Source organism: Bacillus sp. BF2-3, from assembly GCF_008368795.1.
Taxonomy (GTDB): domain Bacteria; phylum Bacillota; class Bacilli; order Bacillales; family Bacillaceae_G; genus Bacillus_A; species Bacillus_A cereus.
Genome location: NZ_QOSA01000055.1, coordinates 1 through 56647, shown reverse-complemented (window position 1 = coordinate 56647; position 56647 = coordinate 1). Strand labels below are relative to the sequence as shown.

Below are 56647 nucleotides of genomic sequence, written 5' to 3'. Positions count from 1 at the left end.
AAATCAAATAATACGAATGCAATAAAGAAGAGCTGGACTGCATTCCATAAAGAAGATGAGCGAAACATCCCTAGTCCAAAACGGTGGATTGTTAAATATGCAAAGAATCCCATTTGACTTATAACACTAAAAATAAATCCTACACCCATCAGCCAGAAAGATACTGCTAAAATCTCCTTACCGTCGAAATTTTGAAAAAATTTATTGTACTTGTCCCACTCCAAAACAAAACCAATAATAACTGTGCTAATCCCACCAAGAAACAACGTCGTTAAAAATAGTCGTACCCACTTGCGGCTATTCACAACACATCCCCCATTATCCTTATATTTCTAATTAAATTGTATCAATGACAATTTCAAAAAGCTAGCCATGTTCATGTATAAATTCCTTAAAGATATTTATATTAAAAAGAGAGAACTGTGCTGAAAGGAGTTCCAACTTATGAAACGGATGCTATTCATTTTCGTTTCTTCTTTTCTACTTATCGCACTTGCAGCATGCGCACAAGGAAAAGAAACGAAATCCGAACTAGATTACGATCAAACAAAGAAAATGATTGTTGATATTTTAAAAACAGATCAAGGTAAGAAAGCTATTCAAGATGTATTAACTGATGAAAAAATGAAACAAGCACTCATACTAGATGAAACAGTAGTAAAGAAAACGATTGAAGATGCCATGGTATCCGATAAAGGGCAACAATTCTGGGAAAAGCTCTTTAAAGATCCTGAGTTCTCATCAAAATTTGCTAAAAGTATGGGGAAAGAACAAACTCAATTAATGAAAACCTTATTAAAAGACCCTGAATACCAAGCAGGCGTTATAGAAATCATGAAAAATCCTGAAGTAGAAAAAATGATGTTACAAACAATGAAGAGTAAAGAATACCGTCAATATCTACAACAAGTACTAACAGAAACTGCTGAAAGTCCACTCTTCCAAGCCAAGATGATTGATATCATTAGTAAAGGTGTGCAAAAAGCTGAAAAAGGCGGATCTGGTAAGAAAGAAGCAGGCGGTGACGGTGGTTCTCAAGGCGAGAAGAAGGAAGAACAGTAAAAAATAATAACTATAATAACGAGTGGACAATTTATATATTGTTCACTCGTTATTACTTTATCTTGCTATTAACAGACAAAATGGACCCCTCTAATTAAGCGAAAGGTTTACTAGCAACAAAAGCCTTATTGTTGTCAGTAACAGGTGAACCCCACTGATTAAAGTTTCACTTTATTTTTGTGTAACAGCTGTTTTATCAATTACTGTTTCAGCTATTTTACTATAAATAATGCCCGTTGTATGTGTATCTTCATATACTGAAGGAGCAAAGTCTTCTTTATTCCAATCGGGTTGTTGCAGTGGAATACGACCAAGAACATTCGTTTGTAATTCGGTAGCTAACTTATCTCCCCCGCCTTTTCCAAATACATATTCTTTCTCACCAGTTACCTTACTTTCAAAATATGCCATATTCTCAACAACACCAAGAATACTATGTTCAGTGCGCAATGCCATCGCTCCAGCACGCGCTGCTACAAACGCAGCTGTTGGATGAGGCGTCGTTACAATAATCTCTTTGCAAGATGGCAACATTGAGTGCACATCTAACGCAACATCACCTGTGCCTGGTGGCAAATCTAGTACTAAATAATCTAAATCGCCCCATTCTACTTCTGTGAAGAAGTGGTTTAACATTTTCCCAAGCATAGGTCCTCTCCAAATAACTGGTGCATTATCCTCTACAAAGAAGCCCATTGAGATTACCTTTACACCTAAACGTTCCACCGGAATTATCTTGTCACCTCTTACGATAGGACGTTTTTCTATCCCCATCATGTCTGGCACACTAAAACCGTAAATGTCCGCATCAATAATACCAACTTTTTTTCCTAAACGAGCTAAAGCAACTGCAAGGTTAACGGAAACAGTTGATTTTCCCACGCCACCTTTTCCACTCGCTACTGCTAAGAATGTTGTTTTTGAATTAGGTGACAATAAAGATTCACTTTGCTCTTCTTCTTGTTCCGGTGCAAACTGAGCTAATTCCTCTTCTGTAAATTCTGCAAAACGAAGTCCAACTGTTGCTGCCCCAAGTTCTTTTACTAACTTTACAATTCCAGACTGCAACTGCATTTGTTCCGCTGTACCGGTTTTTACGATTGCAATTTTGACACTCACATGTTCCTTCTCTGGCTTGACTGTTACCTCTTTAATTGCACTTGTTTCTTTTAATGTTTTATGTAAAAACGGATCTACAATCCCTTCTAACGCTTCAACCACTTGCTCTTTCGTTACCATAATTAGCCCAGCCCCCTGTATGAAAAATAACGTAATGTTAATTGAATTTATCTCTGCTTATCCATGAAATAAATGCGTTTACATTTCCAGTATAACATATTTTCCGAAAACTTCGTTAACGAGAGAAGCTCAAAAAAAATCCTCCTTATTCTGGAGGATTTCCTTTTTCCGTGAAATAACGTAATATACCACGGTATATTGCAGCTGCTACCTTTTGCTGATATTTCTCCGAATTTAACATATACCTTTCGTTCACATTCGATAAAAAGCCAGCTTCAATTAAAGCACCTGGTGTTTTAGAATACTTTAATAAATATACATGCGAAATTGTCTTAGCAGAACGATTCGTGTTCTCTAAACTTGTTCTCAATTCAGCCTGTATAAATTTTGCAGCACGTTCATTTTCAATCGAAGAGCGGTAATAGAACGTTTGTGCGCCTTTCGATCCACTACTAGTTAAAGCATTTAAATGAATACTTGCAAAAAAATCTACATCAGGTTTATTGATGATTTCTACACGTTTTTTTAAATCCTCTGCTTTACGTCTACTATATGACTTTGTATCTTTGTTAGCTAAATCATAATCTCCCTCACGCGTTAAAATAACTAGTGCACCTTGTTCTTGTAAATAGTCTTGTACCTTTTTTGTAATTTCAAGCGTAATATCCTTTTCTATAATATCCTTTCCACCAACAGCCCCTCCATCTGGTCCACCATGCCCAGCATCTAATACAATTACTTTCCCTGATAAGGGTAAATTCCAAGCTCGCCACGATTTTGTAATTTGAAATTCTTGCTTGACTAAAAAAAACAATACAACCGCAGCGAGTGCAAAAGAGATAATTCGAATTCTCTTCATACCTTTCCTCCTCCAGCTAGTCCCTCTAATTACTTATATGGGACAAGAGGAAAGTTTATGCTTGTCTTAATGAAGCTTTAATCGATATCTTCTTTCACCTTTTTCATACCCTTCTTGCCACCACAATCCTATAAACTGCTGACAAGATTCAAAAAGTAACTCCTCATCTTTCAACTTTATTTCTCGCATAGTCATACTCGTTAAAAATTGAAATAGCGTTTCAGTTAATTGTTGTTCTTCTTCTAAAGCTCTATATTTCACATCAAAAAACGATTCACCATAATAACCAAATTTACTGTATCTCGCTCCTAATAAATAAGATTCTATCCCTAATTCAATACAGTAATCTTCATACTGACGATGAAGCTCTTGCATTTGAAAGGCATCACGAATATTTGAACGCAATGTTTTTAATGATAATTCCCGCAACATCTTCCGCTCGTATTTTAACTGCTTTTCTTTTTGTTTTTCTTGTAAGCTGACAATGACATTCATAGTACATATAAACCTCCCTAATACGTATTAGTCTAAACTTCTAAAGAAGAAGCATACGCGCGGCGGTAGCACTAAAATATTCCAAGCTATAAAAATTGCAAAAGAGGAATGAAACATAAAAAAACCCCAACCAAAATGGTTGGGGTTTGTAGTTCGCAAAAATTAACGTTTTGAGAACTGAGGTGCACGACGTGCGCCTTTAAGACCGTATTTTTTACGCTCTTTCATACGTGCGTCACGAGTTAATAGACCTGCACGTTTTAGTGTTAGACGGTATTCTGGATCAGCTTTTAATAAAGCGCGAGAAATACCGTGACGAATAGCACCAGCTTGACCAGTGTATCCACCACCATTTACGTTTACAAGTACATCGTAGTTACCTAAAGTTTCTGTTGCAACTAGAGGTTGTTTCACTACTTCACGTAATGCAGCAAATGGGATATAGTTTTCAAAATCACGACCGTTAATGATAACGCGTCCTTCGCCTGGAACTAGGCGTACGCGCGCTACTGAACTCTTACGACGTCCAGTGCCATAGTATTGAACCTGTGCCAAAGTAAGCCCTCCTTTAATTAATTATCCGCGAAGTTCGTAAACTTCTGGTTTTTGTGCTTGGTGTGGATGCTCTGCTCCAGCATACACGTTAAGTTTCTTAGAAACTTGACGGCCTAAGCGTCCTTTTGGAAGCATGCCTTTAATTGCAAGCTCTAACATTTGTACAGGGTAGTTTGTACGCATTTCAAGAGCTGTTCTTTGCTTAAGTCCACCTGGGTGGTTAGTGTGACGGTAGTAAATTTTATCGTTTAATTTATTACCTGTTAAATGAATTTTCTCAGCGTTAATAATAATTACATGATCACCCGTGTCAACGTGTGGTGTAAATGTAGGTTTGTTTTTACCACGTAAAATGGATGCTACTTCACTAGCAAGGCGACCTAAAGTTTGACCTTCAGCATCAACCACATACCATTTACGCTCAACTTCGTTAGCTTTTGCCATAAAAGTCGTACGCATGTGTTTCCCTCCTCGTTATCTTTTCCATAGAAAAAATCTATTGTTTATCTTAAACACGATTTCCTTCCGGGGCTAATCGTGGTTTTAGAAACAATACCATATGTTATGATATACTTTTGAGTTTCTAATGTCAAGCAAATGTTACACCAGGATTAGTTGTTATAGTTTACCTCCCATAAGTAAAGCCCATGACCTGGAGCCATCTTTCCAGCAAACTGACGATTTTGTTTCGCTAAAATCTCTGGAATGCTATCAGGATCAAGCTTTCCTTGCCCTACGCTAAGTAACGTACCAACAATAATTCTGACCATATTATATAAAAATCCATTACCTACAAAACGAAAAATTATTTCATCATCTTGTTCAATTAACTCGATTTCATAAATTGTTCGCACTTTATCTTTTTTGTCAGTTTTTGCCGAACAAAAAGAAGTAAAATCATGCGTTCCAATAAAATAAGGAATTGCTTTTCTTATAGAGTTGATTTCGAGCGGGTATGGATATTGATATACGTAATTTCTACGGAATACATCCGCAGTCTTTGATAATAATACACGATAACGATATTCTTTTTTCTCAACACCGTAACGTGCATGAAATTCTTCTGTTTTTTTCTCTACTTGCCTAATAACAATATCATCTGGCAACATTGTGTTTAAAGCATTACTCCATTGCCACTCTTCAAGAGACAAAGGAGTATCAAAGTGTATTACTTGTCCTTTTGCATGAACTGTAGAATCTGTTCTACCAGATGCCTGAACACGAACAAGTTCTCCCTTATGCAATTTCTGCAATGCTTTTTCTATCTCCTGTTGAACAGTACGATGGTTCGGCTGAATTTGATAACCACAAAAATGCATGCCATCATATGCAACCGTACATTTTATTCTATCCATTTCTCTATTCTCCATTACGATCGCACCCATGCCAAAATACAAGCTAAACAAAATAAGCTGACAATCGTTACTGTATCGCTTGTTTTCCAGCGTAGTTGCCTAAATTTAGTACGTCCTTCACCACTTTGATATCCACGAGCTTCCATCGCAATGGCTAAGTCCTCTGCACGCTTAAAAGCACTGATAAACAGAGGAACGAGCAGTGAAATAATAGCTTTCATTCTATCTTTTATCGGTCCCCCGGCAAAATCAATACCACGTGACGCTTGTGCTTTCATTATTTTACTCGTTTCATCCATTAATGTCGGGATAAAACGAAGAGAAATTGACATCATTAATGCGATTTCATGAACAGGAACCTTTATACGCTTCAACGGCTTTAATAACGTCTCCAAACCATCTGTAATTTCAATAGGTGTCGTCGTTAACGTTAATAATGTCGTCATTAAAATAATAACGAAGAATCGTACAGAAATGTATATCCCTTGCTCTAATCCTTTTTCATATATCGAAAACCAACCAAGCTGGAATAGTACATCCCCCTCTTTATTTGTAAAAATATGCAGGAAAAATGTAAAAAGAAAAATCCATAAAATTGGTTTTAAGCCCGAAAGTACATAACGAATCGGCACTTTTGCAAAAAATAAAGCAATGAGTGCATATAAAAATAAAAATCCATATGAAATCGCATTATTTGCTAAGAAAACAACAAATACATATAAAAAGACAATCAGCAGCTTCGTACGTGGATCAAGTTGATGAATAAGTGAATTCCCCGGGATATATCTCCCAATAATCAACTGCTGCATGATTCATAACCACCTTTTCGTAACACCTGCACAACTTCATGAGTAAGATCCTCTAAAGATAAGGTAGCCTTTGGAATTGAAATACCAAACTTCTCTTCAATTGCACGTTTATACTTTAATGACATAGGAAGATCCACACCAATTTTCTCTAGTTCATCAGCATGTGAAAATACTTCCTCTGCACTTCCTTGCAAAAAGACCGTTCCTTTATGCATAACTACAATCTGCTCCGCATACTGAGCAGCATCCTCCATATTATGCGTTACAAGGATGACTGTAAGACCCTTCTCCTTGTGCAGCTTATAAAACATCTCCATAAGTTCGTTCTGCCCTTTTGGATCTAGTCCTGCTGTAGGTTCATCTAATACAAGCACTTCAGGTTCCATTGCCAGTACACCCGCTATAGCAACACGTCTCATTTGTCCACCACTTAATTCGAACGGAGAACGTGTTAACAGTTCTGGTTCTAGCCCTACAAGTTCAATTGCCTTTCTAGCCTTTTGCCTTGCTTCGTCTACAGATACTCCAAAATTAGTAGGGCCGAAACAAATATCTTTCTCCACAGTCTCTTCAAACAACTGATGTTCTGGAAATTGAAAGACAACCCCTACTTTTTTACGTAGTGGCTTTAGCTTTTTTTCTTTCTTTCCTGCCGAAATCAAATGTTCACCAATTTGAACTGTACCATTTGTCGGCTGCAATAAACCATTTAAATGTTGAATCATCGTCGACTTTCCTGAACCAGTATGACCGATAATGGCATAATAGCCCCCACTTGGAAACGACACGTCTACATCATAAAGTGCGCGTCTTTCAAATGGAGTTTTATATTGATAACGATGTTCTACTTTTTGGAATGTAATCTCCAAAGTTCGTTCACCAAGCTTTCCATTGTAAGATGCGTATTTTGCAAGAGAATTTCATTTCTTTTTAATAATTCTGCTATTTTCACCGAAAACGGTACATCTAAGCCAATTTCTTGGAGCATATGAGAGGATTTGAAAATTTTTTCTGGAGTCCCTTCCTCTAATATTTCTCCCTTATTTAAAATAATGACACGATCTGACTGTGCCGCTTCTTCTAAATCGTGCGTAATTGATAACACGGTAATACCTTTTTGAGTAACAAGTTGTCTAACCGTTTCTACTACTTCACGTCTCCCTTGAGGGTCTAACATTGACGTTGCTTCATCTAATATTAAAATAGATGGTTGAAGTGCTAAAACGCCTGCTATTGCCACTCGCTGCTTTTGCCCACCAGATAAGGAATGAGGCTCATCATTAAGAAAATCTTCCATACGGACAAGTTGCAAGGCCTGTTCTAATCTTTCAATCATTTGTTCTCTTGGCATTCCGATATTCTCCAAGCCAAATACAACATCATCTTGCACTGTCGTTCCAACAAATTGATTATCTGGATTTTGAAATACCATTCCAATTTGTTTTCGAACATCCCATACCGTTTCCTCTGATAAAACCATTGTATCATTTACTGTAATAGTCCCTGCTTCTGGCAAAAACAAACCATTCAATAATTTTGCAAGTGTAGACTTTCCTGAACCGTTTTGTCCAATAATAGATACCCATTCTCCCTCATATAAGGAAAATGAAACATCTTTTAATGCATAAGTGGCTGCCCCAGGATATTGAAATGATATATTTTCTATCCGAAGTTTCTCTTTTTTCAATAGAAGGCACCCTTTCCTTCGCCAAGTTAGCCTATTTTTATATTTAAAAAAAAGGGCCATGACCAGTTTCTTGAAAAGAACTGTCCTGCCCTTTTAATTATCATTATACTAACTCGATAATTACCATTGGTGCTGCGTCTCCGCGACGTGGACCAATTTTTGCAATACGAGTGTATCCGCCTTGGCGCTCAGCATAGCGTGGAGCTACATCAGCGAATAGTTTTTGAAGTGCATCTTGACCAGTCTCAGCGTTAGCTACTTCATTGCGAATGAAAGCTGCTGCTTGACGACGAGCATGAAGATCTCCGCGTTTACCTAAAGTGATCATTTTTTCCACTACAGAACGAAGTTCTTTTGCACGAGTTTCTGTCGTTTGGATGCGCTCGTTGATAATTAAATCAGTAGCTAAATCACGTAACATAGCTTTACGTTGCGCACTTGTACGGCCTAATTTTCTGTATGCCATTCGTAGTTCCCTCCTTTGTTGATGGGTTTAAATCCTCAGTCGTCTTTACGTAAACCTAAACCTAATTCCTCAAGTTTATGTTTAACTTCTTCTAAGGATTTACGTCCTAAGTTACGAACTTTCATCATATCTTCTTCTGTTTTGTTCGCAAGCTCTTGTACAGTATTAATTCCTGCACGTTTTAGGCAATTATAAGAACGAACAGAAAGGTCTAGTTCTTCGATAGTCATCTCAAGAACTTTCTCTTTTTGATCTTCTTCCTTCTCGACCATAATCTCAGCATTTTGTGCTTCATCAGTTAAACCAACAAAGATATTTAAATGCTCAGTTAAGATTTTGGCACCTAAAGAGATAGCTTCTTTTGGCCCGATGCTTCCATCCGTCCATACATCAAGCGTAAGCTTATCATAATTAGCCACTTGTCCGACACGTGTCTTTTCCACTTGGTAAGTCACACGTGATACTGGAGTATAAATAGAATCAATAGGAATTACTCCTATTGGTTGATCTTCGCTTTTATTTGCATCAGCTGGCGTATACCCACGGCCACGCTTTGCAGTTAAACGCACGCGGAAATGCGCATCTTTTGCTAACGTTGCAATGTGTAAATCTGGATTTAAGATTTCTACATCACTATCGTGAGTAATATCAGCAGCTGTGACAATACCTTCGCCCTGTACATCAATTTCCAACGTCTTCTCTTCTTCAGAGTAGATTTTAAGAGCTAACTTTTTCAAGTTTAAGATGATCGTCGTAACGTCTTCTACTACGCCCTCAACTGTTGAAAATTCATGTAATACGCCATCGATTTGGATAGCAGTAACAGCGGCACCAGGGAGTGAGGATAAAAGAATACGACGTAAGGAGTTACCCAAAGTAGTACCATATCCACGCTCAAGCGGTTCAATTACGAATTTACCATATTTAGCATCTTCGTTAAGTTCAACCGTTTCGATTTTCGGCTTTTCGATTTCAATCATTAACTAAACCCTCCTTCAAAACGTCGAAACCCCGGTTAAACAAAGGTATAACCCCTGTCTAACCGAAAGTCCCCCTTAGGCAGTTCCCGATTGTGCACAACAAGCGATGTTTCTGTACGAAATTTCTCGATAATGCATCATATCCATTATAGACAAAAGGGAAAATTCTATACAGAAAAATTACACACGACGACGTTTTGGTGGACGACATCCATTATGAGGAACTGGAGTAACATCTCTAATTGCTGTTACTTCTAGACCTGCAGCTTGAAGAGCACGAATTGCAGCTTCACGACCAGCACCAGGACCTTTAACAGTAACCTCTAAAGTTTTTAAACCGTGTTCCATTGCAGCTTTAGCAGCAGTTTCAGCAGCCATTTGCGCAGCGAATGGAGTAGATTTACGAGATCCACGGAAACCAAGTGCACCAGCACTAGACCAAGAAAGTGCGTTACCGTGAGTATCTGTAAGTGTTACGATTGTGTTGTTGAAAGTAGAACGAATATGAGCTATACCAGCTTCAATATTCTTTTTCACACGTTTTTTACGAGTGTTTGTTTTACGTGCCATTGTTAGTTCAACCTCCTTTACTTATTATTTCTTTTTATTTGCTACTGTACGACGTGGACCTTTACGTGTACGAGCATTGTTTTTAGAGTTTTGACCACGAACTGGTAAACCACGACGGTGACGAAGACCACGGTAAGAACCGATCTCCATTAGACGTTTGATGTTAAGAGATACTTCACGACGAAGGTCTCCCTCAACTTTAATACGATCGATGATATCACGGATACGTCCTAATTCGTCTTCCGTTAAATCACGAACTCGTGTTTCTTCAGAAATACCTGCTTCAGCAAGAATTTTTTCAGCAGTTGTGCGACCAATGCCGAATACGTAAGTTAAAGAAATAACAACGCGTTTGTCTCGAGGAATATCTACACCTGCGATACGTGCCATTACGAATGCACCTCCTTCTGATTAACCTTGTTTTTGTTTATGTTTAGGGTTTTCACAAATAACCATTACTTTTCCACGTCTACGAATAACTTTACATTTTTCGCAGATTGGTTTAACTGACGGTCTTACTTTCATGTCTCGAACCTCCTTAAAGATTACGGAGTGCTATATTATTTAAAACGGTACGTAATACGACCACGATTTAAATCGTACGGAGATAATTCTACCGTAACTTTGTCTCCTGGTAAAATACGAATGAAGTTCATACGGATTTTACCAGAAACGTGAGCCAATACGACATGCCCATTCTCTAATTCTACTTTGAACATAGCATTTGGCAACGTTTCAAGAACGGTACCTTCGACTTCAATTACATCATCTTTAGCCATTCAATAGTTCTCCCTTCTTCAAATCAGTAACATTTTACACTGCTCTGAAATCCCGGAGAGCCAGCTACTTATAAAGTGGTAAGGATTTCGTATCCTGCTTCTGTAAGAGCAATCGTGTGCTCAAAATGGGCACACCATTTACCATCTACCGTTACCACTGTCCAGTCATCAGATAGTGTTTTTACATATCGTCTTCCTTGATTCACCATCGGCTCAACACAGATGACCATTCCCGGCTTTAATCTAGGGCCTCTATTTGGTGGACCATAGTGCGGGATTTGAGGGTCCTCATGTAAGTCTTGCCCGATTCCGTGACCAACATACTCCCTAACGATCGAGAATCCATTCTCTTCAGCATGGGTTTGAACCGCATGTGAGATATTTGATAATCTCTCGCCTGGTTTTACTTGTTCTAGACCAAGATACAACGATTTTTCTGTGACATCAAGTAGCTTTTGAACAGATTCAGAAATGTTTCCAACTGGATACGTCCATGCAGAATCTCCATGGTACCCATTGTATTTCGCACCAATATCGATACTGATGATATCGCCCTCTTTGAGCTTGCGCTTCCCTGGAATTCCGTGTACAAGCTCTTCATTTACAGAAGCACATATGCTCCCCGGAAATCCGTTGTATCCTTTAAAAGATGGCGTAGCACCATATTTTTGAATCGTCTTTTCCGCTATTTGATCGAGCTCTTTCGTTGTAATTCCTGGAGTAATGTGCTGTTTCAACTCTTGATGAGTCAAAGCAACGATCCTGCCAGCTTCTCGCATGATTTCTATCTCGCGAGGAGTTTTGCAGATTATCATTACGCTAAGCCTCCGATGAGAACATCGATATCAGCAAATACTTTATTGATATCTTGCTCACCATTAATGCTTTGTAAGTAACCAAGCTCTTCGTAGAAATCAAGCAAAGGTTTTGTTTGCTTAATATTTACATCTAAACGATTTGCTACAGTTTCTTCATTGTCATCAGAGCGTTGATATAATTCGCCACCACATTTATCGCACACATCAGCTTTTGCTGGTGGATTGAATTCTAAGTGGTAAGTCGCACCGCACTCTTTACAAATGCGACGGCCTGTAAGGCGTTTTAATAACAACCCTGAATCCACATTAATGTTTAAAACATAGTCGATTTTTTTGCCAAGATCTTTCATAATTTCTTCAAGAGCTGATGCTTGTGCAACAGTTCGTGGGAAACCGTCTAGTAAGAAACCTCTTACGCAGTCGTCTTGACTTAAACGTTCACGAACGATTCCGATTGTAACTTCATCTGGAACAAGTGCACCTTTATCAATAAAAGATTTTGCTTGTAGACCCATTTCAGTTTCAGCCTTCATAGCTGCACGGAACATGTCTCCTGTTGAAATGTGAGGGATGTTATACTTGGCAACAATCTGTTCGGCTTGTGTACCTTTACCAGCACCAGGAAGCCCCATTAAAATTAAGTTCATCCTTGTTCCCCCTCAGAGTACATGAGCATGTAGGGAAGACAATTCTTCCCACTTACTCACTGCTTGATAAACCCTTTGTAATGGCGTTTTACCAGTTGGCTTTCTAGCTGCTTCATTGTTTCTAAAGCAACGCCGACAACGATTAACATACTCGTTCCACCGATCTGTGCAGATGGAGGAAGATTTCCCAATTTCGTAAAGATAACTGGTAAGATTGCAATCGCTGCTAGGAAAATTGATCCTACAAAGGTCAAACGATACAAGATTTTTGTTAGATATTGTTCCGTATTCTTACCCGGACGAATACCTGGAACATATCCACCTTGCTTGTTTAGATTCTCTGACATTTGCTCTGGATTAACCTGAACAAATGCATAGAAATATGTGAAGGCTACAATGAGCGCAACATATATGATCATTCCCACTGGGTGAGAATAGTTAAAGTTTGCAATAATCCACTGCGATACATCATGTTTCGGGAAGAACTGTGCAATAGTCGGAGGCGTAATTAAGAATGAAACAGCAAAAATTACTGGAATAACACCAGCACTATTTACCTTAAGCGGTAAATGTGTGTTTTGTGCTCCAGCATAACCACCATTTCCTCCTGTTACACGCTTCGCATATTGAATTGGGATCTTTCTAACAGCCTGTTGAATGAAAATAACACCCACAATAACTGCTAGCACAGCTAGTAAAATCAATGCAACTTTAACGATACTCATGAACAATTGATCTCCGATATTTTGAAACTGTTGCTGATACACTTGAGATATAACACTTGGGATCGCTGCGGCAATACCGCCAAAGATAAGGATGGAAATACCATTACCTACACCTTTAGCTGTAATCTGTTCACCTAACCACATTAAAAATGCAGTACCAGCAGTCAGTACCGTAGCAATGTATAAATAAGTGCTCCAACCTGGATTCAAAATTAATTGTCCACCTACCATACCGTTAAAACCGATTGACATACCAAACCCCTGAATAAACGCAAGAACAATTGTAAAGTAACGCGTGAATTGCGTTAATTTACGACGGCCCATTTCACCTTGCTTCGACCATTCCGAAAATTTAGGAACAACATCCATCTGCAATAATTGCACGATGATGGATGCTGTAATATACGGCATGATTCCCATCGCAAAGATGGAGAAGTTTTTCAAGGCTCCACCGCCAAATGTATTTAGAATACCTAAAGCATTTAATTGATCTTGTGCCTTCAGTACGTCTCCATTTGTAAATGGCACGGGGATAAACGTGCCAATCCTGAATACGATTAACATCGCTAAAGTGAATAATATTTTACGTCTTATCTCAGCAACGCGCATAAAGTTGGAGATTGTACGAAACATTAGATCACCTCAACTGATCCGCCAGCTGCTTCAATTGCTTCTTTAGCACTTGAAGAGAACTTGTGCGCTTTAACAGTTAGTTTTTTCTCTACTGCTCCGCTTGCAAGAACTTTAACACCGTCGTTTAACTTGCTGATAACGCCAGTTTCCAGCAATAATTCAGGTGTTACTTCTGTACCATCTTCAAAACGATTTAACGTTGATAAGTTTACAATAGCAAACTCTTTACGGTTAATGTTTGTGAAGCCGCGTTTTGGTAAACGACGGAATAATGGAGTTTGACCACCTTCGAAGCCAAGACGAACACCGCCGCCAGAACGTGCGTTTTGTCCTTTATGACCTTTACCAGCAGTTTTACCGTTACCAGAACCGATACCACGACCGACACGGTTACGTACTTTACGAGAACCTTCTGCAGGTTTTAATTCATGAAGTTTCATTCCCAGGCACCTCCTTATATTAATGAGTTATCCTTAAGCTTCTTTTACAGTTACAAGGTGAGAAACTTTGTTGATCATACCAAGAATAGCAGGAGTTTCTTCCTTAACTACAGTTGAATTCAACTTTTTAAGACCTAAAGCTTCTACCGTCGCACGTTGATCTTGTGGACGACCAATTACACTACGAGTGAGGGTAATTTCTAACTTTTTCGCCATTTGTTTTCCCTCCTTAACCTAGTAGCTCTTCTACAGATTTACCGCGTAATTTTGCAACATCTTCAGCGCGCTTAAGTTCGCTTAATCCGTTCACAGTAGCGCGAATCATGTTGATTGGTGTGTTAGAACCAAGAGATTTCGAAAGAATATCTTGTACACCAGCTAATTCAAGGACCGCACGAACAGGTCCACCAGCAATAACACCAGTACCCTCAGCAGCAGGTTTTAAGAATACTTCACCAGCGCCAAAATGACCGTTGATTGTGTGTGGAATTGTTGTACCAACTAATGGTACAGCGATTAAGTTTTTCTTAGCGTCTTCGATAGCTTTACGGATTGCGTCTGGTACCTCTTGTGCTTTACCAGTACCGAATCCAACATGACCGTTTTTATCGCCAACTACAACTAGTGCAGCAAAGCGGAAACGACGACCACCCTTAACAACTTTCGCGACACGATTTATCGTAACTACACGTTCTTCAAGTTCTAATTTACTTGGGTCAATGCGATGCATCAATTTTCCCTCCTTTGACCATTAAAATTGTAATCCAGCCTCACGAGCAGCTTCAGCTAGAGCTTTAACACGGCCATGGTATAAGTAACCACCGCGATCAAATACTACTTCTTTAACGCCTTTCTCTACAGCACGCTTAGCAACTGATTCTCCAACTTTCGTAGCAGCTTCAATATTGCTAGTACCGTTAAGAGCAAGGTCTTTATCAAGAGTAGATGCACTTACTAACGTTACACCATTCACATCATCAATAACTTGAGCGTAAATATGTTGGTTAGAACGGAACACGTTTAAACGTGGACGCTCTGCAGTACCAGTAAGTTTAGCACGTACACGTGCATGTCTTTTCTTACGAGTCGCATTTTTATCAGCTTTAGTGATCATTCTTGTCACTCCTTTCTCTCACCTAACGGGTTTACTTAGCAGTTTTACCTTCTTTACGACGAACAACTTCGCCTTCGTAACGAATACCTTTACCTTTGTAAGGCTCAGGAGCACGTACAGCACGGATGTTAGCAGCGAATTCGCCAACACGTTGCTTGTCGATACCTTTAATTACGATCTTAGTTGGTGCAGGTACTTCAACTTCAAGACCTGCTTCCGGAGTCATTTCTACTGGATGAGAATAACCTACGCTTAATACAAGTTTATCACCTTGTTTTTGAGCACGGTAACCAACACCGACTAATTCAAGTCCGCGTGCGAAACCTTCAGTTACACCTTCAACCATGTTTCCGATTAAAGCACGAGTTGTACCGTGTAATGCACGGTGTTCCTTCTGTTCAGATGGACGCTCAACTGTTAATGTATTCTCTTCAATTTTGATAAGCATATCAGCATTGAAAGTACGAGTTAATTCACCTTTAGGGCCTTTTACTGTTACAGTATTGTCTTCTGCAACTGTAATAGTAACACCTGCAGGGATTTCAAGAATCTTTTTACCAATACGAGACATGTGGTCACACCTCCGTTCGTTTTAAATATATATTACCAAACGTATGCTACTACTTCTCCACCAGTTTGTAATTGACGAGCGTCTTTGTCTGTCATTACTCCCTTAGATGTAGAAACAAGAGCGATACCTAATCCGTTAAGTACACGTGGTACTTCGTCAGCTTTAGCGTAAACGCGTAAGCCAGGTTTACTGATACGTTTTAATCCAGTGATTACACGTTCATTGTTTGCACCATATTTCAGGAAAATACGAAGGATACCTTGTTTGTTATCCTCGATGTATTCTACATCACGAATGAAACCTTCACGTTTTAAAAGTTCAGCGATCTCTTTTTTGATTTTAGAAGCAGGAACCTCTAATTTCTCATGACGTACCATGTTCGCATTACGGATGCGAGTAAGCATGTCTGCAATTGGATCTGTCATCACCATGTGTTTTACCTCCTTCCCATTTGTGGGTTTTACCAACTAGCTTTTTTAACACCAGGAATTTGACCTTTATATGCAAGTTCACGGAAACAAATACGGCAAAGTTTAAATTTGCGGTATACAGAATGCGGACGACCGCAGCGTTCGCAACGTGTATACTCTTGTACTTTAAACTTAGGAGTACGCTTTTGTTTCGCTATCATAGATTTTTTAGCCACGTTTTCGCCTCCTCTACTTAGCGTTGGCTTCCATTATTTTTGGAATGGCATACCGAATTGTGTTAAAAGTTCACGAGCTTCTTCATCAGTTTTCGCTGTAGTAACGATTACGATGTCCATACCGCGGACTTTGCTTACTTTATCATAATCAATCTCAGGGAAAATAAGTTGCTCTTTAACACCTAATGTATAGTTTCCACGACCATCGAATGATTTCTTAGAAACACCACGGAAATCACGTACACGTGGTAAAGAAACTGATACTAATTTGTCGAAGAACTCATACATTTGCTCGCCGCGTAAAGTTACTTTCGCACCGATTGGCATACCTTCACGAAGACGGAAACCAGCGATTGATTTTTTAGCACGAGTTACAACAGGTTTTTGACCTGTGATTTGTGTTAATTCTTCTACTGCGTTGTCTAACGCTTTTGAGTTAGATACCGCGTCACCAACACCAGTGTTGATTACGATCTTTTCGATTTTTGGTACCTGCATTACAGATTTATAGTTAAACTTGCTCACTAGAGCAGGAGTAATTTCCTTTTGGAACTTCTCTTTAAGGCGATTCAATGAAGTGACCTCCTTTCTTAAGAAAATTATTTATCTAATAATTCACCAGATTTTTTTGCAATACGAACTTTTTTACCATCTTCTACTTTGAAGCCTACGCGAGTAGGTTCACCTGTTTTCGGATCTAAAATCATAACGTTAGAAACGTGAATAGGTGCTTCTTTAGTAATAATTCCACCTTGTGGATTTAATTGAGATGGCTTAGAGTGCTTCTTAACGATATTGACACCCTCAACGATAACACGGTTTTGCTTTGGGAAAGCCACAAGGATAACGCCTTGTTTTCCTTTGTCTTTACCAGTGATTACCTGTACTTTATCACCTTTTTTTACATGCATCTTAATTCTGCACCTCCTTAGCAAGGCAATACCTTAAATTATAGAACTTCTGGAGCTAAAGAAACGATCTTCATGAAGTTGCTATCACGTAATTCACGAGCTACTGGTCCGAAGATACGAGTACCACGTGGGCTCTTATCGTCTTTAATGATAACCGCTGCGTTTTCATCAAATTTGATGTAAGAACCGTCCGGACGACGAGCTCCGCTCTTCGTACGTACTACTACTGCTTTAACAACGTCACCTTTTTTAACAACGCCACCTGGTGTTGCTTGTTTTACCGTAGCAACGATAATGTCACCAATGTTAGCATATTTACGACCAGAGCCGCCTAATACTTTAATTGTTAAAAGTTCACGTGCACCAGAGTTGTCAGCAACTTTCAAACGAGATTCTTGTTGGATCATGTTATGAAACCTCCCTTCGGACTAAAAATTCCGATTCGTCTATTTAGATAATAACCGCTTCTTCAACGATTTCAACTAAACGGAAACGCTTAGTAGCAGAAAGCGGGCGAGTTTCCATGATTTTAACGATATCGCCAAGTTTCGCTTGGTTTTGCTCATCATGGGCTTTGTACTTCTTAGAATACTTAACACGTTTTCCGTACAAGGAATGAGTTTTGTAAGTTTCAACTAAAACTGTAATCGTTTTGTCCATTTTGTCAGACACTACACGACCAGTATAAACTTTGCGTTGGTTACGTTCGCTCACTATGCAAACCTCCCCTCAATTTATCGATTAATTCCGATCTCTCTTTCACGAACTACAGTTTTCATACGAGCAATTGCTTTACGCACTTCACGAATGCGAGTTGGATTCTCTAATTGTCCTGTAGCAAGTTGGAAGCGAAGATTAAACAACTCTTCCTTTAAAGCTTTAACTTTTGTTTCGATTTCGGCAGTGGTTAATTCACGAATATCATTAGTTTTCATTAGATTCACCACCATTTTCTTCACGTTTTACGAATTTACATTTCACAGGTAACTTGTGAGCTGCAAGACGTAATGCTTCGCGTGCTACCTCTTCAGATACACCCGCGATTTCGAACATAATTTTCCCAGGTTTTACTACTGCTACCCAGCCTTCTGGTGCCCCTTTACCGGAACCCATACGTACTTCTAGAGGTTTTGCAGTGTAAGGTTTAGAAGGGAAAATTTTAATCCATACTTTACCGCCACGTTTCATGTAACGAGTCATTGCACGACGAGCAGCTTCGATTTGACGGTTTGTAATCCATGAAGCAGCTTGTGCTTGTAAACCGAATTCACCGAAAGCAATTTCAGTTCCACCTTTAGCACGACCACGCATTTTACCACGATGCTCTCTACGATATTTTACGCGTTTTGGCATTAACATATTATTTTCCTCCTTCCTCAGAAGCTTTCTTTTTTGTAGGAAGGACTTCTCCACGGTAGATCCATACTTTTACGCCTAATTTACCGTATGTTGTATCAGCTTCAACTGCTGCATAGTCAATATCAGCGCGAAGTGTATGAAGTGGAACAGTTCCTTCACTGTAAGATTCTGCACGAGCGATATCAGCTCCGCCAAGACGACCAGAAACCTGTGTTTTAATACCTTTAGCACCTGCACGCATAGCACGTTGAATAACTTGCTTTTGTGCACGACGGAATGATACACGGTTTTCTAATTGACGAGCGATGTTTTCGCCTACTAATTTAGCGTTAAGATCAGCTCTCTTAACTTCTAAAATGTTGATGTGTACACGCTTGCCTGTTAATTGGTTAAGAGCTTTACGAAGTGCTTCAACTTCAGTACCACCTTTACCAATTACCATACCAGGTTTTGCAGTGTGAATTGTAACATTTACACGATTTGCTGCACGTTCGATTTCTACTTTAGCAACAGCAGAATCTTTTAAGCGTACATTAATGTACTCACGGATTTTGATGTCTTCATGTAATAATGTAGCGTAATCTTTCTCAGCGAACCAACGAGATTCCCAGTCACGGATAACGCCGACACGAAGACCAATTGGATTAACCTTTTGACCCATCGATTATCCCTCCTTCTTTTCTGATACCACAACTGTGATGTGGCTTGTGCGTTTGTTAATTTGGCTTGCACGACCCATTGCACGTGGACGGAAACGTTTTAACGTTGGACCTTCGTCAACGAAAACTTTTTCTACAACTAGGTTGTTAATGTCCATCTCATAATTGTGCTCTGCATTTGCGATTGCAGATTTTAAAACTTTTTCTACAACTGGAGAAGCAGTTTTTGGTGTGTGGTTAAGGATAGCAATCGCTTCACCCACTTGCTTACCTCGGATTAAGTCTACTACTAAACGAACTTTACGAGGAGCAATACGAACTGTTCTCGCTACTGCTTTAGCTTGCATTGAAGTGCCTCCTCTCATTATCTTCTAGTTTTCTTATCGTCAGCAAGGTGACCTTTGTACGTACGAGTTGGTGCGAATTCACCTAACTTATGGCCAACCATATCCTCAGTGATGTACACAGGTACGTGTTTACGACCATCATATACAGCGATTGTGTGTCCGATGAACTGAGGGAAGATTGTTGAACGGCGAGACCAAGTTTTAACAACTTGTTTTTGCTCAGATGCAACTAATTTTTCCATTTTGCTCATTAAGTGATCATCGACAAATGGTCCTTTTTTTAAGCTACGAGCCATTTTGGTGCCTCCCTTCGTGATTGGCGTACGGTTCTAGAAATGAACCGTACTACAATCCCATTATTTTTTACGACGACGAACGATAAATTTGTCAGACGCTTTGTTTTTCTTACGAGTCTTGAATCCAAGAGTTGGTTTACCCCATGGAGACATTGGAGACTTACGTCCGATTGGAGAACGTCCTTCACCACCACCGTGTGGGTGATCAACAGGGTTCATTACAGAACCACGAACTGTTGGGCGTTTACCTAACCAGCGAGAGCGACCTGCTTTACCGATTTTGATAAGTTCGTGTTGTTCGTTACCTACTTGACCGATTGAAGCGCGACAAGCAGATAATACAAGACGTACTTCACCAGAAGTTAAACGTACAAGTACGTATTTACCTTCTTTACCAAGTACTTGAGCAGATGTACCAGCAGAACGAACTAATTGTCCGCCACGACCAGGCTTAAGCTCGATGTTATGAACAACAGTACCTACTGGAATGTTGATTAATGGTAATGCGTTACCGATTTTAATGTCAGCTTCTGGGCCAGACATAACTTCCATACCTACTTCTAAAGATTTAGGAGCAAGAATGTAACGTTTTTCACCGTCAACGTAGTTAATTAATGCGATATTCGCAGAGCGGTTTGGATCGTATTCGATCGTAGCAACGCGTCCTGGAATTCCATCTTTGTTACGCTTAAAGTCGATGATACGGTATTGACGCTTATGTCCGCCACCTTGATGACGTACAGTGATTTTACCTTGGTTATTACGACCAGCCTTCTTGCTTAAAGGAGCAAGTAATGACTTTTCGGGTCTATCAGTCGTGATTTCAGCGAAATCATTCGTAGTCATATTACGACGACCGTTAGTAGTTGGATTATACTTTTTGATTCCCATCTCAATTTCCCTCCTTCTTTAGTAAGAATTAAACGCCTTGGAAGATTTCGATTTCTTTGCTGTCAGCAGTTAGCTTAACGATTGCTTTACGACGACGGCTAGTAAAACCAGCGTGACGACCAACGCGTTTTGCTTTCGGCTTGTAGTTCATGATGTTCACTTTTTCTACTTTAACACCAAAGATCGCTTCAAGAGCATCTTTAACTTCTGTTTTATTAGATTTAACGTCCACATCGAACGTGTATTTTTTTTCAGCCATCATTTCCATAGAACGTTCAGTGATAACTGGGCGCTTAATGATATCACGAGGATCTCTCATTATGCAAGCACCTCCTCTACTTTTTCCACTGCCGCTTTTGTCATGATTAGCTTATCATGATGAAGCACGTCTAAAACGTTTACGCCATCAGCAGTGATTACTGTTACTCCAGGGATATTGCGAGCAGATAACTCTACAGATTCGTTTGCATCAGCAGTTACGATAAGAGCTTTCTTCTCAACAGTTAATCCTTTAAGTACTGCTAGCATGTCTTTTGTTTTTGGTGCATTTAACACTAGGTCTTCAAGAACTACAATGTTGTTCTCAACTACTTTAGTAGCTAATGCAGATTTGATTGCTAAACGACGAACTTTCTTAGGAAGTTTGTACGCATAGCTTCTTGGTGTAGGTCCGAATACCGTACCACCACCACGCCATTGAGGAGAGCGGATAGACCCTTGACGAGCACGTCCAGTTCCTTTTTGACGCCATGGTTTACGACCACCACCGCGAACTTCAGAGCGAGTTTTTACTTTGTGTGTACCTTGACGTAAAGATGCACGTTGCATCATTACAGCTTCGAAAAGTACAGCTTCATTTGGTTCGATACCGAAAATAGCTTCAGCTAATTCGATTTCACCAACCTGTGAACCAGTTTGGTTATATACAGTAACTTTTGGCATTGGAATTCCTCCTTCCTATTGTGAATTATTTGCTAACCTTCACAGCGCCTTGAACAACTACAAGAGATTTCTTAGCACCTGGAACGTTACCTTTTACTAGTAATAAGTTGCGCTCAGTGTCAACTTGAACGATTTCTAAGTTTTGGATAGTAACTTGGTCTCCACCCATACGTCCAGCAAGTTTTTTGCCTTTGAATACACGGTTCGGAGCAACTGGGCCCATTGAACCTGGACGACGGTGATAGCGAGAACCATGAGACATAGGTCCGCGAGATTGTCCGTGGCGTTTGATAACACCTTGGAAACCTTTACCTTTAGAAATTCCTGTTACATCAACGATTTCACCTGTAGCGAATACGTCAACTTTTACCTCTTGACCAACCTCTAATCCGTCCACGTCTGCATCGCGGATTTCGCGAATGAAGCGCTTAGGAGTTGTAGATGCTTTAGCAGTGTGGCCTTGTTCAGGTTTGTTAGTTAACTTTTCACGTTTATCTTCAAATCCTAACTGGATTGCATTGTAGCCATCAGTTTCAGTTGTTTTCTTTTGAAGAACAACGTTTGGATTAGCAGCGATAACTGTTACTGGGATTAACTCACCGTTCTCAGCAAATACTTGAGTCATACCGATCTTTCTTCCTAAGATTCCTTTGGTCATGAGTTACACCTCCTACATTTTTAAGTTATATAAATTATAGTTTGATTTCGATATCTACACCAGATGGTAAGTCTAAACGCATTAATGAATCTACTGTTTGTGGAGTAGGACTCACGATGTCGATTAGACGTTTGTGCGTGCGCATTTCGAATTGCTCACGAGAATCTTTGTACTTATGAACAGCACGAAGAATTGTGTAAACAGTTTTTTCAGTTGGTAATGGGATCGGACCAGAAACTGTTGCCCCAGAACGCTTAGCTGTTTCTACAATTTTCTCAGCTGACTGATCAAGAATACGGTGATCGTAAGCTTTTAAACGGATACGAATTTTTTCTTTTGCCATTATTTTCCCTCCTTCGTTCGCCTATTTCTAAAATAGACCTTCTCCATGGAAATTTCCCCACACCATGCCATGGCAAAGCGGCCGGGTGTGTCAGCAACCTTCCACTTCATCGCAGTCAAAGACCAACATTGTCTATTATACAATGTTATTCGTCTAGATGCAAGCATCTTTTTGTTTGCATCTGCTTTTCTCTACTTTTGCTATTATACATGGCACTTTAAAGAATTTCAAGTTTTCATCTAACAGAATTCATTTTACAGTTTCTGGATTATCTTTTGTCGTTTTTATAATACTATAGAAGAAACTCGTCAAAACAAAAAACACCCTCTTCTTCCTTATATAAACGCAAACAAAAAACCTAAGGGAAAATCCCTTAGGTTTTTTTATATCAGTTAAGATTACTCAACGATAGTAGCAACTACACCGTAACCTACTGTACGTCCACCTTCACGAATAGAGAATTTAGTTCCCTCTTCGATAGCGATTGGAGCGATAAGTTCGATAGTCATTTCGATGTTGTCACCAGGCATTACCATTTCAGTACCTTCTGGTAATTGGATGATACCAGTTACGTCAGTTGTACGGAAGTAGAACTGAGGACGGTAGTTAGCGAAGAATGGAGTGTGACGTCCACCTTCTTCTTTAGATAATACGAAAACTTCAGCTTTGAATTTAGCGTGAGCTTTTACAGAACCGCTTTTTGCAAGTACTTGTCCACGTTGGATGTCTTCACGAGCAACCCCACGAAGTAAAGCACCGATGTTGTCTCCAGCTTGAGCTTGGTCAAGAAGTTTACGGAACATCTCTACACCAGTTACAGTTGTAGAAGCATTTTCTTCAGCAAGACCGATGATTTCTACTACGTCACCAACTTTAACGATACCGCGCTCAACACGACCAGTAGCAACTGTACCACGACCTGTGATAGAGAATACGTCCTCTACAGGCATTAAGAATGGTTTGTCAGTTTCACGTTCTGGAGTTGGGATGTAAGCATCAACTTCAGCCATTAATTCAATGATTTTTGCTTCCCAATCAGCTTCTCCTTGAAGAGCTTTAAGAGCAGAACCTTTGATTACAGGAATGTCGTCGCCTGGGAATCCGTATTCAGATAATAGGTCGCGAACTTCCATTTCTACTAATTCTAATAATTCTTCGTCATCTACCATGTCGCATTTGTTTAAGAATACAACGATGTAAGGAACACCTACTTGACGAGAAAGAAGGATGTGCTCACGTGTTTGAGGCATTGGGCCATCAGCAGCAGATACTACTAAGATACCGCCGTCCATTTGAGCAGCACCAGTGATCATGTTTTTAACATAGTCAGCGTGACCTGGGCAGTCAACGTGTGCATAGTGACGAGTTTCAGTTTCGTACTCAACGTGTGCAGTTGAGATTGTGATACCGCGCTCTCTTTCTTCTGGAGCAGCATCGATTTGATCGTATCCGCGTGCTTCAGCACCACCAGCTTTTGCAAGAACTGTAGTGATCGCAGCAGTTAATGTAGTTTTACCATGGTCAACGTGGCCGATTGTACCGATGTTAACATGGGGTTTAGAACGTTCGAATTTAGCTTTAGCCATTCTAAATTCCTCCTTAGTTTATATAGGTTATTTTATATTTAGACTAGAAAGTGAAACTTACGTCCCACTTTCTAAGCTTACATAAGTAGTTATACTTGAACAATCGATAAAAATCAATTATTCACCTTTATTTTTTTTGATAATTTCTTCAGAAACAGACTTTGGTACTTCTTCATAGTGGTCAAACACCATAGAGAATGTTCCGCGTCCTTGAGTGTTAGAACGTAATGACGTTGCATAACCGAACATTTCAGAAAGTGGAACCATAGCGCGAACAACTTGTGCGTTACCGCGAGCTTCCATACCTTCTACACGTCCACGACGAGATGTTACGTCACCCATAATGTCACCCATGTACTCTTCAGGAATTACAACTTCAACTTTCATCATTGGCTCAAGAATTACTGGGCTACATTTAGAAACCGCAGCTTTAAGTGCCATAGATGCAGCGATTTTGAACGCCATCTCAGATGAATCGACATCATGGTAAGATCCGTCAACTAATGCAGCTTTAATGTCAACTAGTGGATAACCAGCTAGTACACCATTTTTAAGTGCATCTTCAAGACCTGCTCCAACAGCTGGGATGTATTCACGAGGAACTACACCACCGACGATCTTGTTTTCGAATTCGAATCCTTTACCTTCTTCGTTAGGTTCAAACTCAATCCAAACGTGACCGAATTGTCCACGACCACCAGATTGACGAGCGAACTTACCTTCAACTTTCGCAGCAGCGCGGAAAGTCTCACGGTATGCTACCTGAGGAGCACCAACGTTTGCTTCCACTTTGAATTCACGGCGCATACGGTCAACGATGATATCAAGGTGAAGTTCACCCATACCAGCGATGATAGTTTGGCCAGTTTCTTGGTCAGTGTGAGCACGGAATGTTGGATCTTCTTCAGAAAGCTTAGATAATGCTGTACCCATTTTATCTTGGTCAGCTTTAGATTTTGGTTCGATAGCTACAGAGATAACTGGCTCTGGGAATTCCATAGACTCAAGGATAACAAGGCTCTTCTCGTCACAAAGAGTATCACCAGTAGTAGTATCTTTTAAACCTACAGCAGCAGCGATATCACCAGCGTAAACTGTTGAAATCTCTTCACGGCTGTTAGCGTGCATTTGTAGGATACGACCTACACGCTCACGCTTACCTTTAGTTGAGTTTTTCACGTATGATCCAGAGTTTAACACACCAGAGTACACACGGAAGAACGTTAACTTACCAACATAAGGGTCAGTCATGATTTTGAATGCTAAAGCTGCGAATGGTTCTTCATCGCTAGACTTACGTTCTACTTCTTCATCTGTATCCGGTAGAGTACCTTTAATAGCAGGTACATCTAGTGGAGATGGAAGGTAGTCGATAACTGCGTCTAACAGAATTTGAACACCTTTGTTTTTGAATGCAGAACCACAGATTACTGGGAAGAATTCTACAGAAGTTGTAGCCTTACGGATACCAGCTTTAAGCTCTTCTACAGTGATTTCTTCACCTTCTAGGTACTTCATCATCATTTCTTCATCAAGCTCAGCTACCGCTTCAATAAGTTTTCCACGGTATTCTTCAGCTAATTCTTTGTGCTCTTCAGGAATTTCAACACGTTGAATGTCTGTTCCTAAATCGTTACCGTACATGTAAGCACACTCTTCAACAAGGTCAATGATACCATTGAACTCATCTTCAGCACCGATTGGTAACTGAATTGGATGTGCGTTTGCTTGTAAACGATCGTGGATTGTTCCTACAGAGTATAAGAAATCTGCACCGATCTTATCCATTTTGTTAACGAATACGATACGAGGTACGCCGTAAGTAGTAGCCTGACGCCAAACAGTTTCTGTTTGTGGTTCTACACCAGATTGCGCATCAAGTACTGCTACAGCGCCATCAAGTACGCGTAAAGAACGTTCTACTTCTACTGTGAAATCTACGTGTCCTGGAGTATCAATGATGTTTACACGATGACCTTTCCATTGTGCTGTAGTTGCAGCAGAAGTAATTGTGATACCACGCTCTTGCTCTTGCTCCATCCAGTCCATCTGAGATGCACCTTCGTGAGTTTCACCGATTTTATGAATACGTCCTGTGTAGTACAGAATACGCTCAGTTGCTGTTGTTTTACCAGCATCGATGTGAGCCATGATACCAATATTACGAGTGTTTTCTAAAGAGAACTCTCTTGCCATTTGGTGTCTTGCTCCTTCCATATATGGATTGGATTTTTTTTATTTTAAGTAGCAAAAAAGCCACTTTATATTGTTACACATGTCAGTATGTCCAGTACTCTCATTATGTAAAACGAGCGCCCGATGAAAGGGAGAGGCATTCTCCCTCTCCACACTTCCATAAGCGACAAATAAAGCGGTTTATGCTTACATTTATTTTACGTTGAATCCTACCAACGGTAATGAGCAAATGCTTTGTTAGCTTCTGCCATTTTATGAGTGTCTTCACGTTTCTTAACAGATGCACCAGCGTTGTTAGCTGCATCTAAGATTTCGTTAGCAAGACGCTCTTCCATAGTTTTTTCACCACGAAGACGAGCGTAGTTTACTAACCAACGAAGACCTAAAGTTGTACGGCGTTCTGGACGAACCTCAACTGGAACTTGGTAGTTAGCACCACCAACACGACGAGCGCGTACTTCAAGAACAGGCATGATGTTCTTAAGAGCTTGCTCGAATACTTCCATTGGCTCTTTACCAGTACGTTCGTTTACGATATCGAACGCATTATAAAGAATTGTTTGAGATTTACCTTTTTTACCGTCAACCATCATTTTGTTGATAAGGCGTGTTACTAGCTTCGAATTGTACATTGGATCTGGTAACACGTCACGTTTCGCAACAGGTCCTTTACGAGGCATATTGAGTTCCTCCTTTCATTTTAAAGTTATTATTTTTTAGCAGGTTTTGGTCTCTTAGTACCATATTTAGAACGTCCTTGCATACGTTTGTCAACACCAGCTGTGTCAAGCGCACCACGAACGATGTGGTAACGTACCCCCGGTAAATCCTTTACACGACCACCGCGAATTAATACTACGCTATGCTCTTGTAGGTTATGACCGATACCTGGGATGTAAGCTGTAACCTCGATACCGTTTGTTAAACGTACACGAGCGTATTTACGTAACGCTGAGTTAGGTTTCTTTGGAGTCATTGTACCAACACGAGTACATACACCACGTTTTTGAGGTGCAGAGATATCAGTTGATTTTTTCTTTAAAGAGTTAAAACCTTTGTTTAACGCAGGTGATTTAGATTTCCATACTTTATCAGTACGACCATTTCTCACTAATTGGTTAATAGTAGGCATTTGATTATCCTCCCTTCGCATGTTTGTATGACCACATATCCAGGTGGTTCATTATTAGTTGAAAACAAAGTTTTTGCAAGGAAGAGCAAATGCTCTCTCCTCACAAAAACAGTTTTAACTTATTATTCCTATTGCTGAAGCTCCCACTTGAATCCCCGAAGCTTTACCAAGCTTACGAACTGATTCAACTTTTGTTATGGGCACGTTATATTGCATTGCAATACGAATGATAGCATGGGTTAACCGCATGTCAGCATCCTCTGCGATGACAACTTCTTTAACTGTACCATTTTTGATTGCTTCCAATGTGCGTTTATGACCAACGACTACATTTTCAGCAGTTGATACTTTTTGATAAGACATATAAATATCCTCCAAAGCATCGTTCAGGAGCAACCTTGATTATAGTAACATTTTGACTCATACAATGTCAACTAAGATTAATTGTTTTTATACAAAATTTATGACGGAAAATTTTACTGTTCCACATAAACCTCATCGTTTTCTACGTTCATGTCATCTTGTGTTGTTTTTACAAGATCCACTTTGCGATAACGATTCATACCTGTTCCAGCAGGAACAAGTTTACCGATAATAACATTTTCTTTTAATCCTAGAAGTTCATCGCGTTTACCCTTAATTGCTGCATCAGTTAAGACACGAGTTGTTTCTTGGAACGATGCTGCAGATAAGAATGAATCTGTTTCAAGTGAAGCTTTTGTAATACCAAGTAGAACAGGTCTAGCTGTTGCTGGTTGCTTACCTTGCAGTAAGACCTTAGCATTCGCATCAGTAAACTGATGGATATCTAGTAATGTTCCTGGTAATACATCTGTTTCACCTGCATCACTTACACGAACTTTACGTAACATTTGACGTACCATTACCTCTACGTGTTTGTCACCAATTTCTACCCCTTGCATACGGTATACTTTTTGAACTTCACGTAATAAGTATTCTTGAACCGCCGTAATGTCCGTTACTTTTAGTAATTCTTTCGGATCAATAGAACCTTCTGTTAACTCTTTACCGTGGCTAATTGGCTGTCCTGGAGTTACTTTCAGACGAGCACCGTAAGGAATAGCATACGTACGAGCTTCAACTTCACCCTGTACAACTACTTCTTGGCGATCTTTAACGTCGTTGATCGCTGCGATAACACCGTCGATTTCACTGATAACTGCCTGACCTTTCGGATTACGAGCTTCGAAGATCTCTTGGATACGAGGTAAACCTTGAGTAATATCATCTCCGGCAACCCCACCTGTATGGAATGTACGCATCGTTAACTGTGTACCTGGCTCACCGATAGATTGAGCTGCGATAATACCTACCGCTTCTCCTACTTCTACGTCTGTTCCAGTTGCTAAGTTACGACCGTAACACTTCTTACATACACCGTGGCGAGTGTTACACGTAAACGCTGAACGAATGTTTACAGTTTCAACACCCGAATTTTCAACGATATGAGCGATATCTTCAGTAATTAATTGATTTTCAGCAACTAATACTTCACCTGTTTCAGGATGTTTTACAGTTTTTCTTGCAAAACGTCCAACAAGACGATCATATAATGACTCGATAACTTCATTACCCTCTTTAATCGCACCAATTAATAAACCGCGATCTGTTCCACAATCATCTTCACGAACGATTACATCTTGTGCAACGTCAACAAGACGACGTGTTAAGTAACCAGAATCGGCAGTTTTAAGTGCTGTATCAGCAAGACCTTTACGCGCACCATGCGTAGAGATGAAGTACTCAAGTACTGTTAAACCTTCACGGAAACTCGATTTGATTGGAAGTTCGATGATACGACCAGATGGATTGGCCATAAGACCACGCATACCAGCAAGCTGAGTAAAGTTAGATGCGTTACCACGGGCACCTGAGTCACTCATCATGAAGATTGGGTTGCGTTTATTCAAGGATTTCATCAGTTTTCCTTGGATAACATCTTTTGCATTACTCCAAATAGAAATAACGCGATCGTAACGTTCTTCTTCCGTGATTAAACCGCGACGGAATTGTTTAATTACATTATCTACTTTTGCTTGTGCTTCGTGGAGAATTTCATCTTTTTCGCCTAATACAAGAATGTCAGATACCCCAACTGTAATACCAGCTTTTGTAGAGTACTTGAATCCTAAGTTTTTCATACGGTCAAGCATGCGAGACGTTTCTGTAATTTGGAAACGTTTGAACACTTCCGCAATGATGTTACCAAGGATCTTCTTGCTAAATGGCGCCACTTCTTCGCGACTAGCAATAATTTCTTTAATGTTCGCACCTTTTTCAACGAAATATTTCGCTGGTGTTTCTTTTTCAAGGTTTGAATTTGTTGGTTCATTAATATAAGGGAACGACTCTGGTAAGATTTCGTTAAATATTAATTTACCAACTGTTGTTAATAGAAGCATACTCTTTTGCTCTTCAGTAAATGTTGCGTTGTTTACTGCACTTGCAGCTACTGCAACACGTGTATGAAGATGAACATATCCATTTTGATATGCAAGCAATGCTTCGTTTGCATCTTTGAAGACCATACCTTCACCGATTGCACCTTCACGCTCAAGTGTTAAGTAATAGTTACCTAATACCATATCCTGAGATGGAGTAACAACTGGTTTACCGTCTTTCGGGTTCAAGATGTTTTGTGCCGCTAACATAAGAAGACGAGCTTCAGCTTGAGCTTCTGATGATAAAGGTACGTGAACGGCCATTTGGTCACCGTCAAAGTCCGCGTTGTATGCAGTACATACAAGTGGGTGAAGACGGATTGCGCGACCTTCTACTAATGTAGGTTCAAACGCCTGGATACCAAGACGGTGAAGTGTTGGTGCGCGGTTTAGAAGTACTGGATGTTCTTTAATCACAGACTCTAAAACGTCCCAAACTTCAGGTTGTACACGCTCGATTTTACGTTTCGCACTCTTAATGTTATGTGCTAATCCTTTTTCAACTAACTCTTTCATTACGAAAGGTTTGAACAGTTCAAGCGCCATTTCTTTTGGCAATCCACATTGATACATCTTTAAGTTCGGTCCTACAACGATTACAGAACGACCAGAGTAGTCAACACGTTTACCTAATAAATTTTGACGGAAACGTCCTTGTTTACCTTTAAGCATGTGAGATAGTGATTTTAATGGACGGTTACCTGGCCCAGTAACTGGACGGCCACGACGACCATTATCGATTAATGCGTCTACAGCTTCTTGTAACATACGTTTTTCGTTTTGAACAATGATGCTTGGTGCACCTAAGTCCAATAGACGTTTTAAACGGTTGTTACGGTTAATTACACGACGGTATAAGTCGTTTAAGTCAGAAGTAGCAAAACGTCCACCGTCTAACTGTACCATTGGGCGTAGTTCTGGTGGGATTACTGGTAGAACATCTAAGATCATCCAAGACGGTTCATTTCCAGAGTTACGGAATGCTTCTAATACTTCTAGACGTTTAATAGCACGAGTACGGCGTTGTCCTTGTGCTGTTTTTAATTCTTCTTTTAAGAAGTCTACTTCTTTATCTAAATTGATGTCTTGTAGTAGCTTTTTAATTGCTTCTGCACCCATAGCAGCTTGGAATGTGCTACCATATCGATCACGATATGCACGGTATTCTTTTTCAGAAAGTAATTGCTTCTTATCAAGTGGTGTATCTCCACTTTCTGTTACAACATAAGAAGCGAAATAAATTACTTCTTCAAGCGCGCGAGGGGACATGTCTAAGACAAGTCCCATGCGGCTCGGGATACCTTTGAAATACCAAATATGAGATACAGGAGCAGCTAATTCGATATGACCCATACGTTCACGACGTACTTTTGCACGCGTTACTTCAACGCCACATCGATCACAAACTACACCTTTATAACGTACACGTTTGTATTTTCCGCAATGACATTCCCAGTCCTTTTGTGGTCCGAAAATACGCTCACAGAATAAGCCATCTTTTTCAGGCTTTAACGTACGATAGTTAATAGTTTCTGGTTTCTTAACTTCACCGTATGACCAAGAACGAATCTTGTCAGGTGAAGCAAGTCCAATCTTCATATATTCAAAGTTATTTACATCTATCAAGGGGCCTACCTCCCTTTTAGTCTACAGGTTATCCCAATTATTCCTTAGTTGTCTCAACTTCGACATTCAATTTATCTGCTGATTGATGATCATCGTCATCTTCTGTATCACGCATTTCAATTTCTGTATCGTCGCTAGACATCATTTTAACGTCCATACCTAAACTTTGCAGCTCTTTAATCAATACTTTGAATGATTCAGGAACGCCTGGTTCTGGAACATTTTCGCCTTTAACAATTGCTTCATAAGTCTTAACACGTCCAACAACATCATCAGACTTCACTGTTAAGATTTCTTGAAGAGTATAAGCAGCACCGTAAGCTTCAAGTGCCCAAACCTCCATCTCACCGAAACGCTGTCCACCGAACTGAGCTTTACCTCCAAGAGGTTGCTGCGTTACAAGTGAGTATGGTCCAGTAGAACGAGCATGAAGTTTATCGTCAACCATGTGCGCAAGTTTGATCATATACATGACACCAACAGATACGCGGTTATCGAATGGTTCACCAGTACGTCCGTCATACAGGATTGTTTTCGCGTCATTTGCCATACCAGCTTCTTCAATTGTGCCCCAAACATCTTCCTCACGAGCACCATCGAATACTGGTGTTGCAATGTGAATGCCAAGGTATCTTGCTGCCATACCAAGATGAAGCTCTAATACCTGACCGATATTCATACGAGATGGTACCCCTAATGGGTTTAACATGATATCGATTGGCGTACCGTCTGGTAGGTAAGGCATATCTTCTTCTGGTAAAATACGAGAAATAACACCTTTGTTACCGTGACGTCCGGCCATCTTGTCACCTTCAGAAATTTTACGTTTTTGAACGATATATGCACGTACAAGTTGATTCACGCCCGGTGGCAATTCATCGCCATCTTCACGGTTGAATACTTTTACGTCTAAGATAATACCGCCACCACCGTGTGGTACACGTAGTGATGTATCACGTACTTCACGCGCTTTTTCTCCAAAGATAGCATGTAATAGACGTTCTTCAGCTGTTAATTCTGTTACACCTTTAGGTGTTACTTTACCAACAAGTAAATCTCCATCTTTTACTTCAGCACCAACGCGAATGATACCGCGCTCGTCAAGGTTACGTAATGCGTCTTCCCCAACGTTTGGAATGTCACGTGTAATTTCTTCTGGTCCAAGCTTCGTATCACGAGCTTCTGATTCATATTCTTCAATATGAATAGAAGTGTACACATCATCTTTTACAAGGCGCTCACTCATGATGATCGCATCCTCGTAGTTATAACCGTCCCAAGTCATGAAGCCAACAAGCACGTTACGTCCAAGTGCTAGTTCACCTAATTCCATAGAAGGACCATCCGCAAGGATTTCACCTTTTACAACTTCATTTCCAACACTTACGATTGGACGTTGGTTGTAACAAGTTCCTTGGTTAGAACGAATGAATTTTTGCATTTTGTAGCGATCTAAGTCGCCTTTTACTGTTTGACCGTCAACTTCTACATAGCGACGTACCCAAACTTCACGTGCTTCTACGCGCTCAACAACCCCAGGATGTTTACAGATTACTGCAGCACCTGAGTCTTTTGCTGATACGTACTCCATACCTGTACCTACAATCGGAGATTCCGGATTCATTAACGGAACCGCCTGACGTTGCATGTTCGCTCCCATAAGTGCGCGGTTAGAGTCATCGTTTTCTAAGAACGGAATACAAGCTGTCGCTGCCGACACTACTTGTTTTGGAGATACATCCATGTAGTCGATGCGTTCTCTATTTGTGACAATGTTTTCACCACGGAAACGAGCTACGATATCTTCACTTAGGAATTCACCTTCGTCAGATAATTTCATATTCGCTTGGGCTACAACATAGTTATCTTCTTCATCTGCTGTTAAGTAATCAACATGCCCTGTTACAAGACCAGTTTCTGGGTCAACACGACGGTATGGTGTTTCAATGAAACCAAACTCATTTACTTTCGCGAACGAAGATAATGAGTTAATCAAACCGATGTTTGGTCCCTCTGGTGTTTCAATCGGACACATACGACCGTAGTGAGAGTAATGAACGTCACGCACTTCAAAGCCTGCGCGCTCACGCGTTAAACCACCAGGTCCTAATGCAGATAGTCTTCGTTTGTGAGTTAACTCTGCTAATGGGTTTGTTTGGTCCATAAACTGAGATAACTGAGAACTTCCGAAGAACTCTTTAATAGATGCAATAACAGGACGAATATTAATTAGTGCCTGTGGTGTAATTGCATTTGTATCTTGGATCGACATTCTCTCACGAACAACACGTTCCATACGAGAAAGACCGATACGGAATTGATTTTGTAACAGTTCTCCAACAGAACGCAGACGACGGTTTCCTAAATGGTCAATATCATCTGTATCCCCTACTTTGTATAGTAGGTTGAAGAAGTAACTGATAGAAGCAAGGATATCACCTGGTGTAATGTGTTTCACATCACGAGTAATGTTTGCATTACCAATTACATTAATTACGCGTTCGCCTTCCGACTCAGGAGCATAAATCTTAATAGATTGCAGCTCAACATCGCCTTCTACCACTCCACCCATTGGTTTCGCTGTTTTGAATCCAATGTTTTTCTCTAAGTAAGGTAAAATGCGATCAAGTGTACGACGATCTAAGATTGTTCCTTCTGCCGCTAAAATTTCACCAGTTTCTGGATCCACTAATGTTTCAGCTAAACGTTGATTAAACAATCTGTTTTTAATGTGTAACTTCTTGTTGATCTTATAGCGACCTACATTTGCTAAATCGTAGCGCTTTGGATCAAAGAAACGAGACACAAGTAAGCTCTTAGCATTTTCTACCGTTGGTGGTTCACCAGGACGTAGACGCTCATAAATTTCAAGCAATGCTTTTTCTGTGCTATCTGTGTTGTCTTTTTCTAATGTGTTGCTTAAGTATTCGTTATCACCTAAAAGCTCGGTGATTTCTTGATCAGAGCCAAACCCTAATGCGCGTAACAAAACAGTTACAGGAAGTTTACGCGTACGGTCAATACGCACATATACAACATCCTTAGCATCTGTCTCATACTCTAACCAAGCTCCGCGGTTTGGAATTACAGTAGCAGTAAAACCACGTTTTCCGTTTTTATCCACTTTGCCACTATAGTATACGCTTGGAGAGCGAACTAACTGGGAAACGATAACACGTTCTGCACCGTTAATTACGAATGTTCCAGTCTCTGTCATGAGTGGGAAATCTCCCATGAACACATCTTGTTCTTTTACTTCACCAGTTTCCTTGTTGATTAGACGCACTTTTACACGAAGTGGTGCTGCATACGTCACATCACGCTCTTTGCATTCGTCTACAGAGTATTTAGGTTCACCTAAGCTGTAGTCGATAAATTCAAGCGATAGATTTCCCGTAAAGTCTTCAATCGGAGAAATGTCTTGGAACATTTCTCGCAAACCCTCATCAAGAAACCACTGATAAGAAGAGGTTTGAATTTCGATAAGATTTGGTAACTCTAATACTTCACTAATACGGGCATAACTTCTTCGTTGGCGGTGGCGTCCGTATTGAACTAGTTGACCTGTCAACTGCTTCACCCCTCAAATCATGAGTATTATAAATGCACAAAAAAATTTGTGCAAAATCACAAATAAATACAACTACTGCTATTAGCGTAGTCTCTTTCTCTTAAAGATAAATACGTTGAGTCTTTCTACCTGCTCAAAAAAGAAAAATGGCTTCTATAAGAAAACCATCATTCTGTTTCATAATCTGCTGATTTTACTATCTTTTCCAAGAGAAACAAAAATATACATCTTTCTCAACGCAGAAAATCATATATTGGCATTGTATAATGTTAACATAGCCAAAAATAACCGTCAACGTTTTTTTGATTTTATGATATAATATCCTTTTTTCTTTTCTACAACCTCAACCTCAGAAAATACTTCTTCTAGTTTTTTTAGCGCAGACGGTGCACCTTGTTTCTTTTGAATAACAATCCAAAGTTCTCCACCTGGAACTAAATACTCCACAGCTTTTTCTAAAATCTCATGTACGATATCTTTACCCGCACGAATTGGAGGGTTAGATAGAATAGCAGCATACTTACCATCTACATTTTCATAGACACTACTTTGAAAAATACGTATATTCTCGATTTTGTTATTAGCGGCGTTTTCTTTCGCAAGCCCAAGTGCCCTCTCATTCACATCCACCATGTGAACTTCACGACCTTGAAACTCTTTCGCTAACGACAAACCAATAGGACCGTATCCGCAACCTACGTCTAATATATTACCTTTAATATCTGGCATTTGAAACGCTTCAATTAAAAGACGGGAACCAAAGTCCACTTCGTTTTTCGAGAACACCCCATGGTCAGATAAGAAAGTAAATCGAGATCCACGAAGGTCAAACTCCCATCGCTTACGATCACTTTTACTAGAAGGGTCGTTAGAAAAATAATGGTCTGCCATATGGCCACCTCTTTTCTTTACAGTTAAAAAAAAAGCTCGCATGAGAGCGAGCTTTTTTTAAAGCATCAAAAGTTAATTACTTAACTTCTACAGCAGCGCCAACTTCTTCAAGTTTAGCTTTGATTTCTTCAGCTTCTTCTTTAGCAGCAGCTTCTTTGATTACTTTTGGAGTGTTGTCAACTAATTCTTTAGCTTCTTTTAAGCCAAGACCAGTGATTTCACGAACAACTTTGATAACTTTAATTTTTTGTGCACCAGCGCTAGTTAGTTCCACATCAAATTCAGTTTTCTCAGCAGCAGCTTCTCCAGCGCCACCAGCAACAGCTACAGGAGCAGCAGCAGTTACGCCGAATTCTTCCTCGATAGCTTTTACTAAGTCGTTAAGTTCTAATACAGTCATAGATTTAACTGCTTCAATGATTTGTTCTTTAGTCATTGTAAATATCCTCCCTTAAATAGGTTTGTATTGTTTTATCGATAATACGTAATTATCTTTTAAAAAATTAAGCGCCTTGCTCTTCCTTTTGGTCTGCAACTGCTTTAGTAGCAAGTGCAAGGTTACGGATTGGAGCTTGAAGAACGCTAAGAAGCATAGAAAGTAAGCCTTCACGTGATGGAAGAGTAGCGATTGCTTTAACCTCATCAAGTGTTACAAGTTTACCTTCGATTACGCCCGCTTTAATTTCTAAAGCTTCATGATCTTTAGCGAAGTCGTTTAATACTTTCGCAGGAGCAACTACATCCTCGTTACTGAACGCGATTGCGTTTGGTCCTGTTAAGAATTCATTTAACTCAGCCATTTCAGCAGATTCTGCAGCACGACGAGTTAGAGAGTTTTTGTAAACTTTGAACTCAACGCCAGCTTCACGTAATTGCTTACGTAATTCTGTTGCTTCAGAAACCGTTAAACCACGGTAGTCAACAACGATTGTAGATTTACTAGCGCGAAGTTTGTCCGCGATTTCAGTTACAACTTGTTGTTTAGTTTCGATTACTTTGCTCATGTTATTACACCTCCTGTAGATTATATAGAAGATGTACCGAAAGTGCACTAAAAACCTCCATGCCCAACTTGTAGACATGGAGGCATATAGTCACAGAAAAAAGATTCCGCTTCGTATATTAACACCTAGGTAGGAAATTAAGTCTATTGACACCTACTGTCTACGGTACACTAATTAAATTCACAACATAAATGATTATATTAAAACTTCTTTATGAAGTCAACTTCCAAAATTTACGCTAATGTAGAAACGTCTACACGTACGCCAGGTCCCATTGTAGAAGCAACTGTTACGTTCTTCATGTAAGTACCTTTTGCAGCAGCTGGCTTAACTTTTTGTAAAGTGTCAGCAATTGTTTTGAAGTTTTCTACTAATTTAGCATCTTCGAAAGATACTTTACCGATTGGAACGTGGATGTTACCAGCTTTATCAACGCGGTATTCAACTTTACCAGCTTTGATTTCGTTAACAGCTTTAGTTACATCGAAAGTAACTGTTCCAGTTTTAGGGTTTGGCATTAAACCTTTAGGTCCTAATACGCGACCAAGTTTACCAACTTCACCCATCATGTCAGGAGTTGCTACTACTACATCGAAATCGAACCAACCTTGTTGGATTTTACCGATGTAATCAGTATCGCCTACGAAGTCAGCTCCAGCAGCTTCAGCTTCTTTAGCTTTTTCACCTTTAGCAAATACTAATACACGTTGTACTTTACCAGTACCGTGTGGAAGAACAACTGCGCCACGGATTTGTTGGTCAGCTTTCTTAGGGTCAACACCTAAACGGAATGCAGCTTCTACAGTTGCATCAAATTTAGCTGTGTTTGTTTTCTTTACTAATTCTACTGCTTCTGTTGCAGAGTAAGCAGCTGCACGATCAACAAGCTTTGCAGCTTCTACGTACTTTTTACCTCTTTTAGCCATTTTTATTTCCTCCTCGAATGTGGTTTTAGCGGAATAACCTCCCACGTTTACGCCTGTTTTCAGGTATAACCTGAGGATGAGCGCCATCCATTTATTTAAAAACGATAATCATTTACGATAATAAAGGTTGCGAATTGGAATTCCAGACCCGCAACCTTTTTTAAAACAAATCGAATTAGTCTTCGATAACGATGCCCATACTGCGTGCAGTACCTTCAACCATACGCATTGCAGCTTCTACGCTAGCAGCGTTTAGGTCAGGCATTTTAGTTTCAGCGATTTCGCGTACTTTATCACGCTTAACAGTTGCCACTTTATTACGGTTTGGTTCACCAGAACCAGACTCAATACCAGCTACTTTCTTAAGAAGAACAGCAGCAGGAGGAGTTTTAGTAATGAAAGTGAATGAACGGTCCTCAAATACCGTAATTTCAACAGGGATGATAAGACCAGCTTGATCTGCTGTACGAGCGTTAAACTCTTTACAGAAGCCCATGATGTTAACACCTGCTTGTCCTAATGCTGGACCAACTGGTGGAGCTGGGTTAGCTTTACCTGCAGGAATTTGAAGCTTTACCATTTTAATTACCTTTTTAGCCACGAGACACACCTCCTTAAGTCCGTGATGTGGTCAATTGGACAGTGATTTGCCCTCCCACGTCATATTTTATCTGTAAGGATAAAATCTTTCAAAAAACGTCTCCGATAACGAAGACGTACTGACTTAAAAGATATTATCACTTTTTACAATTCATTTCAAGTTTCATTTTATAATTTTTCAATTTGATGGAAGTCAAGTTCAACTGGAGTCTCGCGACCAAACATGTCCACAAGCACGCTAACCTTTTTCTTCTCCACATCAATTTCTTCAATAGCACCTGTATAATCTGCGAATGGCCCCTCATTTACACGTACTGTCTCATGAAGTTCAAAGTCGAAATCAACCACTTCGTTGTCCATTCCCATATGTTTCATAATGGTAACAACTTCCTCTTCTAATAGAGGTGATGGTTTAGATCCAGAACCAGAAGAACCAACGAACCCAGTTACACCCGGCGTGTTACGTACAACATACCAAGAGTCATCAGTCATGATTAATTCTACTAATACATAACCTGGGAACACTTTTCTTTTCATTAATTTTTCTTTTCCGTTTTTCATTTCTACTTCTACTTCTTCCGGGACAACAACACGGAAAATTTTATCTTGCATACCCATTGATTCTACACGTTTCTCTAGGTTTGCTTTTACTTTATTTTCATATCCAGAATAAGTATGGACAACATACCAACTTTTTTCCATTCATTTAGGACGAGCGTCCTTCCCTCCCTGACGTACATTTTTTTGCGCAAATGAAAAAACCCGTTCACCGGGCTTTTACACAGTTCTTATAAATAACATTATATCATGGATAAGTGCTTCTTATTCAAGAATTAACCAAGAATTAACCGAATTAAAGAAGAAATGCCCATATCAACTACTGCGAAGAAAATCGCAAAGAACACAACTGTAGCAACAACAGTCGCTGTTGAGCGGAGTAATTCATCTTTTTTAGGCCAACTTACTTTTTTCATTTCGCGACCTACATCGCCGAAAAAGTTCGTTAAACGCATCTGCGGGACCTCCAGTGTATTATTTCAATTATTTATTTTGTTTCCTTGTGAACTGTATGCTGATTGCATGTTTTACAAAACTTTTTTATTTCAAGTCGCTCTATTGAGCTCGTATCTTTCATAGTAGAGTAGTTTCGATTTTTACACTCTTCACATGAGAGTACAACTTTTTTCCTCATTAGTTACACCAACCTTGTAACATTATGTCCCTAAAAATGTATCATACAATAAAAGACAATGTCAATGACATGCATTTTGTACTCTCTACAAAAGAAAACAGGTGATTTATTTTACACCTGTAGCACTTGTTACTTCTTATGAATTTAAAGTTGTACTTTCTCTCATTTCCATATATCGTTCCAATTTTCTCTTTACTCTTTGTAAAGCGTTATCAATAGATTTCACATGCCTGTTTAACTGTTCTGAAATCTCTTGATAAGAACGACCATCTAAATATAAAGAAAGCACTTTCCTTTCTAAATCGCTTAATAATTCAGATATTTTTGATTCTATGTCTGTATATTCTTCCTGGCTAATGATCATCTCTTCAGGATCAGTCACCTTCGCTTCAGAAATAACATCCAATAACGTTCGATCAGATTCCTCATCGTAAATCGGCTTATCTAAAGACACATACGAATTTAAAGGAATATGTTTTTGTCTTGTTGCCGTTTTAATAGCGGTAATAATTTGTCGAGTGATACATAGTTCAGCAAATGCTTTGAATGAAGACAGCTTGTCCTCTTTATAATCACGAATTGCTTTAAACAACCCTATCATACCTTCTTGAACAATGTCTTCTCGATCGGCACCCACTAAAAAGTAAGATCTTGATTTCGCACGAACAAAGTTCTTATACTTGTGAATTAAATATTCTAGAGCGTCAGTATTACCTTTTCGAACTAACTCAACGATTGCCTCATCCTCTAAATCACGAAATGTAACGTCGCCTATACTTACGAAGCCTGCTTCCACCTTGATCCCTCCGACCGCTATTTATTTAGCAATATTATACAGTAAAAAGATAAAGAGCGTCAATGCTTCAACGCTCTCCTCTTCTTAATTTTTCTAATTTTTCTGTAATATCTTTACTAAATATCTTTCGCATGGCGGGCTGCTGTTCTTTCGTGTCTTTTGTGCGCCTTCTTACTTGTTGTTCCATCGCTTGTACTTCCAACTCTAATTCACGCGCAGATTTTCGAAGGGCACCTTGCCCAAATATAACCCATTGTTCTGTATAATCAGAAGTCGCAACATATATTTGTGTATTTATATTTCTAAGCTCTATCGCAAGTTGCTCTATCTTTTCGTCTGCAGTTTGATTCTTTCGTGTGAATATTACTTCTACACGAGATTGTTTCATCTTTTTTTCAATACCATGGACTGTATAGGCATCAAAGACTATCATCACTTTTATACCTGTATAACCTTGATAATCCGCCATCTTATCAATAAGCGCATCTCTTGATGATTGTAAATCTACATCCCGCAGTTTCTTCAAATCTCCCCAAGCTCCGATAATGTTGTAACCGTCAACGATTAAAATATCGTTCATTTTTTATTTACCAATTTCGTGACGTTTACGATATACCTCATACATTAACAAACTTGCGGCTACTGAAGCATTTAAGGATGTAACTTTACCAACCATCGGTAAAGTGATTAAGAAATCACACTTTTCACCAATAATACGACTCATACCTTTTCCTTCACTACCAATTACTAACCCAATCGGCATTGTACCATCTAAATTACGGTAATCCGTTTTCCCTTTGGCATCTGTACCAGCAATCCAAAGTCCACGCTCTTTTAATTCATCAATTGTACGAGATAAGTTTGTTACGCGCGCAACAGGAATGTATTCAATCGCTCCTGTTGATGCTTTCGCAACTGATGCTGTAAGTCCCACAGCTCTTCTCTTCGGAATAATAATTCCATGAGCTCCTGTTGCATCAGCAGTACGCATAATAGAACCTAGGTTATGCGGATCTTCAATCTCATCTAAAATCAAGAAGAATGGATCTTCATTACGTTTTTCTGCCACTTTGAATAAATCTTCTAACTCTGCATACTGATATGCAGCTACTTGAGCAATTACACCTTGATGATTACCCTCAACTAATTGATCTAACTTTTTCTTTGGTGCATGTTGTAAAATAATCTTATTTTCTTTCGCTAACGCTAGTACAATTTGTACTTGTCCTTTGGCAGCACCTTCTGCGATCCAAATTTTATTAATATCTCTCCCTGATCTTAACGCTTCAATTACAGGGTTACGTCCGATAATATATTCACTAGTCATGATGATGTGCCCCCTTCCTTTTCTTCTAAAACTGCAATTGCCTTATATACAATTTCGTCTAATCTTTCACGATTATTTAATAAATGATGATAACCAATTAGCGCTTCAAAGGCTGTACTATGTCGATATGTTTGTACATCTGTATTTTTCGGAACTGTACCTGAATTTGCATTACGCCCTCTTCTTAATACCGCCTCTTCTTCCTCTGTCAAAAATGCCGTCTCTAATAAATGATAAACAACTTTCGCCTGTGCTTTTGCTGAAACAAAGCTCGTCCCTAAGCGGTGTAATTGATTAGGGCGAACTTTTCCTTTTTGAAGGAGGTGATAGCGGATATATTGTTCGTATACCGCATCACCCATATACGCTAACGCCAAGCTGTTTAATTGCTTTGCATCGATCATCCTTATCCTCTTTTCCATCTTGTACCTTGAGCAGTATCTTCTAAAATAATATTACGTTCTTTTAAATCGTCACGAATTTGATCAGACAATGCAAAATCACGATTTTTACGAGCTTCAATGCGCTTTTGGATAAGCTCTTCAATTTCTTCATCCAGTAATTCTTCTTTTGATAATTCTAATCCCAAAATATCAAATAACGTTTCCAGTTGTTTTACGTATGCTTCAATCACAACTTTAGATGTATGCTCTTCAAGTAAATATTGATTTGCATGATTTGCTACGTTGTATAATTCGGTAATTGCATTTGCAGTGTTAAAGTCATCATTCATTGCCTCTTCAAATGCAGTCTGGAATTTCTCTATTTCAGCTAACCATTTCTCATTATGGTCCGTTAAATCCGTACTACTCTCCATACGATGCTTTAAGTTTCCATAAGCTGTTTTAATTCTTTCCAGTCCATTATTCGTACTTTGTAATAACTCTTCACTAAAGTTAATCGGGTGACGATAGTGTACTGATAACATAAAGAATCTAATTAACTGCGGGTCGTATTGCTTAATAATATCGTGAACTAAAATAAAGTTACCAAGCGATTTAGACATCTTCTCATTGTTAATATTAATATATCCATTATGCATCCAGTAACGTGCAAACGTTTTTCCAGTCAATGCCTCTGACTGCGCAATTTCATTTTCATGATGTGGGAAAGCCAAGTCTTGACCACCAGCATGAATGTCAATTGTATCCCCTAAGTACTTACGCGCCATTGCTGAGCATTCAATATGCCATCCTGGACGTCCTTGCCCCCAAGGGCTTTCCCAGAAGATTTCTCCTTCTTTCGCAGCTTTCCATAAAGCAAAATCAAGAGGGTCTTGTTTCTTTTCCCCTACCTCAATACGAGCACCGTGACGTAAATCTGCGATTGGTTGATGTGATAATTTACCGTAACCTTCGAATTCCTTCGTCTTAAAGTACACATCACCCTCTGATTCATATGCATACCCTTTATTCACAAGTTCTTGAATAAATTCAATAATGATATCCATATTTTCTGTTACACGAGGATGAACTGTTGCGTGTTTGCAACCTAGTGCTGTTACATCTTCAAAGTACGCTTCAACAAAACGATCAGCAATTGTCGGTACATCTTCACCTAATTCATTTGCCGCTTTAATTAATTTATCATCTACATCCGTAAAGTTAGATACATATTGCACATCGTATCCTTTGTATTCTAAATAACGACGCACTGTATCGAATACCATAGGAGGCCTTGCATTCCCAATATGAATGTAGTTATAAACTGTAGGTCCGCATACATACATCTTTACCTTATTTTCTTCTAATGGAACAAACTCTTCTTTTTGACGTGTTAACGTATTATAAATGTGAATAGTCATTTTTATCCTTCCTTTCTACCTTTAATTCCAATTGTTTTTTCAATTTATCAAGTTCTACTTCCATAGCCTTTAATTTATCAAAAATCGGATCCGGAAGGTCAGAGTGATTTAATTCTTGACCAATCTTTACTCCATTTTGAATAACGACACGGCCAGGTATACCTACAACTGTAGAATGTGCAGGAACTTCTTTTAATACGACAGACCCTGCTCCGATTTTAGAATTCTCTCCCACAGTAATAGAACCAAGAACTTTAGCACCCGTCGCAATTAATACATTATCCTGAATTGTTGGATGCCTCTTTCCTTTTTCTTTTCCTGTACCACCTAATGTAACCCCTTGATAAATCGTTACATTATCACCAATTTCACAAGTTTCTCCGATTACAACTCCCATTCCATGATCTATGAAAAAACGTCGACCAATTGTTGCTCCTGGATGGATCTCAATGCCAGTAAAAAAGCGGCTCACTTGTGAAACAAAACGTGCAAGAAAGAAAAAATTTCTTTTATAAAAAGCATGTGCAATTCGATGGGCCCAAACTGCATGTAATCCAGAGTAAGTTAAAATGACTTCGAAATAACCTCTTGCCGCTGGATCCTGTTCAAAAACGACTTCAATATCTTCCCGAAGCCTCTTAAACATCGGTGTTCCCTCCCCTTTATGGGCTGCTTTTTTGTCGAGCGAACTAACTCCCCTAACTCATCACTTCTCCCCTAATTCTTTATATAAGGAGATAAATTCTATATTCATACCTATTTACACGGTATAAAAAAAAGGCGTCTCTGTCATATTGACAGAGACGCCTTTTAAGCGCGGTTCCACTCTGTTTAGGCTTAAAAAAGCCTCAAACTCATCCATGATAACGGTGTAAACCGCTTCTGCTTACTTTGCGGCCTAAGACATCCCACGAAGCAATTCGCTGTTCAGCAGAAGACTCGAAGGGGCATTTCAAAAATCCGCTTATAAACCACTCCCAGCCTAAAGGTGGTTCTCTCTGTAAAAAGCCTGATTTTCTACTTCTCCTTCTCGTCGCTTTTCCTTATTAGGTTTTAGGTATACTTATTATATTTCTAAACCTAGAAAATGTTAACCAATTACTTTTTGAAGACGATTTAAAACTTTTTCTTTTCCAAGAAGTGCAATAGCATTCGGAAGCTCTGGACCATGCGTTTGTCCTGTAGTTGCAACACGGATTGGCATAAATAAATTTTTACCTTTATGTCCTGTTTCCTTTTGAACTGCTTTAATCGCTGCCTTAATTGCTGCTGGCTCCATTGCTTCTAGAGCTTCTATTTGACCAGCAAATGCACGAAGTACTTCAGGTACTTGTTCACCATTTAATACTTCTTGTCCTTCTTCTTCATAATCAACATGATCTTTAAAGAACATTTCAGAAAGCTCTACAATTTCAGCTCCAAAACTCATTTGTTCATGGTATAAAGCAATTACATCACGAATCCAAGCTTGGTCTTGTTCGCTTAAAGTTTCTCCCACACGTCCAGCTTTCACTAAATGCGGTAAGCTTAACTCTACAACCGTATCTAAATCTTGCTTTTTCATATACTGGTTGTTCATCCATTTTAGTTTTTGAGAATCAAATAATGCAGGTGATTTTGATAAACGAGCTGCATCGAACATTTTGATAAACTCATCTTTAGAGAAGATTTCTTCTTCTCCTACCGGAGACCAACCTAGTAGTGCAATAAAGTTAAAGATTGCTTCTGGAAGATACCCAAGCTCTTTATATTGCTCAATAAATTGAATAATAGATTCATCACGCTTACTTAACTTTTTACGACTTTCATTAACAATTAGAGTCATATGACCGAATTGTGGAATATCCCAGCCGAAAGCTTCATAAATCATCATTTGTTTCGGTGTATTTGAAATATGATCATCACCACGAAGTACATGTGTAATTTCCATTAGATGATCATCTACTGCTACTGCAAAGTTATAAGTTGGAATTCCATCCTTTTTCACAATAACAAAATCACCGAAATCATTTGAATGGAACGCAACTTCATCTTTTACAATATCTTTGAATGTGTAGTCACGATTAGCTGGTACACGGAAACGAATACTTGGAATACGTCCCTCAGCTTCAAATTCTTTCACTTGTTCTTCAGTTAATTCACGGTGGTTACCTGCGTAACGAGGTGTTTCACCGCGAGCGATTTGTCCTTCACGCTCTGCTTCTAGCTCTTCTTCTGTCATATAACATTTATAAGCTAGACCACGCTCTAATAAATCTTCATATAATTTTTTATAAATATCTAAACGCTCTGTTTGGCGATATGGTCCAAATTCACCACCAACATCAACACCTTCATCCCAGTCCATACCGAGCCATTTCAAGTATTTTAATTGGCTTTCTTCTCCACCAGCCACGTTACGTTTTACATCAGTATCTTCAATACGAATAATAAATTTGCCATCTAAATGACGAGCAAATAAATAATTAAATAATGCCGTACGCGCATTTCCGATATGTAAGTGTCCTGTTGGACTTGGCGCGTAGCGCACTCTCACTTGCTTTTCCATAATTGGTACACCTTCCATTCTTAATGTCAACACATTCTATAATTGTACACCAAAAAAATGTGATTATCCATCTTACGAATTAAAAACCATTATTTTTTCTGTAATAAAACAACCGCTTGAGAAGCAATCCCTTCTTCTCTACCTGTAAATCCTAATTTTTCTGTTGTTGTTGCCTTTACATTAATGTTATCGATAGACGTTTCTAACAGTTCACTAATGCGCTTACGCATACTCTCAATATGTGGTGCCATTTTTGGTTTTTGAGCAATAATTGTACAATCTAAATTTCCTAACTCGTAACCTTGTTCACGCACAAATTCCCAAACTTTTTGTAACAATACAGCTGAATCTGCATCTTTAAAAGCTGGGTCTGTATCAGGAAAATGCTTTCCGATATCTCCTGCTGCAATCGCACCTAAACATGCATCAGCAATCGTATGTAACAATACATCTGCATCTGAATGGCCGATTAATCCTTTCTCGTGTGGAATTGTAATTCCACCGATAATCAACGGGCGCCCTTCCGCAAATTCATGTACATCAAAACCTTGTCCAATTCGAAACATCCTTACTTCCTCCTTAAGCTAAACTACTGAGCTTTATGACTCTATATTATATCGCTATCCTTATAAAGAAAAGCCCGGCTGTTGCCGAGCTTTTCTTTATTAACACGTCATCAATGTTATTTCTTTTGAACACGTAGGAAACTTTCAGCAATTAATAGATCTTCCGGAGTCGTCACTTTAATATTATAGTAACTCCCCTCTACTACACCTACTTGCTTCCCAACACGTTCTACAAGACTTGCATCATCTGTGCCAAGAAAACAACTTTGCTTTGCGCTTCTATGAGCTTCTAGCAAAAGAGAAACAGAGAATCCTTGTGGTGTTTGTACAGCGTTGAGTTGAGATCGCTCTACCGTTTCTACAACAACACCCTGCTCTACTTTCTTAACAGTATCTTTTACTGGCACTGCACAAATGGAAGCTCCATATTTTTCTGCTGCAGTTAATACATCGCGAATCACTTTATTCGTTACGAACGGGCGCGCCCCGTCATGCACAAGAACATATTCGACACCACTCGCATACTGAAGTGCGTTATAGACGCTATCTTGTCTTTCGGCTCCACCCTGAATGAATTGTACGTGCTTTTCAATCTGGTACTTCTGCATTAACTCTTCAAAATACGGGCGTTCTTCTTCGTTAATTGCCATAATAATACTTTTGCACGCTTTATCTTTTTCAAAAGCACGCAATGTGTGCACAATAATTGGTACTTCATCTATAAGTAAAAATAACTTATTTTTACCAGCACCCATTCGTTTTCCTTGGCCCGCTGCCGGAATAATTAATGTATACATATTAATAATCCTCTACTTATAATGCTTTTTCTAGCAATTTACGTTTTGCGAAAATCATACGACCAGCCGATGTTTGTAATACGCTAGTAACAAGTACGTCAAGTTGTGAACCCACATACTCTCTACCATCTTCTACTACAATCATCGTACCATCATCTAAGTATGCAACACCTTGATTTTGTTCTTTACCATCTTTCACAACATAAACACTTAATTCTTCACCAGGGAGTACGACTGGTTTAATCGCATTAGCTAAATCATTAATGTTTAACACCGTAACCCCTTGTAATTCAGAAACTTTGTTTAAATTGAAATCGTTTGTTACTACAGTTCCACCAGTGATTTTTGCCAACTTTACAAGCTTGCTATCTACTTCTTGGATATCATCGAAATCGCCTTCATAAATTTCTACCGGAATTGGCATCTCCTTTTGAATACGATTTAAAATGTCTAGCCCTCTGCGGCCACGATTACGCTTTAAAGCATCTGAAGAATCGGCAATATGCTGAAGCTCTTCTAATACGAATTGCGGAATGACAATTGTTCCTTCTAAAAACTTTGTTTGGCAAATATCTGCAATACGTCCGTCAATAATTACACTCGTATCGAGAATTTTCCAATGAGTCGTAGATTTTTCTGCTTCGACCTCTACCTCTTCATTCTCACTATTGTTTTTCTTCTTACCTCCGCGTTGGGGTAATGTAAATAATCCTAGCAATTCATTCCTCTTTTTAAATCCTACTTGGAATCCTAAATATCCAAGTAAAAGGGTGAAGAACACTTGCAACACCGTACTAATAACTGGAATTGTAAATTCACGAATTGGTATCAAAATTAAATATGCAACAATAAGACCAGAGATTAATCCTAATGTACCAAATAAAACATCTGCTACAGGCGCCTTTACAAGAGCCTCTTCAATATGCTTAATAAGTTGAACAATATAATCTACAAGCCAAAATGTTGTTAAAAATAAAATAATTGCACCAATAATTGCACGAACATACGATCCTTCCAACAAAGGAACCGCACCGATATCTAATACATTAATAATTTTTGGGATTAAGTAAATCCCTAACGCTCCCCCGATCACTAAAAAGAAGAGCTGTACAATCCGTTTTAACATCCAACCACCTCCTACTCATTATTAACCATTGTTTCGCTAATCAAAACGCCGAATGCAAAAGCGGACGTGTTTTTTTGTAAATAGTTTTATTTACCAATATATCATATCATATACCAAAAATGTTCTAGTGTCGTTATATTATAGAATCAATGTAATATTCTTAATTGTGTCTACTCATATAGAGATGCTCTTGAATTCTTTTTAGACCTTCTCGTATTTTCTTCGCTCTCACTTCTCCAATTCCTTCCACATCATCCAATTCATTAATAGTTGCTCGGCAAACACCTTGCAATGTTTTAAATCGATTAATTAAATTCTCGATAATAAGTGGCGGAACACGAGAAATCTTGCTTGTGATTCGGTACCCTCTAGGTGTCACACTTTCTTCTAAACTTGTTTGTCCTGGATAGCCAAGCAATTTAACTAAATCACTATCCTCTAAAAGTTGTGTATTTGCAAGATCTTGTAACTTTTTCAAGATTTGATGATGGTCTTGTGTTTTCTCCTGGTGATAATCTTTAATTAACAATGCTGCCTCTGCCTCTAAATCAGCTAGTAATTCTGTAAGCTGTAAACGAATTAACCTACCTTCTGTTCCTAACTCATGAATATAGCTCAATATTTCATTTTTAATACGCAGCACCATTTCAACACTATGTAAAACGTGAACCACCTCGGACATTGTAACGACCTCTTCAAATTCTAGAATACCCAAATTCGTAATGCCGTCATTCCATACAGCCTTATATTTTTCTAGCGTTTGAATTGCTTGATTTGCCTTCGTTAAAATGACACCTATATCTTTTAATGTATAACGTAAGTTCCCTTGATATAGCGTAATTACATTACGTCTTTGTGAAATGGCCACAACAAGGCTGCCCGTCTGCTTTGCTACACGCTCTGCTGTTCGGTGACGCATACCTGTTTCAATAGAATCAATAGATGAATCTGGAACTAACTGTGCGTTTGCAATTAAAATTTTACTTCCAGTTTCATTTAAAATAAGTGCTCCATCCATTTTTGCTAATTCATATAAACTAGCAGGAGAGAATGCGCAATTAATATGAAAACCACCATCAACAATGCTTTTAATCTGCTCATTATACCCAAGAACAATTAGTCCCCCCGTTTGTGCGCGAAGTACATTATCTATCCCTTCGCGCAGTGGTGTTCCTGGGGCCACGAGCTGTAAAATGTTAATCATACTTTTGACACGTTGCTTATTTTCTTCCATAGCCTAGCCTCCTAATGTCAAACGAAGCGCTTCTCCCAAATTAGAAACACCTACAACCTCAATCCCCTCTGGAATTGTCCATCCCCCTAAATTTTTTCTAGGAATGATAGCACGTTGAAATCCTAATTTAGCTGCTTCTTGTACACGTTGTTCAATTCTTGATACTCTTCTTATTTCTCCAGTTAATCCAACTTCTCCTATTACCGCATCAGTTGGTGCCGTAGATTTATCTCTAAAACTTGAAGCTATACTTAAGGCGACAGCTAAATCAATTGCCGGTTCGTCTAATTTCAAACCACCAGCTACTTTTAAATACGCATCTTGATTTTGTAATAGTAAACCTGTTCTTTTCTCTAGTACCGCCATAATAAGCGAGACACGATTATGATCAATTCCTGTCGCCATTCTTCGAGGATTTCCAAAACTAGTAGGGGAAATTAATGCCTGTATTTCTACTAAAACTGGTCTTGTTCCTTCCATTGAGGCAACTACTGTTGAACCTGCAACTCCAACTGGTCTTTCCTCAAGGAAAATTTCAGAAGGATTTAAGACTTCTGCAAGGCCAAGTTCTTTCATTTCAAAGATACCCATTTCATTCGTAGAACCAAAACGATTCTTTACAGCTCGTAAAATACGATATGTATGGTGTCGATCTCCTTCAAAGTAAAGAACTGCATCGACCATATGTTCTAGCATACGCGGCCCCGCAATTGCACCTTCTTTTGTCACATGTCCTACGATGAAAATTGGGATTCCCTTTGTTTTTGCAAGTTTCATTAATTCTGCTGTACATTCACGTACTTGCGCCACACTACCAGGAGCTGATGTCACCTCAGGTAAATGTATCGTTTGAATAGAATCAATAACAACAAAAGCAGGATTCATCTCTTCAATATGTGCTGCAATACGCTGTAAATCTGTCTCTGATACAACAAATAGATTACTACCATTTACATGTAAACGATCTGCACGAAGTTTAATCTGCTTTGCTGACTCCTCACCTGATATATACAATACATCATATGAAGCATCTGCTAATTGCGAGGAAATCTGTAATAATAACGTTGATTTTCCAATCCCAGGGTCCCCACCAATAAGTACTAAAGATCCATCTACAATTCCGCCACCTAGTACACGGTTAAACTCTTGAAATTTCGTTTCAATACGTGCCTCAGACTTTGTTTCTACTTCTGTAAGACGTCTTGGTTTTGTTACTTCTGTTTGAATTGCATTTGCATAATTTAGGCGTCTAGATGATACAACGGGTTCCATCTCTTCAACAAGCGAATTCCATTGACCACACCCTGGACATTTACCCATATATTTTGGTGATTGATAACCACACTCTTGACATGTGAATTTTGTTTTCTTTTTAGCCATATCTTTTTATATTTCACTTCGCTTTCATCTATAAACATTTGACCTTCTCGTACAAGAAAGAGGGCTATCTCGTAGCCCTCTTAGTTTGTCTATACTTATTTTACCTTTTCAGCACTATGAATGACAAATGTTTCCCCTTCTACATCAAAGATAACTTTTTGACCTTTCTCAATAGCACCTTTTAAAAGTTCTTCCGATAGTCTATCTTCTACATGCTTCTGAATTGCTCTACGTAGTGGACGAGCACCATATTCACGATCAAACCCTTTATCAGCAATAGCTGCAATCGCTCCTTCTGTTAAGTGCAATTCAATTTCTTGTTCTTTTAAGCGATTCACTAACTGATTTACCATAAGAGTCACAATTTCTTGAATATGTTTTTTCTCAAGCATATGGAATACGATAATTTCATCAATACGGTTTAAGAATTCTGGACGAAATGCCTTTTTCAGCTCATCCATTACTTTACCTTTCATATCCGAATAATCACGGCTTTCATCTTGTACGTTAAATCCAAGATGTTTGTTACGTTTTAACGCCTCAGCACCAACGTTAGACGTCATAATAACAATCGTATTACGGAAATCAACTGTACGTCCTTTAGAATCAGTTAAACGACCATCTTCCAATACCTGTAGTAGAATATTAAATACATCAGGATGTGCCTTCTCTACTTCATCTAATAGGACAACTGAATAAGGCTTACGACGAACCTTCTCTGTTAATTGTCCGCCTTCTTCATACCCAACATATCCTGGAGGAGAACCAACTAAGCGAGAAGTTGAATGTTTCTCCATATACTCAGACATATCAATACGAATCATTGCATCCTCATCACCGAACATAGATTCTGCCAATGCTCTTGCTAATTCTGTTTTACCTACACCTGTTGGCCCTAAGAAAATAAATGAACCAATTGGACGTTTCGGATCTTTCAATCCTGCTCTTGCACGACGAACAGCTTTCGCTACAGCCACTACAGCTTCATCCTGACCGATGACACGATCATGAAGAATGGATTCTAAGTTTAATAATTTATCAGTCTCTGTTTGTGCAAGTTTAGAAACAGGGATACGTGTCCATGTAGAAACGACATTTGCAATATCTTCTACCGTAACCTCTGAATTTTCTTTTCCTTGTTGTTCTTTCCACTGACGTTTTGTATCTTCCAATTTCTCACGTAAGCGTTGTTCCATATCACGTAAGGAAGCAGCCTTTTCAAACTCTTGACTTTGTACAGCCGCATCTTTTTCTTTTCGAATTTCCTCAAGCTTCACTTCAAGCTCTTTTAAGTTTGGTGGTGTTGTATAAGAACGCAAGCGAACTTTTGAAGCAGCTTCATCAATTAAATCAATTGCTTTATCTGGTAAGAAACGATCCGTAATATAACGATCTGAAAGTTTTACAGCTGCATCAATTGCATCATCTGTAATAGACACACGGTGATGCGCCTCATAACGATCGCGTAACCCTTTCAAGATTTGAGTCGATTCTTCTAGACTCGGCTCATCAACATGAATTGGCTGGAAACGTCTCTCTAAAGCTGCATCCTTTTCAATATATTTACGATACTCATCTAAAGTTGTCGCACCAATACATTGTAATTCTCCGCGTGCTAAAGATGGTTTTAAAATATTCGATGCATCGATTGCACCTTCTGCTCCACCTGCACCGATTAATGTATGAAGTTCATCAATAAATAGAATAATATTCCCTGCTTGACGTATTTCATCCATTACTTTCTTTAAACGATCTTCAAACTCACCACGATATTTCGTCCCAGCTACCACTGTTCCCATATCTAGTGTCATAACACGCTTATCTCTTAACGTTTCAGGAACTTCATTATTTACGATTTGCTGTGCTAACCCTTCAGCAATTGCTGTTTTACCTACACCAGGCTCTCCAATTAACACTGGATTGTTTTTTGTTCTACGGCTTAACACTTCAATTACACGTTGAATTTCTTTACTACGTCCAATAACAGGATCCAAACGATTCTCACGTGCAACAACTGTTAAGTCGCGCGCTAAACTGTCTAGTGTCGGTGTATTTGCATTTGTCGATGAACCACCTTGGTGACCTGAACTTGCTTCGTTACTTCCAAGAAGTTGTAACACTTGTTGTCTTGCTTTGTTGAGGCTTACACCTAAATTATTTAATACACGTGCCGCTACACCTTCACCTTCACGGATTAAGCCAAGTAAAATATGTTCTGTTCCAACGTAAGAATGTCCTAGCTTACGCGCTTCATCCATAGACAATTCAATAACTTTTTTAGCACGAGGTGTATAATGTACAGTTTGAGAAGCTTCTGTTCCACGTCCAATTAACGCTTCTACCTCTTTTTGCACTTTCTCCGGGCTCAATCCAAGAGCAATTAACGCTTTTGCTGCAATTCCTTCACCTTCGCGTACAAGCCCAAGTAAAATATGTTCTGTTCCAATGTTATTATGCCCAATGCGAATTGCTTCCTCTTGAGATAAAGCTAATACTTTCTGTGCTCTTTCTGTAAATCTTCCAAACATCATAGAAATCGCCTCCTACTTGCGCTTAGTTTTTTTCAATACGTAATCGCTCACGGATTAAGGTTGCTCTTCGATAATCTCTTTCTTCTGGTCCTAAAGGTCCTCCTGCATATTGTTGTAAAATACCAGGTTGCGTAAGAACCATTAGCTCAGTCAAAATATTTCTCGATATACCTTTTATATATCCTAGATCAATACCGAGTCGTACATCCGATAAGCAAGTTGCCGCTTCTGCAGATTGAATTAAACGACTGTTTGCTAGTATACCGTAAGAACGATAAACCTTATCTTCAAGCTCAATACTCGAATTTTGTACAATTAATTCTCTGGCCAATTTTTCTTGTTGTATAATTTGCTGCATGACACTCTTTAAATCTGCAATAATATCTACTTCGGATTTCCCTAGCGTCATTTGATTTGATACTTGAAATATATTACCTAACGCTTCGCTACCTTCACCGTATATTCCTCTTACTACTAACCCTAATTTTTGAATTACTTGTATAATACGGCTAATTCTTTTTGTTAAAACCAGCCCTGGTAAATGAATCATTACAGAAGCTCTTAATCCTGTACCAACGTTAGTAGGACAACTCGTAATATATCCAAGTGATTCATCAAAAGCATATTCAACCTCTTTCTCAATCCAATTATCTATTTGATTAGCGCTTTGAAGCGCCTTTGATAACTGTAGCCCTGGAAATAGGCACTGAATCCTAATGTGGTCTTCCTCATTAAGCATCACACTAATGTGTTCGCTTTCTGATAACAGACATGCTCCATATTCGGTCCCTGCGAGATTTGGACTAATTAAATGCTTTTCGACTAAAACTCTCCTTTGAAGAGGCGTTAATTCATTCATTTTTAATAATCCAAACTTCCCAAAGGGCTCTACCGATTTATTTATAAATTTCTTTTTAAATAATTCTTGAACCTGTTGAGCTTCCTCTTCGTTTTGCATAGTAGAAAATTGATATTGCTTAAAATTACGAGCCAAACGAATTCGACTACTTAAAACAATATCAGAATCAGGGCCATCCCCCTTCATCCATGGACTAATCGCTTCATTCATAATTTTGTCCAGTGACATAGAACTACTCCCCCTCTCTATGCTCACTAAGCTGAGTTTCAAGCCCTCGAATTTCATCTCTTACCTCAGCAGCTTTCTCAAACTCCTCATTCTGTACATATTGTTTCAGAATAAGTTTTAGTTCATCTAATTCTTTCTTTAAGTGGACATTTCCTTCCATTCGTTCCGGAATTTTTCCACAATGTTCTGTATGTCCACCATGAAGTCGCTTTAACAATGGGTTTAAGTGTCCTTTAAATGTATCGTAACAAGAAGCACAACCAAAGCGTCCCACTTTTGTAAAATGTTCATATGTCATCTTACAATCTGGACATCTTACTGTATTTGTATTTGAAAACCCGTTTTTTCCTTCTCCAAACATTGTTGATTCACCGTGTAATAAACCAGCAAATACATCATGAAATGAAAAGTTAGACTGTGATGATTGAAAGAAAGACGTATAGCCACTTTGCTCCGCACATTGCTCACAAAGATGAACTTCCGCCTTCTTCTCGTTGATTACTTTTGTATAATGTAAAGTTGCTGGTCTTATATTACAGTTTTGACAAGTCATCAATATCCCCACCTTTACAACAGGAACGATCTACCTCATGATACTTTTCATACATTACTAGATTGTCCTCTTTCCTTAATCCACTCAGATAAAAGTACATGCTCTTTTTCAAAACTTCTACAATATTTAACTGCCCTATCTTAATTATCATTCTTTTACAAAAGCTGTATTTATTTATATTTCAGTGTTCTTAACATTGCGCATAATATTCGAGCCCTAAGTTCATCTCGAGAAGGAATATCCATTGATAATACAGAACGATCTAGTACACTTAACATTAATTTTGCTTCACGGCCTGTTATGATTCCCTCTTCTAATAAACGTATAATCATACTCTCTGCATTCCCTTGTGCAACGCTATGATCAATCATATGAAGCATTTGATCAATAATGTCTATATCATCATGCAGTTTGACTTTTATAATGCGAATGTAACCTCCTCCACCACGTTTACTTTCTACTACAAATCCTCTTTCTAATGTAAAACGGGTATTGATTACATAATTGATTTGAGATGGTACGCACTCGAATCGATCCGCAATCTCATTTCTTTTGATTTCAATCACATTATTATTACTTAAGTCAATAACTTGCTTTAGATATTGCTCAATGATATCAGATATATTTCTCATTTATCCGCCACCTTTATTGACTTTGACTATCTTTGACTTTAATTATATACGTATTAATAAAATTTGCAACTCTTTTGCTTATTCACTATCCTAGCCACATTCCCCTGCATTTAATCAAAATAGTAATTATTTAAGCATATTTTTTTAATTACTATGGATTATAAAAGAAAACACGAAAAAACACGAGTCATTTGACTCGTGTTTAGTTGCTTGGCGACGTCCTA

72 protein-coding genes and 2 other annotated features (1 of these 74 cut by a window edge) are annotated in these 56647 nt (G+C 39.0%); of the genes, 1 reads left to right on the top strand and 71 read right to left on the bottom strand.

Annotated elements, in window-relative coordinates:
- Positions 1 to 305 carry the 5' end (the start) of a KinB signaling pathway activation protein KbaA gene (gene kbaA, locus DN401_RS28570; RefSeq protein WP_001088527.1) on the bottom strand. Its footprint begins 307 nt before the window's first position, so only the first 305 of its 612 coding nucleotides appear in the window; its start codon is at positions 303 to 305; its stop codon lies off the left edge, out of view.
- Between the two features lie 139 nt (positions 306 to 444).
- Between kbaA and gerD the strand changes: the two genes are divergently transcribed.
- Positions 445 to 1062 (top strand): spore germination lipoprotein GerD, encoded by a 618-nt coding sequence (gene gerD, locus DN401_RS28565; protein WP_000827295.1) that lies wholly within the window; start codon positions 445 to 447, stop codon positions 1060 to 1062.
- A 171-nt stretch (positions 1063 to 1233) separates the two neighbouring features.
- Here the strand turns inward: gerD and DN401_RS28560 are convergent, their stop codons facing one another.
- The 70 genes from DN401_RS28560 to ctsR form a co-directional block, all read right to left on the bottom strand.
- Positions 1234 to 2301: an Mrp/NBP35 family ATP-binding protein gene (locus tag DN401_RS28560; RefSeq protein ID WP_000256628.1), complete on the bottom strand. Its 1068-nt coding sequence runs from the start codon at positions 2299 to 2301 to the stop codon at positions 1234 to 1236.
- 145 nt (positions 2302 to 2446) lie between these two features.
- On the bottom strand, positions 2447 to 3160 hold the full coding sequence (gene cwlD / locus DN401_RS28555) for an N-acetylmuramoyl-L-alanine amidase CwlD (RefSeq protein WP_000822439.1): 714 nt from the start codon (positions 3158 to 3160) through the stop codon (positions 2447 to 2449).
- A gap of 66 nt (positions 3161 to 3226) precedes the next feature.
- Complete coding sequence (locus DN401_RS28550; RefSeq protein WP_001101005.1) at positions 3227 to 3655, bottom strand: DUF2521 family protein; 429 nt, start codon at positions 3653 to 3655, stop codon at positions 3227 to 3229.
- Between the two features lie 162 nt (positions 3656 to 3817).
- A complete protein-coding gene (rpsI, locus tag DN401_RS28545; protein ID WP_000079986.1) occupies positions 3818 to 4210 on the bottom strand; it encodes a 30S ribosomal protein S9 in 393 nt (130 codons plus the stop codon).
- A gap of 21 nt (positions 4211 to 4231) precedes the next feature.
- Positions 4232 to 4669: a 50S ribosomal protein L13 gene (gene rplM, locus DN401_RS28540; protein WP_001260793.1), complete on the bottom strand. Its 438-nt coding sequence runs from the start codon at positions 4667 to 4669 to the stop codon at positions 4232 to 4234.
- A 152-nt stretch (positions 4670 to 4821) separates the two neighbouring features.
- On the bottom strand, positions 4822 to 5565 hold the full coding sequence (gene truA, locus DN401_RS28535) for a tRNA pseudouridine(38-40) synthase TruA (protein ID WP_002164804.1): 744 nt from the start codon (positions 5563 to 5565) through the stop codon (positions 4822 to 4824).
- 14 nt (positions 5566 to 5579) lie between these two features.
- Complete coding sequence (locus DN401_RS28530) at positions 5580 to 6374, bottom strand: energy-coupling factor transporter transmembrane component T family protein (protein ID WP_001186526.1); 795 nt, start codon at positions 6372 to 6374, stop codon at positions 5580 to 5582.
- Positions 6362 to 7243 carry an energy-coupling factor ABC transporter ATP-binding protein gene (locus tag DN401_RS28525; RefSeq protein WP_149288075.1) on the bottom strand — a complete coding sequence of 294 codons (882 nt, stop codon included), beginning with the start codon at positions 7241 to 7243 and terminating at the stop codon, positions 6362 to 6364. Before DN401_RS28525 ends, DN401_RS28530 begins: the two co-directional genes overlap by 13 nt.
- Positions 7219 to 8061, bottom strand: a complete 843-nt coding sequence (locus DN401_RS28520; protein WP_000711757.1) for an energy-coupling factor ABC transporter ATP-binding protein — start codon at positions 8059 to 8061, stop codon at positions 7219 to 7221. The genes DN401_RS28525 and DN401_RS28520 overlap by 25 nt, the downstream gene beginning before the upstream one ends.
- A 103-nt stretch (positions 8062 to 8164) precedes the next feature.
- The gene (gene rplQ, locus DN401_RS28515) at positions 8165 to 8527 is read right to left on the bottom strand and encodes a 50S ribosomal protein L17 (protein ID WP_000331490.1); all 363 of its coding nucleotides are present in this window, start codon (positions 8525 to 8527) and stop codon (positions 8165 to 8167) included.
- 35 nt (positions 8528 to 8562) lie between these two features.
- On the bottom strand, positions 8563 to 9507 hold the full coding sequence (locus DN401_RS28510) for a DNA-directed RNA polymerase subunit alpha (protein ID WP_000569643.1): 945 nt from the start codon (positions 9505 to 9507) through the stop codon (positions 8563 to 8565).
- Positions 9508 to 9687: 180 nt separating this feature from the next.
- Complete coding sequence (gene rpsK, locus DN401_RS28505) at positions 9688 to 10077, bottom strand: 30S ribosomal protein S11 (RefSeq protein ID WP_000101798.1); 390 nt, start codon at positions 10075 to 10077, stop codon at positions 9688 to 9690.
- A gap of 24 nt (positions 10078 to 10101) precedes the next feature.
- Positions 10102 to 10467: a 30S ribosomal protein S13 gene (rpsM, locus tag DN401_RS28500; RefSeq protein WP_000090788.1), complete on the bottom strand. Its 366-nt coding sequence runs from the start codon at positions 10465 to 10467 to the stop codon at positions 10102 to 10104.
- Positions 10468 to 10488: 21 nt separating this feature from the next.
- Positions 10489 to 10602 (bottom strand): 50S ribosomal protein L36, encoded by a 114-nt coding sequence (gene rpmJ, locus DN401_RS28495; RefSeq protein ID WP_000868344.1) that lies wholly within the window; start codon positions 10600 to 10602, stop codon positions 10489 to 10491.
- 35 nt (positions 10603 to 10637) lie between these two features.
- Positions 10638 to 10856, bottom strand: a complete 219-nt coding sequence (gene infA / locus DN401_RS28490; RefSeq protein ID WP_001029884.1) for a translation initiation factor IF-1 — start codon at positions 10854 to 10856, stop codon at positions 10638 to 10640.
- Between the two features lie 68 nt (positions 10857 to 10924).
- Entirely contained in the window at positions 10925 to 11671 is a 747-nt protein-coding gene (map, locus tag DN401_RS28485; protein ID WP_000582539.1) for a type I methionyl aminopeptidase, read from the bottom strand.
- Positions 11671 to 12321: an adenylate kinase gene (locus DN401_RS28480; protein ID WP_001048989.1), complete on the bottom strand. Its 651-nt coding sequence runs from the start codon at positions 12319 to 12321 to the stop codon at positions 11671 to 11673. The genes map and DN401_RS28480 overlap by 1 nt, the downstream gene beginning before the upstream one ends.
- Before the next feature lie 56 nt (positions 12322 to 12377).
- The gene (secY, locus tag DN401_RS28475; protein ID WP_000490117.1) at positions 12378 to 13679 is read right to left on the bottom strand and encodes a preprotein translocase subunit SecY; all 1302 of its coding nucleotides are present in this window, start codon (positions 13677 to 13679) and stop codon (positions 12378 to 12380) included.
- On the bottom strand, positions 13679 to 14119 hold the full coding sequence (gene rplO / locus DN401_RS28470; protein WP_000766081.1) for a 50S ribosomal protein L15: 441 nt from the start codon (positions 14117 to 14119) through the stop codon (positions 13679 to 13681). Before rplO ends, secY begins: the two co-directional genes overlap by 1 nt.
- 33 nt (positions 14120 to 14152) lie before the next feature.
- Entirely contained in the window at positions 14153 to 14335 is a 183-nt protein-coding gene (gene rpmD / locus DN401_RS28465) for a 50S ribosomal protein L30 (protein WP_001085234.1), read from the bottom strand.
- 13 nt (positions 14336 to 14348) lie between these two features.
- The gene (rpsE, locus tag DN401_RS28460; protein WP_000554646.1) at positions 14349 to 14849 is read right to left on the bottom strand and encodes a 30S ribosomal protein S5; all 501 of its coding nucleotides are present in this window, start codon (positions 14847 to 14849) and stop codon (positions 14349 to 14351) included.
- A 21-nt stretch (positions 14850 to 14870) separates the two neighbouring features.
- The gene (gene rplR, locus DN401_RS28455; RefSeq protein WP_000628816.1) at positions 14871 to 15233 is read right to left on the bottom strand and encodes a 50S ribosomal protein L18; all 363 of its coding nucleotides are present in this window, start codon (positions 15231 to 15233) and stop codon (positions 14871 to 14873) included.
- Positions 15234 to 15264: 31 nt separating this feature from the next.
- Positions 15265 to 15804, bottom strand: coding sequence for a 50S ribosomal protein L6 (gene rplF, locus DN401_RS28450; RefSeq protein WP_000086558.1), 540 nt, complete (start codon positions 15802 to 15804; stop codon positions 15265 to 15267).
- 32 nt (positions 15805 to 15836) lie between these two features.
- Positions 15837 to 16235 (bottom strand): 30S ribosomal protein S8, encoded by a 399-nt coding sequence (gene rpsH, locus DN401_RS28445; protein ID WP_000245511.1) that lies wholly within the window; start codon positions 16233 to 16235, stop codon positions 15837 to 15839.
- 29 nt (positions 16236 to 16264) lie between these two features.
- The gene (gene rpsN / locus DN401_RS28440) at positions 16265 to 16450 is read right to left on the bottom strand and encodes a 30S ribosomal protein S14 (protein WP_001085700.1); all 186 of its coding nucleotides are present in this window, start codon (positions 16448 to 16450) and stop codon (positions 16265 to 16267) included.
- A 33-nt stretch (positions 16451 to 16483) separates the two neighbouring features.
- On the bottom strand, positions 16484 to 17023 hold the full coding sequence (rplE, locus tag DN401_RS28435; protein WP_001080831.1) for a 50S ribosomal protein L5: 540 nt from the start codon (positions 17021 to 17023) through the stop codon (positions 16484 to 16486).
- Positions 17024 to 17049: 26 nt separating this feature from the next.
- Positions 17050 to 17361, bottom strand: a complete 312-nt coding sequence (gene rplX, locus DN401_RS28430) for a 50S ribosomal protein L24 (protein WP_000558200.1) — start codon at positions 17359 to 17361, stop codon at positions 17050 to 17052.
- A gap of 38 nt (positions 17362 to 17399) precedes the next feature.
- Positions 17400 to 17768 (bottom strand): 50S ribosomal protein L14, encoded by a 369-nt coding sequence (gene rplN, locus DN401_RS28425; RefSeq protein ID WP_000615912.1) that lies wholly within the window; start codon positions 17766 to 17768, stop codon positions 17400 to 17402.
- A gap of 43 nt (positions 17769 to 17811) precedes the next feature.
- Complete coding sequence (rpsQ, locus tag DN401_RS28420) at positions 17812 to 18075, bottom strand: 30S ribosomal protein S17 (RefSeq protein WP_000004106.1); 264 nt, start codon at positions 18073 to 18075, stop codon at positions 17812 to 17814.
- 20 nt (positions 18076 to 18095) lie between these two features.
- Complete coding sequence (gene rpmC, locus DN401_RS28415) at positions 18096 to 18296, bottom strand: 50S ribosomal protein L29 (RefSeq protein WP_000855718.1); 201 nt, start codon at positions 18294 to 18296, stop codon at positions 18096 to 18098.
- A complete protein-coding gene (gene rplP, locus DN401_RS28410; RefSeq protein ID WP_000928969.1) occupies positions 18286 to 18720 on the bottom strand; it encodes a 50S ribosomal protein L16 in 435 nt (144 codons plus the stop codon). The genes rpmC and rplP overlap by 11 nt, the downstream gene beginning before the upstream one ends.
- A 1-nt stretch (position 18721) precedes the next feature.
- Positions 18722 to 19381, bottom strand: a complete 660-nt coding sequence (gene rpsC / locus DN401_RS28405; RefSeq protein WP_000529956.1) for a 30S ribosomal protein S3 — start codon at positions 19379 to 19381, stop codon at positions 18722 to 18724.
- Positions 19382 to 19384: 3 nt separating this feature from the next.
- Positions 19385 to 19726 (bottom strand): 50S ribosomal protein L22, encoded by a 342-nt coding sequence (gene rplV / locus DN401_RS28400; RefSeq protein WP_001148024.1) that lies wholly within the window; start codon positions 19724 to 19726, stop codon positions 19385 to 19387.
- Positions 19727 to 19743: 17 nt separating this feature from the next.
- Complete coding sequence (rpsS, locus tag DN401_RS28395; RefSeq protein ID WP_000124454.1) at positions 19744 to 20022, bottom strand: 30S ribosomal protein S19; 279 nt, start codon at positions 20020 to 20022, stop codon at positions 19744 to 19746.
- A gap of 60 nt (positions 20023 to 20082) precedes the next feature.
- Positions 20083 to 20913, bottom strand: a complete 831-nt coding sequence (gene rplB / locus DN401_RS28390) for a 50S ribosomal protein L2 (protein ID WP_000511583.1) — start codon at positions 20911 to 20913, stop codon at positions 20083 to 20085.
- 28 nt (positions 20914 to 20941) lie between these two features.
- Positions 20942 to 21232 (bottom strand): 50S ribosomal protein L23, encoded by a 291-nt coding sequence (gene rplW / locus DN401_RS28385; RefSeq protein WP_001205558.1) that lies wholly within the window; start codon positions 21230 to 21232, stop codon positions 20942 to 20944.
- Positions 21232 to 21855 (bottom strand): 50S ribosomal protein L4, encoded by a 624-nt coding sequence (rplD, locus tag DN401_RS28380; protein WP_001127258.1) that lies wholly within the window; start codon positions 21853 to 21855, stop codon positions 21232 to 21234. The genes rplW and rplD overlap by 1 nt, the downstream gene beginning before the upstream one ends.
- Before the next feature lie 25 nt (positions 21856 to 21880).
- The gene (gene rplC, locus DN401_RS28375; RefSeq protein WP_000160207.1) at positions 21881 to 22513 is read right to left on the bottom strand and encodes a 50S ribosomal protein L3; all 633 of its coding nucleotides are present in this window, start codon (positions 22511 to 22513) and stop codon (positions 21881 to 21883) included.
- Positions 22514 to 22547: 34 nt separating this feature from the next.
- On the bottom strand, positions 22548 to 22856 hold the full coding sequence (gene rpsJ, locus DN401_RS28370) for a 30S ribosomal protein S10 (protein ID WP_001040596.1): 309 nt from the start codon (positions 22854 to 22856) through the stop codon (positions 22548 to 22550).
- Positions 22857 to 23254: 398 nt separating this feature from the next.
- Positions 23255 to 24442 carry an elongation factor Tu gene (tuf, locus tag DN401_RS28360; RefSeq protein WP_001029614.1) on the bottom strand — a complete coding sequence of 396 codons (1188 nt, stop codon included), beginning with the start codon at positions 24440 to 24442 and terminating at the stop codon, positions 23255 to 23257.
- Between the two features lie 117 nt (positions 24443 to 24559).
- On the bottom strand, positions 24560 to 26638 hold the full coding sequence (gene fusA, locus DN401_RS28355) for an elongation factor G (protein ID WP_000090370.1): 2079 nt from the start codon (positions 26636 to 26638) through the stop codon (positions 24560 to 24562).
- 209 nt (positions 26639 to 26847) lie between these two features.
- On the bottom strand, positions 26848 to 27318 hold the full coding sequence (gene rpsG / locus DN401_RS28350) for a 30S ribosomal protein S7 (protein ID WP_001137491.1): 471 nt from the start codon (positions 27316 to 27318) through the stop codon (positions 26848 to 26850).
- Positions 27319 to 27347: 29 nt separating this feature from the next.
- Entirely contained in the window at positions 27348 to 27770 is a 423-nt protein-coding gene (gene rpsL, locus DN401_RS28345; protein ID WP_001142341.1) for a 30S ribosomal protein S12, read from the bottom strand.
- Between the two features lie 114 nt (positions 27771 to 27884).
- Positions 27885 to 28133, bottom strand: coding sequence for a 50S ribosomal protein L7ae-like protein (locus DN401_RS28340; protein WP_000121836.1), 249 nt, complete (start codon positions 28131 to 28133; stop codon positions 27885 to 27887).
- A 113-nt stretch (positions 28134 to 28246) separates the two neighbouring features.
- Positions 28247 to 31858 carry a DNA-directed RNA polymerase subunit beta' gene (rpoC, locus tag DN401_RS28335; protein WP_149288074.1) on the bottom strand — a complete coding sequence of 1204 codons (3612 nt, stop codon included), beginning with the start codon at positions 31856 to 31858 and terminating at the stop codon, positions 28247 to 28249.
- 37 nt (positions 31859 to 31895) lie between these two features.
- Complete coding sequence (gene rpoB / locus DN401_RS28330) at positions 31896 to 35429, bottom strand: DNA-directed RNA polymerase subunit beta (protein ID WP_000147553.1); 3534 nt, start codon at positions 35427 to 35429, stop codon at positions 31896 to 31898.
- Positions 35430 to 35720: 291 nt separating this feature from the next.
- Positions 35721 to 36320, bottom strand: coding sequence for a class I SAM-dependent methyltransferase (locus tag DN401_RS28325; protein WP_000763268.1), 600 nt, complete (start codon positions 36318 to 36320; stop codon positions 35721 to 35723).
- A 76-nt stretch (positions 36321 to 36396) separates the two neighbouring features.
- Positions 36397 to 36756 carry a 50S ribosomal protein L7/L12 gene (gene rplL / locus DN401_RS28320; protein ID WP_000159736.1) on the bottom strand — a complete coding sequence of 120 codons (360 nt, stop codon included), beginning with the start codon at positions 36754 to 36756 and terminating at the stop codon, positions 36397 to 36399.
- Between the two features lie 67 nt (positions 36757 to 36823).
- On the bottom strand, positions 36824 to 37324 hold the full coding sequence (gene rplJ, locus DN401_RS28315; RefSeq protein WP_000048716.1) for a 50S ribosomal protein L10: 501 nt from the start codon (positions 37322 to 37324) through the stop codon (positions 36824 to 36826).
- A gap of 39 nt (positions 37325 to 37363) precedes the next feature.
- Positions 37364 to 37508: a sequence feature (ribosomal protein L10 leader region), on the bottom strand.
- 49 nt (positions 37509 to 37557) lie between these two features.
- Entirely contained in the window at positions 37558 to 38250 is a 693-nt protein-coding gene (gene rplA, locus DN401_RS28310; protein ID WP_001987630.1) for a 50S ribosomal protein L1, read from the bottom strand.
- A 175-nt stretch (positions 38251 to 38425) separates the two neighbouring features.
- Positions 38426 to 38851, bottom strand: a complete 426-nt coding sequence (rplK, locus tag DN401_RS28305) for a 50S ribosomal protein L11 (RefSeq protein ID WP_001085872.1) — start codon at positions 38849 to 38851, stop codon at positions 38426 to 38428.
- A gap of 167 nt (positions 38852 to 39018) precedes the next feature.
- Positions 39019 to 39552 carry a transcription termination/antitermination protein NusG gene (gene nusG, locus DN401_RS28300; protein ID WP_000415794.1) on the bottom strand — a complete coding sequence of 178 codons (534 nt, stop codon included), beginning with the start codon at positions 39550 to 39552 and terminating at the stop codon, positions 39019 to 39021.
- Between the two features lie 131 nt (positions 39553 to 39683).
- On the bottom strand, positions 39684 to 39863 hold the full coding sequence (secE, locus tag DN401_RS28295) for a preprotein translocase subunit SecE (RefSeq protein ID WP_001241323.1): 180 nt from the start codon (positions 39861 to 39863) through the stop codon (positions 39684 to 39686).
- 32 nt (positions 39864 to 39895) lie between these two features.
- The gene (rpmG, locus tag DN401_RS28290) at positions 39896 to 40042 is read right to left on the bottom strand and encodes a 50S ribosomal protein L33 (RefSeq protein ID WP_014481927.1); all 147 of its coding nucleotides are present in this window, start codon (positions 40040 to 40042) and stop codon (positions 39896 to 39898) included.
- 136 nt (positions 40043 to 40178) lie between these two features.
- Positions 40179 to 40838 carry an RNA polymerase factor sigma-70 gene (locus tag DN401_RS28285; protein ID WP_000387193.1) on the bottom strand — a complete coding sequence of 220 codons (660 nt, stop codon included), beginning with the start codon at positions 40836 to 40838 and terminating at the stop codon, positions 40179 to 40181.
- Positions 40839 to 40905: 67 nt separating this feature from the next.
- Positions 40906 to 41418 carry an NYN domain-containing protein gene (locus tag DN401_RS28280; RefSeq protein ID WP_000997876.1) on the bottom strand — a complete coding sequence of 171 codons (513 nt, stop codon included), beginning with the start codon at positions 41416 to 41418 and terminating at the stop codon, positions 40906 to 40908.
- Positions 41419 to 41421: 3 nt separating this feature from the next.
- Entirely contained in the window at positions 41422 to 42165 is a 744-nt protein-coding gene (rlmB, locus tag DN401_RS28275) for a 23S rRNA (guanosine(2251)-2'-O)-methyltransferase RlmB (RefSeq protein ID WP_000200237.1), read from the bottom strand.
- Complete coding sequence (locus DN401_RS28270) at positions 42162 to 42569, bottom strand: Mini-ribonuclease 3 (protein ID WP_000564261.1); 408 nt, start codon at positions 42567 to 42569, stop codon at positions 42162 to 42164. Before DN401_RS28270 ends, rlmB begins: the two co-directional genes overlap by 4 nt.
- Before the next feature lie 2 nt (positions 42570 to 42571).
- Entirely contained in the window at positions 42572 to 43969 is a 1398-nt protein-coding gene (cysS, locus tag DN401_RS28265) for a cysteine--tRNA ligase (protein WP_000152276.1), read from the bottom strand.
- Complete coding sequence (gene cysE / locus DN401_RS28260; RefSeq protein WP_000476497.1) at positions 43950 to 44615, bottom strand: serine O-acetyltransferase; 666 nt, start codon at positions 44613 to 44615, stop codon at positions 43950 to 43952. The genes cysS and cysE overlap by 20 nt, the downstream gene beginning before the upstream one ends.
- 150 nt (positions 44616 to 44765) lie before the next feature.
- Positions 44766 to 45012, bottom strand: a binding site (T-box leader).
- A gap of 47 nt (positions 45013 to 45059) precedes the next feature.
- The gene (gene gltX / locus DN401_RS28255; protein WP_000415146.1) at positions 45060 to 46517 is read right to left on the bottom strand and encodes a glutamate--tRNA ligase; all 1458 of its coding nucleotides are present in this window, start codon (positions 46515 to 46517) and stop codon (positions 45060 to 45062) included.
- Between the two features lie 89 nt (positions 46518 to 46606).
- Positions 46607 to 47083: a 2-C-methyl-D-erythritol 2,4-cyclodiphosphate synthase gene (ispF, locus tag DN401_RS28250; protein ID WP_000488386.1), complete on the bottom strand. Its 477-nt coding sequence runs from the start codon at positions 47081 to 47083 to the stop codon at positions 46607 to 46609.
- A 116-nt stretch (positions 47084 to 47199) separates the two neighbouring features.
- Positions 47200 to 47880 carry a 2-C-methyl-D-erythritol 4-phosphate cytidylyltransferase gene (gene ispD, locus DN401_RS28245; protein ID WP_000288284.1) on the bottom strand — a complete coding sequence of 227 codons (681 nt, stop codon included), beginning with the start codon at positions 47878 to 47880 and terminating at the stop codon, positions 47200 to 47202.
- Positions 47881 to 47896: 16 nt separating this feature from the next.
- Positions 47897 to 49006 carry a PIN/TRAM domain-containing protein gene (locus DN401_RS28240; protein ID WP_000919677.1) on the bottom strand — a complete coding sequence of 370 codons (1110 nt, stop codon included), beginning with the start codon at positions 49004 to 49006 and terminating at the stop codon, positions 47897 to 47899.
- Between the two features lie 160 nt (positions 49007 to 49166).
- Positions 49167 to 50240: a DNA integrity scanning diadenylate cyclase DisA gene (gene disA, locus DN401_RS28235; RefSeq protein WP_000392163.1), complete on the bottom strand. Its 1074-nt coding sequence runs from the start codon at positions 50238 to 50240 to the stop codon at positions 49167 to 49169.
- A 3-nt stretch (positions 50241 to 50243) separates the two neighbouring features.
- Positions 50244 to 51620, bottom strand: a complete 1377-nt coding sequence (gene radA, locus DN401_RS28230) for a DNA repair protein RadA (protein WP_001085202.1) — start codon at positions 51618 to 51620, stop codon at positions 50244 to 50246.
- Positions 51621 to 51715: 95 nt separating this feature from the next.
- Positions 51716 to 54151, bottom strand: coding sequence for an ATP-dependent protease ATP-binding subunit ClpC (gene clpC / locus DN401_RS28225; RefSeq protein WP_000971183.1), 2436 nt, complete (start codon positions 54149 to 54151; stop codon positions 51716 to 51718).
- 22 nt (positions 54152 to 54173) lie between these two features.
- Positions 54174 to 55238: a protein-arginine kinase McsB gene (locus DN401_RS28220; RefSeq protein ID WP_000050843.1), complete on the bottom strand. Its 1065-nt coding sequence runs from the start codon at positions 55236 to 55238 to the stop codon at positions 54174 to 54176.
- A gap of 4 nt (positions 55239 to 55242) precedes the next feature.
- Complete coding sequence (locus DN401_RS28215; protein WP_000128400.1) at positions 55243 to 55791, bottom strand: protein-arginine kinase activator protein McsA; 549 nt, start codon at positions 55789 to 55791, stop codon at positions 55243 to 55245.
- Between the two features lie 170 nt (positions 55792 to 55961).
- Positions 55962 to 56423 (bottom strand): transcriptional regulator CtsR, encoded by a 462-nt coding sequence (gene ctsR, locus DN401_RS28210; RefSeq protein ID WP_001244565.1) that lies wholly within the window; start codon positions 56421 to 56423, stop codon positions 55962 to 55964.
- Positions 56424 to 56647 lie beyond the last annotated feature (224 nt).

Excerpts from the sequence above, each read along its gene's own strand:
- map (WP_000582539.1), bottom strand. The coding sequence starts at position 11,671 with ATGATAATCTGCAAAACTCCTCGCGAGATAGAAATCATGCGAGAAGCT.
- rplC (WP_000160207.1), bottom strand. The coding sequence starts at position 22,513 with ATGACCAAAGGAATCTTAGGAAGAAAGATCGGTATGACTCAAGTATTT.
- nusG (WP_000415794.1), bottom strand. The coding sequence starts at position 39,552 with ATGGAAAAAAGTTGGTATGTTGTCCATACTTATTCTGGATATGAAAAT.
- DN401_RS28510 (WP_000569643.1), bottom strand. The coding sequence starts at position 9,507 with ATGATTGAAATCGAAAAGCCGAAAATCGAAACGGTTGAACTTAACGAA.
- rpmG (WP_014481927.1), bottom strand. The coding sequence starts at position 40,042 with ATGAGGAAAAAAGTTGTACTCTCATGTGAAGAGTGTAAAAATCGAAAC.
- ispD (WP_000288284.1), bottom strand. The coding sequence starts at position 47,880 with ATGTATACATTAATTATTCCGGCAGCGGGCCAAGGAAAACGAATGGGT.
- radA (WP_001085202.1), bottom strand. The coding sequence starts at position 51,620 with ATGGCTAAAAAGAAAACAAAATTCACATGTCAAGAGTGTGGTTATCAA.
- rpmD (WP_001085234.1), bottom strand. The coding sequence starts at position 14,335 with ATGGCGAAAAAGTTAGAAATTACCCTCACTCGTAGTGTAATTGGTCGT.
- rplD (WP_001127258.1), bottom strand. The coding sequence starts at position 21,855 with ATGCCAAAAGTTACTGTATATAACCAAACTGGTTCACAGGTTGGTGAA.
- DN401_RS28530 (WP_001186526.1), bottom strand. The coding sequence starts at position 6,374 with ATGCAGCAGTTGATTATTGGGAGATATATCCCGGGGAATTCACTTATT.
- rplJ (WP_000048716.1), bottom strand. The coding sequence starts at position 37,324 with ATGAGCAAAGTAATCGAAACTAAACAACAAGTTGTAACTGAAATCGCG.
- rplA (WP_001987630.1), bottom strand. The coding sequence starts at position 38,250 with ATGGCTAAAAGAGGTAAAAAGTACGTAGAAGCTGCAAAGCTTGTTGAT.
- gltX (WP_000415146.1), bottom strand. The coding sequence starts at position 46,517 with ATGGAAAAGCAAGTGAGAGTGCGCTACGCGCCAAGTCCAACAGGACAC.
- rplV (WP_001148024.1), bottom strand. The coding sequence starts at position 19,726 with ATGCAAGCTAAAGCAGTAGCGAGAACAGTTCGTATTGCTCCTCGTAAA.
- rplF (WP_000086558.1), bottom strand. The coding sequence starts at position 15,804 with ATGTCTCGTATTGGTAAAAAGATTCTTGAAATCCCTGCAGGTGTTACT.
- rplW (WP_001205558.1), bottom strand. The coding sequence starts at position 21,232 with ATGAGAGATCCTCGTGATATCATTAAGCGCCCAGTTATCACTGAACGT.
- rplN (WP_000615912.1), bottom strand. The coding sequence starts at position 17,768 with ATGATCCAACAAGAATCTCGTTTGAAAGTTGCTGACAACTCTGGTGCA.
- ctsR (WP_001244565.1), bottom strand. The coding sequence starts at position 56,423 with ATGAGAAATATATCTGATATCATTGAGCAATATCTAAAGCAAGTTATT.
- rpmJ (WP_000868344.1), bottom strand. The coding sequence starts at position 10,602 with ATGAAAGTAAGACCGTCAGTTAAACCAATCTGCGAAAAATGTAAAGTT.
- fusA (WP_000090370.1), bottom strand. The coding sequence starts at position 26,638 with ATGGCAAGAGAGTTCTCTTTAGAAAACACTCGTAATATTGGTATCATG.
- rplM (WP_001260793.1), bottom strand. The coding sequence starts at position 4,669 with ATGCGTACGACTTTTATGGCAAAAGCTAACGAAGTTGAGCGTAAATGG.
- DN401_RS28270 (WP_000564261.1), bottom strand. The coding sequence starts at position 42,569 with ATGATCGATGCAAAGCAATTAAACAGCTTGGCGTTAGCGTATATGGGT.
- DN401_RS28215 (WP_000128400.1), bottom strand. The coding sequence starts at position 55,791 with ATGACTTGTCAAAACTGTAATATAAGACCAGCAACTTTACATTATACA.
- cwlD (WP_000822439.1), bottom strand. The coding sequence starts at position 3,160 with ATGAAGAGAATTCGAATTATCTCTTTTGCACTCGCTGCGGTTGTATTG.
- infA (WP_001029884.1), bottom strand. The coding sequence starts at position 10,856 with ATGGCTAAAGATGATGTAATTGAAGTCGAAGGTACCGTTCTTGAAACG.
- cysS (WP_000152276.1), bottom strand. The coding sequence starts at position 43,969 with ATGACTATTCACATTTATAATACGTTAACACGTCAAAAAGAAGAGTTT.
- rpsC (WP_000529956.1), bottom strand. The coding sequence starts at position 19,381 with ATGGGTCAAAAGGTTAATCCAATTGGTCTTCGTGTCGGCGTTATCCGT.
- rlmB (WP_000200237.1), bottom strand. The coding sequence starts at position 42,165 with ATGACTAGTGAATATATTATCGGACGTAACCCTGTAATTGAAGCGTTA.
- gerD (WP_000827295.1), top strand. The coding sequence starts at position 445 with ATGAAACGGATGCTATTCATTTTCGTTTCTTCTTTTCTACTTATCGCA.
- ispF (WP_000488386.1), bottom strand. The coding sequence starts at position 47,083 with ATGTTTCGAATTGGACAAGGTTTTGATGTACATGAATTTGCGGAAGGG.
- rpmC (WP_000855718.1), bottom strand. The coding sequence starts at position 18,296 with ATGAAAACTAATGATATTCGTGAATTAACCACTGCCGAAATCGAAACA.
- rplX (WP_000558200.1), bottom strand. The coding sequence starts at position 17,361 with ATGCATGTAAAAAAAGGTGATAAAGTACAGGTAATCACTGGTAAAGAC.
- DN401_RS28340 (WP_000121836.1), bottom strand. The coding sequence starts at position 28,133 with ATGTCTTATCAAAAAGTATCAACTGCTGAAAATGTAGTCGTTGGTCAT.
- DN401_RS28480 (WP_001048989.1), bottom strand. The coding sequence starts at position 12,321 with ATGAACTTAATTTTAATGGGGCTTCCTGGTGCTGGTAAAGGTACACAA.
- DN401_RS28280 (WP_000997876.1), bottom strand. The coding sequence starts at position 41,418 with ATGAACGATATTTTAATCGTTGACGGTTACAACATTATCGGAGCTTGG.
- rpsM (WP_000090788.1), bottom strand. The coding sequence starts at position 10,467 with ATGGCACGTATCGCAGGTGTAGATATTCCTCGAGACAAACGCGTTGTT.
- rplL (WP_000159736.1), bottom strand. The coding sequence starts at position 36,756 with ATGACTAAAGAACAAATCATTGAAGCAGTTAAATCTATGACTGTATTA.
- rpsL (WP_001142341.1), bottom strand. The coding sequence starts at position 27,770 with ATGCCTACTATTAACCAATTAGTGAGAAATGGTCGTACTGATAAAGTA.
- DN401_RS28560 (WP_000256628.1), bottom strand. The coding sequence starts at position 2,301 with ATGGTAACGAAAGAGCAAGTGGTTGAAGCGTTAGAAGGGATTGTAGAT.
- DN401_RS28550 (WP_001101005.1), bottom strand. The coding sequence starts at position 3,655 with ATGAATGTCATTGTCAGCTTACAAGAAAAACAAAAAGAAAAGCAGTTA.
- rpsK (WP_000101798.1), bottom strand. The coding sequence starts at position 10,077 with ATGGCACGTAAAACAAACACTCGTAAAAAACGTGTGAAAAAGAATATT.
- rplP (WP_000928969.1), bottom strand. The coding sequence starts at position 18,720 with ATGTTAATGCCAAAACGCGTAAAATATCGTAGAGAGCATCGTGGTAAA.
- disA (WP_000392163.1), bottom strand. The coding sequence starts at position 50,240 with ATGGAAGAAAATAAGCAACGTGTCAAAAGTATGATTAACATTTTACAG.
- secE (WP_001241323.1), bottom strand. The coding sequence starts at position 39,863 with ATGCGTTTAACGAACTTTTTCGGCGATGTAGGTCGCGAAATGAAAAAA.
- secY (WP_000490117.1), bottom strand. The coding sequence starts at position 13,679 with ATGTTTCGTACAATCTCCAACTTTATGCGCGTTGCTGAGATAAGACGT.
- rpsE (WP_000554646.1), bottom strand. The coding sequence starts at position 14,849 with ATGCATCGCATTGACCCAAGTAAATTAGAACTTGAAGAACGTGTAGTT.
- rpsJ (WP_001040596.1), bottom strand. The coding sequence starts at position 22,856 with ATGGCAAAAGAAAAAATTCGTATCCGTTTAAAAGCTTACGATCACCGT.
- DN401_RS28325 (WP_000763268.1), bottom strand. The coding sequence starts at position 36,320 with ATGGCAGACCATTATTTTTCTAACGACCCTTCTAGTAAAAGTGATCGT.
- cysE (WP_000476497.1), bottom strand. The coding sequence starts at position 44,615 with ATGTTTAAGAGGCTTCGGGAAGATATTGAAGTCGTTTTTGAACAGGAT.
- rpsG (WP_001137491.1), bottom strand. The coding sequence starts at position 27,318 with ATGCCTCGTAAAGGACCTGTTGCGAAACGTGACGTGTTACCAGATCCA.
- rplB (WP_000511583.1), bottom strand. The coding sequence starts at position 20,913 with ATGGGAATCAAAAAGTATAATCCAACTACTAACGGTCGTCGTAATATG.
- rplO (WP_000766081.1), bottom strand. The coding sequence starts at position 14,119 with ATGAAACTTCATGAATTAAAACCTGCAGAAGGTTCTCGTAAAGTACGT.
- truA (WP_002164804.1), bottom strand. The coding sequence starts at position 5,565 with ATGGATAGAATAAAATGTACGGTTGCATATGATGGCATGCATTTTTGT.
- rpsH (WP_000245511.1), bottom strand. The coding sequence starts at position 16,235 with ATGGTGATGACAGATCCAATTGCAGACATGCTTACTCGCATCCGTAAT.
- DN401_RS28220 (WP_000050843.1), bottom strand. The coding sequence starts at position 55,238 with ATGTCACTGGACAAAATTATGAATGAAGCGATTAGTCCATGGATGAAG.
- tuf (WP_001029614.1), bottom strand. The coding sequence starts at position 24,442 with ATGGCTAAAGCTAAATTCGAACGTTCTAAACCCCATGTTAACATCGGT.
- rplR (WP_000628816.1), bottom strand. The coding sequence starts at position 15,233 with ATGATCACTAAAGCTGATAAAAATGCGACTCGTAAGAAAAGACATGCA.
- clpC (WP_000971183.1), bottom strand. The coding sequence starts at position 54,151 with ATGATGTTTGGAAGATTTACAGAAAGAGCACAGAAAGTATTAGCTTTA.
- rpsS (WP_000124454.1), bottom strand. The coding sequence starts at position 20,022 with ATGGCTCGTAGCTTAAAAAAAGGACCATTTGTCGATGATCACTTAATG.
- rplQ (WP_000331490.1), bottom strand. The coding sequence starts at position 8,527 with ATGGCATACAGAAAATTAGGCCGTACAAGTGCGCAACGTAAAGCTATG.
- DN401_RS28240 (WP_000919677.1), bottom strand. The coding sequence starts at position 49,006 with ATGTTAAAACGGATTGTACAGCTCTTCTTTTTAGTGATCGGGGGAGCG.